Source organism: Streptomyces olivaceus, from assembly GCF_000721235.1.
GTDB classification, from domain to species: domain Bacteria; phylum Actinomycetota; class Actinomycetes; order Streptomycetales; family Streptomycetaceae; genus Streptomyces; species Streptomyces olivaceus.
Genome location: NZ_JOFH01000014.1, coordinates 1 through 56,385 on the forward strand (window position 1 = coordinate 1; position 56,385 = coordinate 56,385).

The 56,385-nt window shown below is 74.6% G+C and carries 49 protein-coding genes and 2 pseudogenes (1 of these 51 only partly in view); 29 read left to right on the forward strand and 22 right to left on the reverse strand.

Going from position 1 to position 56,385, the window contains the following annotated elements; translation table 11 throughout:
- Positions 1-53: 53 nt before the first annotated feature.
- Positions 54-1,166 (reverse strand): sensor histidine kinase, encoded by a 1,113-nt coding sequence (locus tag IG94_RS0115975; protein WP_031036191.1) that lies wholly within the window; start codon positions 1,164-1,166, stop codon positions 54-56.
- A gap of 2 nt (positions 1,167-1,168) precedes the next feature.
- Complete coding sequence (locus IG94_RS0115980; protein ID WP_078892318.1) at positions 1,169-2,098, reverse strand: response regulator transcription factor; 930 nt, start codon at positions 2,096-2,098, stop codon at positions 1,169-1,171.
- A gap of 115 nt (positions 2,099-2,213) precedes the next feature.
- Here IG94_RS0115980 and IG94_RS0115985 point away from each other — a divergent pair, with 115 nt between their 5' ends.
- From IG94_RS0115985 to IG94_RS44335, 3 genes and pseudogenes are all read left to right on the forward strand, one after another.
- On the forward strand, positions 2,214-2,948 hold the full coding sequence (locus IG94_RS0115985; protein WP_037763915.1) for a glycosyltransferase family 2 protein: 735 nt from the start codon (positions 2,214-2,216) through the stop codon (positions 2,946-2,948).
- The gene (locus IG94_RS0115990; protein WP_052410713.1) at positions 2,945-3,613 is read left to right on the forward strand and encodes a TIGR04282 family arsenosugar biosynthesis glycosyltransferase; all 669 of its coding nucleotides are present in this window, start codon (positions 2,945-2,947) and stop codon (positions 3,611-3,613) included. Before IG94_RS0115985 ends, IG94_RS0115990 begins: the two co-directional genes overlap by 4 nt.
- Positions 3,614-3,831: 218 nt before the next feature.
- Positions 3,832-4,128: pseudogene (locus IG94_RS44335) on the forward strand (class I SAM-dependent methyltransferase); the annotation flags it as partial.
- A gap of 131 nt (positions 4,129-4,259) precedes the next feature.
- On the opposite strand, the gene IG94_RS44340 reads toward IG94_RS44335, so the two are convergent.
- Both IG94_RS44340 and IG94_RS0116000 read right to left on the reverse strand, forming a co-directional pair.
- The gene (locus IG94_RS44340; protein WP_224289783.1) at positions 4,260-4,823 is read right to left on the reverse strand and encodes a hypothetical protein; all 564 of its coding nucleotides are present in this window, start codon (positions 4,821-4,823) and stop codon (positions 4,260-4,262) included.
- The gene (locus IG94_RS0116000; RefSeq protein ID WP_031036202.1) at positions 4,787-6,106 is read right to left on the reverse strand and encodes a molybdopterin-dependent oxidoreductase; all 1,320 of its coding nucleotides are present in this window, start codon (positions 6,104-6,106) and stop codon (positions 4,787-4,789) included. Before IG94_RS0116000 ends, IG94_RS44340 begins: the two co-directional genes overlap by 37 nt.
- Before the next feature lie 113 nt (positions 6,107-6,219).
- Between IG94_RS0116000 and IG94_RS0116005 the strand changes: the two genes are divergently transcribed.
- Both IG94_RS0116005 and IG94_RS0116010 read left to right on the forward strand, forming a co-directional pair.
- Entirely contained in the window at positions 6,220-7,560 is a 1,341-nt protein-coding gene (locus IG94_RS0116005; RefSeq protein ID WP_031036204.1) for a hypothetical protein, read from the forward strand.
- Between the two features lie 80 nt (positions 7,561-7,640).
- Positions 7,641-7,832, forward strand: coding sequence for a DUF397 domain-containing protein (locus IG94_RS0116010; protein WP_031036205.1), 192 nt, complete (start codon positions 7,641-7,643; stop codon positions 7,830-7,832).
- Positions 7,833-7,844: 12 nt separating this feature from the next.
- Here IG94_RS0116010 and IG94_RS0116015 read toward each other — a convergent pair whose 3' ends face one another.
- On the reverse strand, positions 7,845-8,750 hold the full coding sequence (locus tag IG94_RS0116015; protein ID WP_031036208.1) for an NADP-dependent oxidoreductase: 906 nt from the start codon (positions 8,748-8,750) through the stop codon (positions 7,845-7,847).
- A gap of 129 nt (positions 8,751-8,879) precedes the next feature.
- Here IG94_RS0116015 and IG94_RS0116020 point away from each other — a divergent pair, with 129 nt between their 5' ends.
- Entirely contained in the window at positions 8,880-9,245 is a 366-nt protein-coding gene (locus IG94_RS0116020) for a MerR family transcriptional regulator (protein ID WP_031036211.1), read from the forward strand.
- 12 nt (positions 9,246-9,257) lie between these two features.
- Here the strand turns inward: IG94_RS0116020 and IG94_RS0116025 are convergent, their stop codons facing one another.
- Positions 9,258-10,571, reverse strand: a complete 1,314-nt coding sequence (locus tag IG94_RS0116025; protein WP_224326354.1) for a sensor histidine kinase — start codon at positions 10,569-10,571, stop codon at positions 9,258-9,260.
- Between the two features lie 195 nt (positions 10,572-10,766).
- On the opposite strand from IG94_RS0116025, the gene IG94_RS0116030 reads away from it, so the two are divergent.
- The 3 genes from IG94_RS0116030 to IG94_RS0116040 are packed head-to-tail and all read left to right on the forward strand — an operon-like array spanning position 10,767 to position 14,331.
- Positions 10,767-11,027, forward strand: a complete 261-nt coding sequence (locus tag IG94_RS0116030; protein ID WP_031036217.1) for a hypothetical protein — start codon at positions 10,767-10,769, stop codon at positions 11,025-11,027.
- Complete coding sequence (locus IG94_RS0116035) at positions 11,024-11,779, forward strand: ABC transporter ATP-binding protein (RefSeq protein WP_031036219.1); 756 nt, start codon at positions 11,024-11,026, stop codon at positions 11,777-11,779. Before IG94_RS0116030 ends, IG94_RS0116035 begins: the two co-directional genes overlap by 4 nt.
- Positions 11,780-11,781: 2 nt before the next feature.
- Positions 11,782-14,331 carry an ABC transporter permease gene (locus tag IG94_RS0116040; protein WP_031036221.1) on the forward strand — a complete coding sequence of 850 codons (2,550 nt, stop codon included), beginning with the start codon at positions 11,782-11,784 and terminating at the stop codon, positions 14,329-14,331.
- Positions 14,332-14,399: 68 nt separating this feature from the next.
- On the opposite strand, the gene IG94_RS0116045 is transcribed toward IG94_RS0116040, so the two are convergent.
- Positions 14,400-15,920, reverse strand: coding sequence for an alpha/beta hydrolase (locus IG94_RS0116045; RefSeq protein ID WP_031036224.1), 1,521 nt, complete (start codon positions 15,918-15,920; stop codon positions 14,400-14,402).
- 164 nt (positions 15,921-16,084) lie between these two features.
- Between IG94_RS0116045 and IG94_RS0116050 the strand changes: the two genes are divergently transcribed.
- Positions 16,085-16,837: a helix-turn-helix domain-containing protein gene (locus IG94_RS0116050; protein WP_031036227.1), complete on the forward strand. Its 753-nt coding sequence runs from the start codon at positions 16,085-16,087 to the stop codon at positions 16,835-16,837.
- Between the two features lie 43 nt (positions 16,838-16,880).
- On the opposite strand, the gene IG94_RS0116055 is transcribed toward IG94_RS0116050, so the two are convergent.
- From IG94_RS0116055 to IG94_RS0116080, 6 genes are all read right to left on the reverse strand, one after another.
- The gene (locus tag IG94_RS0116055) at positions 16,881-19,412 is read right to left on the reverse strand and encodes an ABC transporter permease (protein ID WP_031036230.1); all 2,532 of its coding nucleotides are present in this window, start codon (positions 19,410-19,412) and stop codon (positions 16,881-16,883) included.
- Complete coding sequence (locus IG94_RS0116060; RefSeq protein ID WP_031036233.1) at positions 19,409-20,287, reverse strand: ABC transporter ATP-binding protein; 879 nt, start codon at positions 20,285-20,287, stop codon at positions 19,409-19,411. The genes IG94_RS0116055 and IG94_RS0116060 overlap by 4 nt, the downstream gene beginning before the upstream one ends.
- Positions 20,288-20,441: 154 nt before the next feature.
- Positions 20,442-21,116 (reverse strand): response regulator, encoded by a 675-nt coding sequence (locus IG94_RS0116065; RefSeq protein WP_031036236.1) that lies wholly within the window; start codon positions 21,114-21,116, stop codon positions 20,442-20,444.
- Positions 21,113-22,393 carry a sensor histidine kinase gene (locus tag IG94_RS0116070; RefSeq protein WP_031036238.1) on the reverse strand — a complete coding sequence of 427 codons (1,281 nt, stop codon included), beginning with the start codon at positions 22,391-22,393 and terminating at the stop codon, positions 21,113-21,115. The genes IG94_RS0116065 and IG94_RS0116070 overlap by 4 nt, the downstream gene beginning before the upstream one ends.
- A 175-nt stretch (positions 22,394-22,568) precedes the next feature.
- Complete coding sequence (locus IG94_RS0116075; RefSeq protein WP_031036242.1) at positions 22,569-23,591, reverse strand: hemolysin family protein; 1,023 nt, start codon at positions 23,589-23,591, stop codon at positions 22,569-22,571.
- Complete coding sequence (locus tag IG94_RS0116080; protein ID WP_031036244.1) at positions 23,588-25,024, reverse strand: hemolysin family protein; 1,437 nt, start codon at positions 25,022-25,024, stop codon at positions 23,588-23,590. The genes IG94_RS0116075 and IG94_RS0116080 overlap by 4 nt, the downstream gene beginning before the upstream one ends.
- Before the next feature lie 285 nt (positions 25,025-25,309).
- Here IG94_RS0116080 and IG94_RS0116085 point away from each other — a divergent pair, with 285 nt between their 5' ends.
- The 3 genes from IG94_RS0116085 to IG94_RS0116095 all read left to right on the forward strand — a co-directional run bounded on the left by IG94_RS0116085 (position 25,310) and on the right by IG94_RS0116095 (position 27,240).
- Positions 25,310-26,335 (forward strand): sporulation protein, encoded by a 1,026-nt coding sequence (locus tag IG94_RS0116085; RefSeq protein ID WP_052410715.1) that lies wholly within the window; start codon positions 25,310-25,312, stop codon positions 26,333-26,335.
- A 62-nt stretch (positions 26,336-26,397) separates the two neighbouring features.
- Positions 26,398-26,853, forward strand: a complete 456-nt coding sequence (locus IG94_RS0116090; RefSeq protein ID WP_031036250.1) for a tellurite resistance TerB family protein — start codon at positions 26,398-26,400, stop codon at positions 26,851-26,853.
- Positions 26,854-26,985: 132 nt separating this feature from the next.
- Entirely contained in the window at positions 26,986-27,240 is a 255-nt protein-coding gene (locus IG94_RS0116095; protein WP_031036253.1) for a twin-arginine translocase TatA/TatE family subunit, read from the forward strand.
- Positions 27,241-27,355: 115 nt separating this feature from the next.
- On the opposite strand, the gene IG94_RS0116100 is transcribed toward IG94_RS0116095, so the two are convergent.
- Both IG94_RS0116100 and IG94_RS0116105 read right to left on the reverse strand, forming a co-directional pair.
- The gene (locus IG94_RS0116100) at positions 27,356-29,008 is read right to left on the reverse strand and encodes a penicillin-binding transpeptidase domain-containing protein (RefSeq protein ID WP_031036255.1); all 1,653 of its coding nucleotides are present in this window, start codon (positions 29,006-29,008) and stop codon (positions 27,356-27,358) included.
- A gap of 17 nt (positions 29,009-29,025) precedes the next feature.
- A complete protein-coding gene (locus IG94_RS0116105) occupies positions 29,026-30,078 on the reverse strand; it encodes a CE1 family esterase (RefSeq protein WP_031036258.1) in 1,053 nt (350 codons plus the stop codon).
- Between the two features lie 115 nt (positions 30,079-30,193).
- Between IG94_RS0116105 and IG94_RS0116110 the strand changes: the two genes are divergently transcribed.
- Together IG94_RS0116110 and IG94_RS0116115 are read left to right on the forward strand one after the other, a co-directional pair.
- The gene (locus IG94_RS0116110) at positions 30,194-31,126 is read left to right on the forward strand and encodes a LysR family transcriptional regulator (RefSeq protein ID WP_234018307.1); all 933 of its coding nucleotides are present in this window, start codon (positions 30,194-30,196) and stop codon (positions 31,124-31,126) included.
- Complete coding sequence (locus tag IG94_RS0116115; protein ID WP_031036265.1) at positions 31,123-32,001, forward strand: serine hydrolase; 879 nt, start codon at positions 31,123-31,125, stop codon at positions 31,999-32,001. The genes IG94_RS0116110 and IG94_RS0116115 overlap by 4 nt, the downstream gene beginning before the upstream one ends.
- A 28-nt stretch (positions 32,002-32,029) precedes the next feature.
- On the opposite strand, the gene IG94_RS0116120 is transcribed toward IG94_RS0116115, so the two are convergent.
- Positions 32,030-33,721 carry a right-handed parallel beta-helix repeat-containing protein gene (locus IG94_RS0116120; protein WP_043483777.1) on the reverse strand — a complete coding sequence of 564 codons (1,692 nt, stop codon included), beginning with the start codon at positions 33,719-33,721 and terminating at the stop codon, positions 32,030-32,032.
- Positions 33,722-33,958: 237 nt separating this feature from the next.
- Here IG94_RS0116120 and IG94_RS0116125 point away from each other — a divergent pair, with 237 nt between their 5' ends.
- Complete coding sequence (locus IG94_RS0116125) at positions 33,959-34,330, forward strand: DUF6479 family protein (RefSeq protein ID WP_031036272.1); 372 nt, start codon at positions 33,959-33,961, stop codon at positions 34,328-34,330.
- 158 nt (positions 34,331-34,488) lie between these two features.
- Positions 34,489-36,159, forward strand: coding sequence for a glycoside hydrolase family 13 protein (locus tag IG94_RS0116130; RefSeq protein WP_031036274.1), 1,671 nt, complete (start codon positions 34,489-34,491; stop codon positions 36,157-36,159).
- A gap of 55 nt (positions 36,160-36,214) precedes the next feature.
- On the opposite strand, the gene IG94_RS0116135 is transcribed toward IG94_RS0116130, so the two are convergent.
- The gene (locus IG94_RS0116135) at positions 36,215-37,564 is read right to left on the reverse strand and encodes a helix-turn-helix domain-containing protein (RefSeq protein ID WP_031036276.1); all 1,350 of its coding nucleotides are present in this window, start codon (positions 37,562-37,564) and stop codon (positions 36,215-36,217) included.
- Between the two features lie 111 nt (positions 37,565-37,675).
- Between IG94_RS0116135 and IG94_RS0116140 the strand changes: the two genes are divergently transcribed.
- Positions 37,676-37,864 carry a hypothetical protein gene (locus IG94_RS0116140; RefSeq protein ID WP_031036279.1) on the forward strand — a complete coding sequence of 63 codons (189 nt, stop codon included), beginning with the start codon at positions 37,676-37,678 and terminating at the stop codon, positions 37,862-37,864.
- 37 nt (positions 37,865-37,901) lie between these two features.
- Here IG94_RS0116140 and IG94_RS0116145 read toward each other — a convergent pair whose 3' ends face one another.
- Together IG94_RS0116145 and IG94_RS43515 are read right to left on the reverse strand one after the other, a co-directional pair.
- A complete protein-coding gene (locus IG94_RS0116145; RefSeq protein WP_031036282.1) occupies positions 37,902-38,969 on the reverse strand; it encodes a serine/threonine-protein kinase in 1,068 nt (355 codons plus the stop codon).
- Between the two features lie 147 nt (positions 38,970-39,116).
- A pseudogene (locus IG94_RS43515) lies at positions 39,117-39,215 on the reverse strand (IS481 family transposase); the annotation flags it as partial.
- A gap of 235 nt (positions 39,216-39,450) precedes the next feature.
- On the opposite strand from IG94_RS43515, the gene IG94_RS0116150 reads away from it, so the two are divergent.
- From IG94_RS0116150 to IG94_RS0116165, 4 genes are all read left to right on the forward strand, one after another.
- Positions 39,451-39,972 carry a hypothetical protein gene (locus IG94_RS0116150; protein WP_031036285.1) on the forward strand — a complete coding sequence of 174 codons (522 nt, stop codon included), beginning with the start codon at positions 39,451-39,453 and terminating at the stop codon, positions 39,970-39,972.
- Between the two features lie 72 nt (positions 39,973-40,044).
- A complete protein-coding gene (locus IG94_RS0116155) occupies positions 40,045-40,971 on the forward strand; it encodes a hypothetical protein (RefSeq protein ID WP_043483780.1) in 927 nt (308 codons plus the stop codon).
- Positions 40,972-41,016: 45 nt separating this feature from the next.
- Positions 41,017-41,373: a hypothetical protein gene (locus IG94_RS0116160; RefSeq protein WP_031036292.1), complete on the forward strand. Its 357-nt coding sequence runs from the start codon at positions 41,017-41,019 to the stop codon at positions 41,371-41,373.
- A gap of 103 nt (positions 41,374-41,476) precedes the next feature.
- Positions 41,477-42,487, forward strand: coding sequence for an endonuclease/exonuclease/phosphatase family protein (locus IG94_RS0116165; protein WP_031036294.1), 1,011 nt, complete (start codon positions 41,477-41,479; stop codon positions 42,485-42,487).
- Positions 42,488-42,519: 32 nt separating this feature from the next.
- Here IG94_RS0116165 and IG94_RS0116170 read toward each other — a convergent pair whose 3' ends face one another.
- Positions 42,520-44,610 (reverse strand): PhoX family protein, encoded by a 2,091-nt coding sequence (locus tag IG94_RS0116170; RefSeq protein ID WP_031036297.1) that lies wholly within the window; start codon positions 44,608-44,610, stop codon positions 42,520-42,522.
- Between the two features lie 264 nt (positions 44,611-44,874).
- Between IG94_RS0116170 and IG94_RS0116175 the strand changes: the two genes are divergently transcribed.
- From IG94_RS0116175 to IG94_RS0116185, 3 genes are all read left to right on the forward strand, one after another.
- Positions 44,875-46,209, forward strand: coding sequence for a VWA domain-containing protein (locus IG94_RS0116175; RefSeq protein WP_031036300.1), 1,335 nt, complete (start codon positions 44,875-44,877; stop codon positions 46,207-46,209).
- 130 nt (positions 46,210-46,339) lie between these two features.
- On the forward strand, positions 46,340-47,956 hold the full coding sequence (gene metG, locus IG94_RS0116180) for a methionine--tRNA ligase (RefSeq protein ID WP_031036304.1): 1,617 nt from the start codon (positions 46,340-46,342) through the stop codon (positions 47,954-47,956).
- 99 nt (positions 47,957-48,055) lie between these two features.
- A complete protein-coding gene (locus IG94_RS0116185; RefSeq protein WP_031036308.1) occupies positions 48,056-48,421 on the forward strand; it encodes a PH domain-containing protein in 366 nt (121 codons plus the stop codon).
- Positions 48,422-48,520: 99 nt separating this feature from the next.
- Here IG94_RS0116185 and aspS read toward each other — a convergent pair whose 3' ends face one another.
- Positions 48,521-50,284 (reverse strand): aspartate--tRNA ligase, encoded by a 1,764-nt coding sequence (aspS, locus tag IG94_RS0116190; protein WP_031036312.1) that lies wholly within the window; start codon positions 50,282-50,284, stop codon positions 48,521-48,523.
- A gap of 239 nt (positions 50,285-50,523) precedes the next feature.
- Between aspS and IG94_RS0116195 the strand changes: the two genes are divergently transcribed.
- The gene (locus IG94_RS0116195) at positions 50,524-52,683 is read left to right on the forward strand and encodes a SpoIIE family protein phosphatase (RefSeq protein WP_031036316.1); all 2,160 of its coding nucleotides are present in this window, start codon (positions 50,524-50,526) and stop codon (positions 52,681-52,683) included.
- Here the strand turns inward: IG94_RS0116195 and IG94_RS0116200 are convergent.
- The gene (locus IG94_RS0116200) at positions 52,623-53,699 is read right to left on the reverse strand and encodes an AI-2E family transporter (RefSeq protein WP_031036319.1); all 1,077 of its coding nucleotides are present in this window, start codon (positions 53,697-53,699) and stop codon (positions 52,623-52,625) included. The two genes, IG94_RS0116195 and IG94_RS0116200, sit on opposite strands and share 61 nt — an antisense overlap.
- Before the next feature lie 270 nt (positions 53,700-53,969).
- Here IG94_RS0116200 and IG94_RS0116205 point away from each other — a divergent pair, with 270 nt between their 5' ends.
- The 3 genes from IG94_RS0116205 to IG94_RS0116215 form a co-directional block, all read left to right on the forward strand.
- A complete protein-coding gene (locus tag IG94_RS0116205) occupies positions 53,970-54,275 on the forward strand; it encodes a hypothetical protein (protein WP_031036322.1) in 306 nt (101 codons plus the stop codon).
- 108 nt (positions 54,276-54,383) lie between these two features.
- A complete protein-coding gene (locus tag IG94_RS0116210) occupies positions 54,384-55,067 on the forward strand; it encodes a hypothetical protein (RefSeq protein WP_031036325.1) in 684 nt (227 codons plus the stop codon).
- Between the two features lie 266 nt (positions 55,068-55,333).
- On the forward strand, positions 55,334-56,385 hold the 5' portion of the coding sequence (locus IG94_RS0116215) for a Cmx/CmrA family chloramphenicol efflux MFS transporter (RefSeq protein ID WP_031036327.1). It continues 127 nt past the right edge of the window; only the first 1,052 of its 1,179 coding nucleotides appear in the window; it begins with the start codon at positions 55,334-55,336; the stop codon falls past the right edge of the window.

Here is a 56,385-nt window from a genome sequence, read left to right on the forward strand (position 1 = left end):
GCGGCGGGCGGCGGGGGGCTGGCGCGGCGGGCTGCGGGGGGCTCGGTCCGGTCTCAGGCCTCCGCGGCGGGCAGCAGGACCTCGAAGCGGCAGCCGCCCGGGATGTTGCTCACCGTGGCCCGGCCGCGGTGGGCCTCGACGATGCCGCGGACGATGGCGAGGCCGAGGCCCGCTCCGGCCGGAGGGGTACGGGCGTGGGTGCCGCGCCAGCCGGTGTCGAAGACCCGCGGCAGGTCCTCCTCGGGGATGCCGCCGCAGCCGTCGGTCACCGAGACCACCACGCCCTCGGCGGACCGCTCGGCGGCGACCGCGACCGTGCCGTCGGCGGGCGTCCGGCGGATCGCGTTGACCAGCAGGTTGCCCAGGACCCGGCTCATCTCCTTGCCGTCCACCTCCACCGGCACGGCCGCCACCGCGTCGCCGACCAGCCGTACGCCGTGCTCGCGCGCCAGCGGGTCCGCGCCCGCGAGGGCGTCGCCGACCAGGTCGTAGAGGGAGATCCGGGCCGGGGCGAGGGGGAGCGTGCCGGCGTGGATGCGGGAGAGTTCGAAGAGGTCGCCGACCATCTCGTTGAGGCGCTCCACCTCGGTGCGGATCTGCCGCAGGTAGCGGTCGGGGTCGGCGGCGACGCCGTCCTCCAGCGCCTCGGACATGGCGCGCAGGCCGGCCAGCGGGGTGCGCAGGTCGTGCGAGATCCAGGCGACCAGTTCGCGCCGGGAGGTCTCCAGGGCGCGTTCGCGTGCGCGGGACTCCGTGAGCCGGGCGCTGGTGGCCGCCAGTTCGCGGCTGAGCGCGTCGAGTTCGGCGGTGGCCGGGACGGTGGGGGCCGCGTAGCCGCCGTCGTCGTCGAAGGAGCGGGCGGCGACGGCCAGTTCGCGGCTGCGGGCGACCACCCAGCGGCCCAGGAGCAGCGCGGTGAGCAGGGAGACGACGGCCGCCATCGCCACGACCGTGGTGACGACGGACAGGTCGTGCGGGGACAGGAACATCGCCCAGGCGACGGCGAGCGTGCCCGCGAGCATCGCGAGGACGGCGACCGCCGCCACCACCGCGAGCGACGCGGTCAGCGAACGCCGCCGGATCAGCCGCAGCACGGCCGCACCGGCCAGGCCGGCGGCGACGGCACCGAGGAAGGCGTAGAGCGCGATGAGGAGCATGTCACGCACGGTCAGCCCGTCTCCCGTCCGCCGCGTACGGCCGACCCGTCGCGCCCTTCACGCCCGCCGCGTACGGCCGACCCGTCGCGCCCTTCGCACCCGCCACGTACGGCCGACCCGTCGCGCCCGTCGCGCCCGGCCGGGTCGAAGCGGTAGCCCACGCCCCACACGGTCTGGACGAGGGCGGGCCGTGCGGGGTCGTCCTCGACCTTGCCGCGCAGGCGCCGGACGTGGACGGTGACGGTGGACAGGTCGCCGAAGTCCCAGCCCCACACCTCCCGCATCAGCTCCTCCCGGGCGAAGGCCCGCCCGGGATGGCGCAGGAAGAAGGCCAGCAGGTCGAACTCGCGCAGGGTGAGGGCGAGTTCCGTGCCGTCCTTGGTGGCCCGGCGGGCGGCCGGGTCGACGGCCAGACCGCCGGCCGACGGCGGACCCGCCTCGGCGGGCGGCCGGGCGCCGGGGGCGGGCCGGGTGCGGCGCAGTACGGACTCGACGCGCAGCACCAGCTCCCGCGGGCTGAACGGCTTGGTCACGTAGTCGTCCGCCCCGACCTCCAGGCCGAGGATGCGGTCGTCCTCGTCGCCGCGGGCGGTCAGCATGACCACCGGCACGGGCCCCGCGCCGCGCAGCCGCCGGCACACCTCCAGGCCGTCCATGCCGGGCAGCATCAGGTCGAGCACCACCAGGTCCGGCCGGTGCGCACCGGCCAGCTCCAGCGCGGTCGGACCGTCCCCGGCCCGGTCGACGACGTGCCCGGCACGCTCCAGGTAGCCGGCGACGACCTCGGCGACGGTGGGATCGTCGTCGACGACCAGGACGCGGGCGGGAGCGGGCGCGGGCGCGGCCGGGGACCCGCTCGGGGGCGGTTCCGCGGGGCGGCCCGAGGACCCCTCCGGCGGGCGTCCGCCCGGGGACGCGGGTTGGTACGGCTGCTGTGGCATGCGTCCAGCGTCGCACCGCGTGGCCGCGGAAGGTGCCGCCCGGGGACACCCGGAGGCGCGACGTCCGAGTTTCGTAAGGAGCGGGAGCCCGGTTCGTCCGTTTTCTGCTCGTAGGGTGAAAGCCGTGACTCTCTCACCCCCTCCCGACGTCGACGTCGTACTCCCGTGCCTGGACGAGGCCGGGGCCCTCCCCTGGGTCCTGGCCCGCATCCCGGACGGGTGGCGGGCGCTCGTCGTCGACAACGGTTCCACCGACGGCTCGGCGGACGTCGCCCGCGCGCACGGTGCCACGGTCGTGACCGAGTCGCGCCGCGGCTTCGGCGCCGCCTGCCACGCCGGGCTGCGCGCCGCCACCGCCGACGTCGTCTGCTTCTGCGACTGCGACGCCTCCCTCGACCCGTCCCTGCTGACGCCCTTCGTCGAGGAGGTCCGCGCCGGCACGGCCGACCTGGTGCTCGGCCGCCGGCGCCCCGAGGGCCGCGGCGCCTGGCCCGCGCACGCCCGCGCCGGCAACATCGCCCTCGCGCGGATGCTGCGCCGCCGTACCGGCCTCGGCCTGCACGACCTCGGTCCGCTGCGCGCCGCCCGCCGCGAGGCGCTGCTCGGCCTCGGCCTCACCGACCGGCGCAGCGGCTACCCGCTGCAGATGGTGGTGCGGGCCGCCGACGCGGGCTGGCGGGTCACCGAGCACGACGTCCCGTACCTGCCCCGCACCGGCGCCTCCAAGGTGACGGGTACCTGGCGCGGCACCTGGCACGCGGTACGGGACATGCGCCGCGTCCTGGCCGAGGCGCCGGCCGTCCGCGCCGAGGCCGGCGCGGACGACAGCGAGGGGAGCCGCGTCCGGTGACCGCCACGACCACCCTCCTCGTCATCGCCAAGGAGCCGCGCCCCGGCCGGGTCAAGACCCGGCTCACCCCGCCCTTCACCCCCGCCGAGGCCGCCGCCCTGGCCGAGGCCTCCCTTGCCGACACCCTGCGCGCCGTGGCCGCGACGCCCGCGCGCCGCCGGGTCCTGGTGCTCGCCGGTGAGCCGGGCCCCTGGCTGCCGCCCGGCTTCGACGTCGTACCGCAGTGCGCGGGCGGCCTCGACGAGCGGCTCGCCGACGCGTTCGCCGGGTGCGGGGGGCCCGCCCTGCTGATCGGGATGGACACGCCGCAGGTGACGCCGGACCTGCTCGACGTCAACTTCGCCGGCTGCGACGCGTACTTCGGTCCGGCCGAGGACGGCGGCTTCTGGGCCCTCGGCCTGTCCCGCCCCGAACCGGCCCTGCTGCGGGGCGTGCCCATGTCGTCGCCGGTGACGGGGGCCGTGCAGCGCGAACGGCTCCTCGCGGCCGGGCTGCGGGTGCGCGAACTGCCGCCGCTGCGCGACGTCGACACCGCCGCCGACGCGCGGGCCGTCGCCGGACTCGCCCCGCACGGCCGGTTCGCCGCCCGGCTGGCGGCGTGCACGGCGGCCGGGGAACAGCGCGCGGCGTGTACGCCGGCCGGGGAACAGCGAGCCGCCCGGTGAAGGGCGCGGCACGTCTCGACCCCGGCCCGGCCACCGCCCCGCACGCCGCTCCGCGCGCCTGGGAGGCCTCCGACCCGTACGCCGCCGCGCTGCGGGCCGGCCGCGGGCCGCTGTTCCTGCGGCGCACCGACGGCTGGCTGCTGCCGCTCGACGTGGAGCGGTGGTGCGCGCGGGCCGACACCGCCGACCTGGAGGTCCTCGACCGGTGCGAGGGCGCCGTGCTCGACGTGGGCTGCGGACCGGGCCGGCTGGTGGCGGAACTCGCCGCCCGGGGCCGCACCGTCCTCGGCATCGACGTCAGCGAGGCCGCCGTCGCCCGCACCGTGCGGACCGGGGGCCAGTCGCTGCGCCGCTCCGTCTTCGAGGCGCTGCCCGGCGAGGGGCGCTGGGACACCGTCCTCCTCATGGACGGCAACGTCGGCATCGGCGGCGACCCCCGCGCCCTGCTCGCCCGCGTCGCCGACCTCCTCGCCCCCGGCGGCCTGCTGATCGCCGAGACGGCACCGGGGGACGTCGACGAACGCGCCCAGGTGCAGGTCGTCGACGTCACCGACGGCCACGCGCCCGGCACCACCTTCCCGTGGGCGCGGACCGGCACCCGTGCCCTGCTCCGGCACGCGGGCGCCGCGGGCTGGGAAGGGGCCGGTCAGTGGAGGTCGGGCGAGCGCCGCTTCGTCGCGCTGCGCAGCACCCGCAGGGCGAGCAGCAGCGCAGAGCCGCCGAACAACGCCGCCGTGATGAGCAGCCAGCGGCCGAGGAACCCGTCCGACGACAGCGCGGTGGCCGACCGGTAACGCTCCTCCACCCGGCCGCTGATCAGCGGGAACCACACGAGCAGCAGCAGCGCGGAGAACGCGGCCGGGACCCGCACGTACAGCACCCACGCACGGCGGCGCACCGCCCCCAGCCCGCGTACGACGGCCCGGTCCGCCACCGCGTACAGCGGCAGCAGCACCAGGTCGTGCAGCAGCGCCGCCCCCACGAACCACAGCAGCACGCCCACCCGGTCGCCGTCGAGCAGCCGCACCCCGGCGTATCCCGCGAGCGCGAACGAGCAGCAGAGCAGGAGGATCTGGACGGGACTGCCGGTCAGGGACCGCAAGGACGGCCTCGGTGGACGGGGCCTGGGCCTGCGTACGAGGTTCGTCCCAGCCCTGTTCGTCCCAGCCCTGTTCATGCCAGCCCTCCGAAGGTCATCCGGGCCACCCACTTGGTGTTGAGCACGCCGGGTGCGGCCGGCACGATGATCCGCGCCGGGTAGCCGTGGTCCGGGCTCAGCGTCCCGCCGTTGACGGACAGGGCGAGCAGGGAGCGCGGGTCGGCCACCTGGTTGGCGCGCAGCGCGCCGTGCCGGAAGGAACCGGCGCGCTGGAGCGACTCGACGAACACGTCCGGCGGATCGCCGTCGAAGCCGACGAGCGCGGCGAGGTCCCGCAACCGCACCCCGCGCCACGCCTGGTCGGCGGTCGACCACCCCTCGACGCACGCGATGGGCAGCGCCGCGCCGTGCTGCCGCATCCGCAGCAGGTCGGCGCGGGCGAGGCGGACCGTGCCGGTGCGGCCCGCGACCACGAGCCGCCACGCCTCCTCGCCGGTCTCGGCGGGGTCGATGCCCGCGTAGGCGGCGGTCTTGTTGATCTGGAAGCCGTTCGGGCCGCCGCCCGGTTCGGCCCCGCCGTGCGGCGCGAGCAGCGCCGTCGAGCGCAGCGGCCCGTCGAAGGAGCGCCCGGCGCTGGTGACGAGGAGCAGCAGCGAGCCCCCGCCGACCGCCCACAGCGCCCCGCGCCGCGACACGGTCGGCGCGTCGGGCGCGGGCGCCACGAGATCGTCCGCCGCCTGGCCCGCCGTCTGATCCGACGTCCGGTCCGCGGCCCGGTCCGCGGCCTGGTCCGCCGCGTCCGGGTGCCGCCGCCGCGCGTCGCGCATGCTGCGTACGGTGCGCACCGCGGCCGGCGTCTTCAGCGCGGCGTGCGCGAGGAAGGCGGCGAAGAAGACCCACGCCCCGTAGAAGTGCAGCGGGTAGAAGGAGCCGGGGAAGACGTAGTCCAGCTGGACGTTGAGCACCCCGGTCACGAACACGAACAGCGCGCCGCCGACCAGCAGCAGCAGCGAGATCCGCTCCAGCGCGTGGGCGAGCGACCGCACCGGCGGCAGCGTGAACAGCCTCGGCACCACCGACCAGAGCTTGGCGAGGAGCACCGGGATCAGGGCCAGCCCGAGGGTGACGTGCACGCCCTGGGTGAGGCGGTACAGCCAGGTCGGGTCGGTCGGCCAGGAGAAGAGGTAGAAGCCGAGGATCCCCTTGTCCGGCGTCTTGTCGTTGACCGGGGACAGCCCCGGGTTGTAGGCGGCGTACGAGAGCAGCCCCGTCACGAACAGGACGGGGACGCCGACGAGGAGGACGAGGCCGAGCACGGAGGTGAACCGGGGACCGCGCAGGGGACTGCGCCAGAAACCCGGCGAAGAGGGAAGCCGTGAGGCGAGGTCGCGCATGTGCCGACCGTAGGCAGCGGCCGGCTGCCGAAAGGGTCCGCGACTCGTGACGAAACGCTGACGTCCGCCGCGTGCACCACAGCGCGCACGGCCTCCCGGCCTACGGTGCCGAGGTGACCCGCCTCCGCTCCGTCCGCCGCGACCTGTACGCCGCACTGACCGCCGCGCTCCTCGTGACGGCCGCCATCCTCGTCGGCCGGTACGTGTACACGTACGACGATCTGATCGTCGGCTGGCCACCCCTACTGGGCCGTTGGGACCCCCACCTCGGCCCCGGCACCCCGGCCGCCGTCCTGGTGGCGGTGGCGGTGGTGGCCTACGGTCCGTCCGTCGCCGCCCGCCTGCCGTGGCGGGCGCTGCCGCCCGCGGCCTGGGGCGCGTCGATGGCCTGGATCTGGTCCCTCGCCCTGATCGACGGCTGGCGCCAGGGCATCGCCGTCCGGCTCACCACGCCCAACGAGTACCTCACCGTCATCGACCGCTGGCACGACATCCCGGCGACCCTGCGCGACTTCACCGCGCACATCCTGATCCACTCCCCCGACAACTGGCCCGCCCACGTCGCCGGCCACCCTCCGGCGGCCACGCTCACCTTCGTGCTGCTCGACCGGATCGGGCTGGGCGGCGGAGCCTGGGCCGGGGTCTGGTGCATCACCCTGGGGTCGGCGGGGTGCGTGGCGGTCCTGGTGACGATCCGCGCCCTGGCCGGGGAGCACCTCGCGCGCCGGGCGGCGCCCTTCCTCGTCCTCGCCCCGGCGGCGGTCTGGCTCGGCACGTCGGCCGACGCGTACTTCGCGGCGGTCGCCGCCTGGGCCGTCGCGCTGCTCGCCCTCGCCGTCACCGGCCGCTCCCTGTGGTGGGCGGCGGGCTCGGGCCTCCTCTTCGGCCTGACCTGCTTCCTCTCCTACGGCCTCACGCTCTTCGCGGTGATCGCGGCGGCGGTCCTGCTCCTCGGCCGGCGCGGCGTCCGGCAGCGGCCGGTGCTGTTCGTGCCGCTGCTGGCGGGGGCGGCGGTGGTGCCGGTGGCCTTCACGGCGGCGGGCTTCGACTGGTGGGAGGCGTACCACCTCCTGGTCACCCGCTACTACGAGGGCGCCGCCGCCGTCCGCCCCTACGAGTACTGGGTCTGGGCCAACCTCGCCTGCACGGTGCTCATCACGGGCCTGGCGACGGCGCCGGGCCTGCGCCGGACGGGGGGCGTCCTGCTACGGTGGCGCACCGCCGCCGCGCCCCCGGAGACCCTCCGCCTCGCCTTCCTGGTCGCCGCCGCGCTGCTCGCCCTGCTGGCCGCCGACCTCTCCGGCATGAGCAAGGCGGAGACGGAACGCATCTGGCTCCCCTTCGCCCTGTGGCTCCTCCCCTCCTGCGCCTTCCTCCCCCGCCCCCGCGCCTGGCTCGCGGCCCAGGCGGTACTGCCGCTGCTCCTCAACCACCTGGTGGCGACGGGTTGGTGAGGCAGCCGGCCCGGTACCGATACAGATCACGCCGTACTGGTTCACGCAGTGGACTTGCATAGTCGCTGTACGTGAGCCGCATGAACGCCACCGGAACGCACTGGATCAAGAGCACCTACAGCGGCGGCGGTGGCGGCAACTGCGTAGAGGTCGCCCCGCTCACCGACGCCGTGCTCGTCCGGGACTCCAAGGGCACCGACAAGCCCGCCCTCGCCGTCTCCCGTGACGCCTGGTCGGCCTTCGTCGCGCTGTCGGCCGACCCGCGTCTCTGAGGTGCGGCGGGGTCAGACCCGGACCACGATCTTGCCCCGCGTGTGGCCCTGCTCGCTGTCCGCGTGGGCCTCGGCCGTCTGTTCGAGTGGGTAGGTTCGTGCGATGTGCGGGGTGTAGTGGCCCTGGGCGCCGAGTTCGGCCGCCTCGGTGAGGAGGGCCGGGTCGTTCTCCGCGTTGGCCAGGTGGACGCCCAGGCGGTGTGCGTTGGCGTGGTCGGCGACCGTCGAGACGCGGGCGGGGTCGCCGACGATCGCGACGAGGTCGGGCAGGGAGCCGGACGCCGCGGTGTCGAGTGCGAGGTCGACGCCGTGCGGGGCGAGGTCGGCGAGGCGGTCCGCGAGGCCGGGGCCGTAGGTGGTGGGGACGGCGCCGAGGGACGTGAGGAAGGCGTGGTTGCGTTCACCGGCCGTGCCGATCACCGTGGCGCCCCGGGCCACCGCGAACGCGACCGCGGCGCTGCCCACGCCTCCGGCGGCGCCCTCGACGAGCAGGGTGCGGCCCCGCAGGGCACCGAGCGGCTTCAGCCCGCCCAGGGCGGTCACGGACGCCAGGCCGGCGCCGGCGGCCTGCTCGTCGGTCCACTCGGCGGGCACGGGCGCCCAGGCCGAGAGCACGGCCAGCTCCGCCGTCGCCCCGGTGACGCCGCCCAGCCCGAAGACCCGGTCGCCGACGCCCACCCCTTGCACGCCCGCACCCACCTCGTCGACCACGCCGGCGGCGTCCCGGCCGGGGATCGCGGGCAGGTCCACGGCGAGCACGTCGCGCACCGCGCCGGAGCGGACCTTCCAGTCGACGGGGTTGACGCCGGCCGCCGCGACGCGGATGCGGACCTCGCCGGGGCCGGGGTGCGGGTCCGGTGCCTCCTCGACCACCAGGGTCTTGGCATCGCCGTACTCGTGATAACGGACTGCGCGCATGGTCTGCTGCCTTTCCGAAGGCCTGAAGGGGGGTGGAAATGGTCGGCGGGCCGCCGACGTTGCTCACGTTAAAAGCTGACGTCAGCGTGAGTTGCAAGTCCGGTGGGCCATCCGGACGAAGGAGGACCGATGCGCATCGGTGAGGTCGCCGAGAAGACGGGGGTCAGCGTCCGGGCGCTGCGCTACTACGAGGAGCAGGAGCTGCTCCCGGCGTGCCGCAGCGCCGGAGGCCACCGGCAGTACTGCGACACCGCAGTCACCCGGGTCCGGCTGATCCAGCACCTGTACGCCGCGGGCCTGCCGAGCCGGGTGGTGCGCGAGGTGCTGCCGTGCGTGGACTCGGGCGAGGCCCACCCGGCGCTCCTCGACCAGTTGGAGGCTGAGCGCGTCCGCCTCGACGAGCGGGTCACCGAGCTGCTCGCCGTGCGCGACCGGCTCGACCACGTGATCGCCCTCACCCGCGACCCGGACGCCGACTGCTCCCACCTGGAGTGAGCAGCCCGCCGGTCACGCCCCGCAGGGCAGGTCCACCTCCAGGGCGGTCGGGCCGCCGGGCGGGCTGGTCAGGCGGAGGGTGCCGTCGAGGGCCGCGACGCGGCGGCGGATGCCGGTCAGCCCCGAGCCGCCGTCCTCGTCGGCGCCGCCCCGCCCGTCGTCCTCGATCCGCAGGCGCAGCCGTCCGCCGCGGGCGCGGGCGGTGACCGAGGCCCGTCCGGCACCGCTGTGCTTCGCGATGTTCGTCAGCGCCTCCGCGACCACGAAGTACGCCGTCGCCTCGACCGACGCCGCGCACCGCTCCGGCACGTCCGCCTCGACCCGGCACGGCACCCCGCTGTCGGCCGCGAGTCCCGACAGCGCCCCGGCGAGGCCCCGGTCGGCGAGGACCGGCGGGAGGATGCCGCGCGCCACCGAACGCAGCTCCGCGAGTGCCTGCTCCGCCGCCGACTGCGCCCGCTCCAGCAGTTCGTCCGCACCGGCGGGGTCGCGGGCCGCCATCCGCCGCGCGGCACCGAGGAGGACCGTCACGGACACGAGGCGGTTCTGCGCGCCGTCGTGCAGGGAGCGTTCGATGCGGCGCAGCTCCGTGGCGTGCGCGTCCAGCGCCGCGGCCCGGGTCGCGGTCAGCTCGGCCACCCGCAGGGACAGGTCCGTGTCGGGGCCGGCCGCGAGCAGGCGCCTGGCGGGGGCGGCCTGGAGGCGGGCCATGCCGGGGCCGAGGCCCACGACGATCGCGATCCAGCCCACGCCCAGCAGCAGCGCCGCGAGCGCGTCGAGCCAGGTGTGCGCGGTGCCGACGCCGACGGACGTGGTCGTCGCCTCCTCGGACCCGAGCCGCCACCACAGCGGGAAGGTGGTGTCCCGGAAGGCGAAGAGCGGCAGCAGGAAGCCGAGCAGGCCGAGGAGGAACCCCCCGGTGGCGTGCCGCACCAGCCAGCCCAGCTCGCGCCGGGTGGTGGGGTCGGCCAGCGCGGGCCGCAGCCGGGTGGGCGGCGGGTCGGGCGGCACGATCTCCACGCCCCTGCGGTTCAGGCGGGCGCGCTCCCGGCGGGCCAGTCCGTGCAGGGCGCGCAGCGCGAGCGGGGCGAGCAGCAGCCCCACCCCGACCGGCGCGGTCATCGCGGCCGCGGCCAGCAGCACCAGCACGCCCAGTCCGGGGAACGCCGTGCCGAGCCCGCCGACGAGCTGGCCCATGGCCGCACGGGCGGCGCGCAGGGACCGTACGGCGGTCTCCCGCACGGACACGCGTCCGGAGGCGGCGTCGGAGGCGTCCTCCGACGTGCTCCCGGACGCTCCCCCGGCCGTGCTCTCGTCTGCCCTCATGTGCCTTCCTCCCTCCGGCCGTACGCCCGTGCCGGTGAGCCCGACCCTAAGCCGCGGCACCGGCCGGCGGCGGGTCCGCAGCCGGAAAGTACAGGCTGCTGTACCCCGGTCCGGGCACCCACGGGATCGGCCGCACCGGGTCCCGCTCCATAGCGTCGTAGGCGACCGAGAGCGACGCCGACGGAGGCCGCAGCCATGACGCACCAGGACCACCGAACCCACCAGGACCCCTACCGCCTGGCCTCGTCCCAGGACGCCCCCGCCCCCGGCGGGGAGGCCGTCTCCCGCGGCGACGTACTGCGCACCCTGCTGTGGGCCGTCGTCGTGCTCAGCGCGGTCGCCAACATGACCGCCTCGTACAGCGGTGCCCACCCGTGGGTGCACCTGGCCAGCGGCGTGGTCACCGTGCTCGCCGCCGGCGCCCTCGTCGTGCGCGGCCTGCGGGGACGGCGATGAGCACCGCCGCCGTCACGGCGGTCACCGCGCGCAGGGCGCCCGCCATCGCGCTGGACCGCGTCGCCAGGACCTACCCGGGCGGCGTCCGCGCCCTCGACGACGTGTCGCTGACCGTCGGGCACGGCACGTTCCTCGCGGTGATGGGACCCTCGGGCTCCGGCAAGAGCACCCTGATGCACTGCGCCGCCGGACTGGACTCCCCGACCTCGGGCAGCGTCCGCATCGACGGGCAGGAGATCTCGGGGCTCGACGAGACCCGCCGCACCGAACTGCGCCGCGAACGCGTCGGGTTCGTGTTCCAGGCGTACAACCTGATCCCCTCGCTCAGCGTCGAGGACAACATCACCCTGCCGCTGCGCCTGGCCGGCCGGCGTCCGGACCGGGCCTGGCTGCGCACCCTGACCGAGCGGGTCGGGCTGGCCGACCGGCTCGCGCACCGCCCGGCCGAGCTGTCCGGCGGACAGCAGCAACGGGCGGCCGTCGTACGGGCACTGGCGGCCAGGCCCGCCGTCGTCTTCGCGGACGAGCCGACCGGGGCGCTGGACCTGCGCAGCGCGCACCAGGTCCTCGACCTGCTGCGCGGGCTCGTCGACGACCTCGGCCAGACGGTGGTCATGGTCACCCACGACCCGGCCGCCGCCGCCCGCGCGCACCGCGCCCTGGTGATGGCCGACGGCCGGGTCGTCGACGCCCTGGAGCGGCCGACGGCGCCGGAACTCGCCGAGCGGCTCGTCGCGTTGGGGGAGCGGTAGACATGCTGCACCTCGCCCTGCGCATGGCCGCCCACCGCGTCACCGCGCTGCTCGCCGTCGCGTGCGCGGTCCTCGGCGGCGCGGCGCTGATCACCACCACCGGCGTACTGGCGGAGTCCGGGCTGCGCTCGCAGCTGCCGCCCGGCCGGCTCGGCGGCGCGGACGTCGTGGTCGCCGCCGATCAGGAGTTCCACCCGAGCGGGGACCTGCCGGTCGCGCTGCCCGAACGGGCCACGGTCCCGGGCCGCCTCGTCGAGCGGCTGGCCGCCCTGCCCGGCGTCACCGACGCGGTCGGCGACATCGGCTTCCCCGCCGCCCTGGTCGACGGCCGCGGACCGGCCGTACCGGCCGGCGGGGACCCGCGGACGGCCGGTCACGGCTGGTCGTCGACGAAACTGCTGGCCGACGCGCGCGTGACGGGACGGGCACCGTCCGGCGCGCACGAGGTCGCCGTGGGCGCCGGTGCGGGCCCGGCGGTCGGCGAGACGGTCGAGGTCGTGGCGAACGGCCGCCCCGCCGCGTCCTACCGGGTCACCGCGCTGGTCGACGCCCCGGACGCGGACGGCGTCTACTTCGCGGACGCCACGGCCGCCGGGCTCGCCGGGCGCGACGCCGAGGGCGCGGGCCCGCGCGCCGGGACCGTCGACCTGGTCGGGCTGCGGGTCGACGAGGGCGCCGGGGACGGTGCCGGGGTGCGGGTCGCCGACGCCGTCCGCGCGGAGGTGGCGGGCACCGGGCTCAAGGTCGTCACCGGCGCGGACCGGGGCGACGCGGTGGCGCCGGGCGTCGGGTCGGCGCGCTCGCTGCTGATCCTGCTCGCCGGTTCGCTCGGCGGGATCGTGCTGCTGATCACCGGGTTCGTCGTCGCGGGCGCGCTGGGCGTGACCATCGCCGGGCAGCGGCGCGACCTGGCGCTGATGCGGGCCGTCGGCGCGACCCCGCGGCAGATCCGGCGCCTGGCCGCCGCGCAGTCGACCGTCGTCGCGGCGGTGGCGCTGGTGCCGGGCGTGGCGGCCGGGTACCTGCTGGCGGGCCGCTTCCGGGAGCTGCTGGCCGACCGGGGCGTCCTGCCGTCCGAACTCCCCCTCACCGTCGGACCGCTGCCCGCGCTCGCCACGCTGCTGCTGGTGGTGGCGGCCGTCCAGCTCTCCGCCCGGTGCGCGGCCTGGCGCACCTCGCGGATGCCGGCCACCGAGGCCGTCGCCGAGTCCCGCAGCGAACCGCGCACCCCGTCGCGGACGCGGACCGGAGCCGGCCTGCTGCTGATGCTCGGCGCGTGCGCGCTCTCGGCGGTGCCGCTGCTGTCCCGCACGGCCCTCGGGGCCTCGGTCACGTCCATCGCGGGCATCCTCGCCGCGATCGGCCTGGCGATGGCCGGTCCGGCCCTGGTCAGGGGCGCGGGCGAGGCGGCCGTACGGCGGCTGCGCCCCGGGGTCGCGGCCCCGACGTGGCTGGCGCTGGCCAACGTGCGGGCCTACGCGCTGCGCCTGTCGGGCGTGGTCAGCCCGCTGGCCATGGGCGTCGTGTTCGTCCTGACGTACACCCTCACCCAGACGACGGTGCTCGCCGCCACCTCCGACGACACCCGCACCGGCACCCTCGCCCAGTACGAGCTGACGGCACCGGCCCTCGGCGGCCTGCCGGACGGCACCCTGACCGCCGTACGGGAGGTGCCCGGCGTACGGGCGGCGGCCGCGGCCCAGTCGACCACGGTGGTGTGGGAGTACGAGGAACTCGGCGAGCCCGCGGCCGAGTCGGCCCCGGCGACGATCCTCGGGCCGGACGCCCGGGACGTCGTGGACCTCGGGGTGACGGACGGCGGCCTGGACCGGCTCACCGGAGCGACGGTCGCCGTCAGCGCCGAGGCCGCCCGCACGCGCGGCGCGGGGCTCGGCGAGCGGATCCGGCTGGTGCTCGGCGACGGGGCGCGGGTCGACGCCCGGGTCGTCGCCGTGTACGACCGGGGGCTGGGCTTCGGCCCGGTCGTCCTCTCCCGCGAGCTGGCCGCCGGGCACACCACGACCGGCCTCGACCAGCGGGCCCTGGTCCGCACCGACGGCACCTCGGCGGCGGAGGCCGGGCTGAACGCGCTGGCCGCCGACCGCACCGGCCTCGCCGTCGCGGGCACGGCCCCCGACGCCGCCGGTGCGGACGCGCCGCCCGAGGTGTGGATCAACCTGGCGCTGGTCGTGGTGCTCCTCGGCTACCTGCTGCTGAGCATCGCCAACAAGCTGGTCGCCGCCACCGCGCAGCGCCGGACCGAGATCGCCGCGCTGCGCCTGGTCGGCACGACCCCGCGGCAGATCCTCGCGATGATGCGCCGCGAGGCCGCCGTGGTCGCCGCCGCGGCCCTGGCCGCGGGCCTCGCGCTGTCCGCCGTACCCCTCGCCCTGCTCGGCCAGGGCTTCCTCGGCCACCCCTGGCCGGCGGGGCCCGCGTGGCTGCTTCCGGCGGTCGCGGCGACCGTGGTGGCGACGGCGTACCTCACCGTCGAACTGCCCACCCGGCACGCGCTGCGGACGCCGCCCGCGGACGGGCTGCGGGCGGCGTGAGCAACGCCGGGGCCCGGGGGGGGGCGGGCGGCGTGAGCCCCGCCGGGGCCCGGGGGCGGTTGCCGGGGTCAGTCCGCGGGGCAGGACCGGTCCTTCGCGGGCATCTCGCCCTCGACGAGGTAGCGCGTCGTGGTATTCAACGCGCAGGAGTTCTTGCCGAGGACGTAGACCCCGTGCCCGCTGTCGTCGACGCTGACCAGCCGGGCCCGGTCGCCGAACTTCTCGCGCAGCAGCTCTCCGCCCCGGTGCGGGGTCGGCACGTCGCGCCGGTTCTGCAGGAGCAGCACGTTGCGCGGGCCCTCGGGGTCGATCTTCACCGGCGGTTCGGCCGGGGCGTGGGACCAGAAGGCGCACGGCGTGATGTTGGCGGCGGCCGCGCCGTACAGCGGGTAGCGCTCGCGGTCCTCGGCGACGCCCCGCCGGTAGGTGTCGACGTCCTCGGGCCATTCGACGTCGTTGCAGGTGACGGCGAGGAAGACGGTCAGGGAGTTGTCGGCGGGCGACAGCTCCGCCCCGTCCGCGGCGCCGTCCCGGCCGGCCGTCAGGCGGCGGACCGCCGACGCGTCGCCCTCGCGCACCGTCTGCCAGGTCTGGGCCAGCGTGGCGTACCGCGTCTCCTTGAACAGGTAGCCGAAGGTCAACAGCCGGAACATGCCGCCGTCCAGCCCCGCCACGGGCGTCTCGTCGAGCTTGGCGGCGATGGCGAAGTAGGACCGGCGGACCTCTGCCGGAGTACGGCCCAGGCCGTAGCTGTCGTGCCGGCGGGCGGCCCACTTCGCGAAGTCGGGAAAGGTCTGCTCCATGCCGAGCGCGTAGCGGCGCATGCCGTCGCGGTCGAGGTGGGTGTCCCCGATGTTGCTGTCGAGCACGATCCGGTCGGCGCGCTCGGGGAACATCGACGCGTAGGCGGCGCCGAGTGCCGTGCCGTAGGAGTAACCCAGGTAGCTGGTCTTCTCCTCGCCGAGCGCGGCCCGGATCCGGTCCAGGTCGCGGGCGGTGTTGGCGGTGGTCAGGTGGCGGAGCCGGCCGTCGGGGTCGTTGCTCGCGCACTGCTCCGCCACCTGCTCGGAGAGTTTCGCCTGCGCGGTGACCGCGGCGTCGTCGACGGCGTAGGGCGGGATGTTGGCGTAGTAGGGGCTGTCCGCCGTGAAGCCGCAGCCGACCGGGGAGGAGTGGCCGATCCCCCGGGTGTCCATGCCGATCAGGTCGTAGCGGTCGGTGACGCTGCTGGGCAGGCCCTGGGCCACGAGCAGCGCGGACAGCGCGAGACCGGATCCGCCGGGGCCGCCGGGGTTGAGCATGAGGACGCCGCGCCGCTTCTCCGGGTCGGCGGCGGCCAGCCGGGAGATCGTGAGGTCGATCTGCTCGCCCTCCGGGTCGGCGTAGTCCAGCGGCACGGGCACGGTGGCGCACTGCAGCTCGGTCGGGGCGGCCTCGGCCGCGACGTCGTCGGGGCACTGGCCCCATTCCACCTGCGGCGGCCTCGGTTCCTCGGCGGCGGCGGGCGCGGGGGCCGTGGCCAGGGAGCCACCCAGGCCGAGGACGGCCAGCAGGGCCAGGCTCCGGCCGACACTGCGCTGTCGTTTCATGTCCAGTCTCCGAACACCGGTTCACGATCGCGGTCGCCGCCATCCCAGTCCCTGCCCCTACGGCACGGTCAACACCGCCCCGGACGAACCGGCCAGGGTTGACCCTGCCCCAAGGGCAGGGTTTTCAATGGCCGTCGGGTACGACGCTGGAGAAAGGGCTCCGGGTGGCATGGAGCACGCGTCAACTGGCGGAACTCGCCGGTACGACGACCAAGACCGTCCGGCACTACCACGAGATCGGCCTGCTGGACGAGCCGGAACGGGCGTCCAACGGCTACAAGCTGTACGGCGCCCGCCACCTGGTCCGCCTGCTGCGCATCCGCCGGCTGACCGACCTCGGCGTGTCCCTGGCGGACGTCCCCGCGGTCGAGAGCGGCGACGAGCGGGCGCGGCAGATCCTGCGGGACCTGGACGCCGAACTCGCGGCGGACATCGAACGCCGGCAGCGGATGCGGCGCGAACTGGCGGCCGTGATGGAGAACCAGGCCGCGCTCGACATGCCGCCGGACTTCCGGACGCTCGCGGACGACCTGCCCGAGGGGGAGCGGTCCATGCTGCTGGCGTACTTCAGCGTGTTCCCGCCGGATGCGTTGGCCGCCGTCCAGGAACAGCTCTCGGCGCCGCGCGGTGCCCTCGACGTGGAGTTCGCGGCGCTCGCCGAGGACGCTCCGGAGGCGGTACGGCAGCGGCTGGCGGAGCTGATGGCTTCCGAGGTCCGCCAACAGCATCGGGACCACCCCGCCCTGGCCGACCCCGGGTTCGCCTCGCGCCGGGAGGCGGCGGTCGCCGAGTCGGTCGTCGCGCACGCGCTGGTCGAGTTCTACAACAGCGCTCACCTCGACGTGCTGCGACGCGTCCACGCGCTCGTCTTCGGGGACGGCGCCGCCAAGAGCGAGGACGGCGCCGCCCGGGAGTGAGGACGCCGCCGCCCGGGAATGGTCGGCGCCGGGGAAGCGTGCCTCACCCCTGCCGTTCGCGCAGGGCGGCGCGCGCCGGGAGGGCCACCGCGGCGAGGCCGAGGGCCACCGCGGTCGCGGCGAACGCCCCGTACAGCAGCGGCGGAACGTGCGGGGACTCGCCGGTCAGGCCGCGCATCATCGGCGTCAGCGTGATCATCGCGATGGCGGTGCCCAGGACCACGCCCGCCGCCGACACCAGCAGGCTCTCCCAGCCCAGCATCCGCAGCACCTGGCGGCGGGTGGAGCCGACGAGGCGCAGCGTGTGCAGTTCGCGCCGGCGGTCCAGGACCGTCATCACCAGGGTGTTGACCGCGGCGATCGCGGCGAACCCGCCCAGGACGGCGGCCATCACGTAGTTGGCCCAGGCGCCGAACTCGCGGTCCACGTTCTGCGCGAGGGCGTACCCGGAGGCGTCGGTGACCTCGCCGAGCGCGCCGAGCGGTCCGGCCTCGCCGCCGCTGACCAGCAGCGTGTCGGCGAAGGGCGAGGTGAGGTGCCCGTCCAGGGACGCGCGGTCCATGGTCACCGCGGGCAGGCCCATGCCGCGGCCGTAGACCGCGACGATCTCGGGGGCGGCCTTCGTGCCGTCGGGGAGGTAGAGCGGCAGCGTGTCGCCGAGGCCGGCCCCGGCGGCGGTGGCGAGGGTCCGGTCGACGGCGATCCGGCCCTCGCCCACCCGGTCCAGGCTGCCCTCGCGCACGTCCAGGTCCTGCACCTTCGCGAGCCGTGCGCCGGAGCCGGAGACGCCCTGGGTGGCGGTCCCCTGCAGCGACGTCTCGCCGCCGCCCCGCACGGGCACCAGTACCTGCGTGTCCAGCAGGCTCACGGCCGCGTCGACGCCGGGGACGCGGGCGGCCCGGTCGGCGGCGTCGGCGGGCAGGCCCGCCGGGTTCGTGACGACGTGGTCCGCGGTGACGCCGTCGCGGAGCTGCTCCGAGGCGACGTGGCTCTCGCTGGTGTGCATGAAGACCAGCGTCGACGCGAAGGCCATCGCCAGCACGATCGGGGTGATCGCGGAGGCCAGCCGGCGTGCGTTGGTGCGGGAGTTGGCGGCGGCCAGCGACGCGGAGGCGCCGCCGCCGCGCAGCAGCAGACCGAAGAGCGCCGCGCACAGCCGGGCCAGGACCGGGCCGAGCAGGGCGACGGCCAGCATGAAGAGCATGACGACGCCCAGGGAGGCGTTGGCCGCGTCGGAACCGGCGGCGGAGGCCGCGACACCGGCGAGCACGGAACCGCCGCCGACCGCGGCCAGCCCGAGGACGGTACGGACGACGCCGGGCCGCAGCCGCTCCACCGACGCCTCGGCCAGCGCCTGGCCCGGCTTGATCCTCGCGGGCCTGCGCCCGGCCGCCCAGCCGGCACCGAGCGCCGTGAGCAGTCCGACGGCGACGGCGGCCAGCAGCGGGAACCCCGAGACGTGCAGCTCGACCGCGTCCGGAACGGCCCCTCGGTCCTGCATCTGCCCGAACCACCAGTGCGCGAGCCCGATGCCCGGCAGGCAGCCGAGCAGCCCGGCGAGCGGTGCGACCAGCAGGGCCTCGGAGGCGACCGCGCGGCGGATCTGCCGCGGGGTGGCACCGACGGCGCGCAGCAGCGCGAACTCGCGGGAGCGCTGGCCGACGGAGAGGGCGACCGTGCCGGCCGCGGTGAAGACCGCGACCAGGGTGGCGATCGCGCCGAAGGAGGCGCCGATGGCGAAGAGCGTCTCCTTGGCGTAGGCCAGGGTGTGGTCCTCGACCTCGCCGCGGTCGTCGCCGGTGAGCACGTGGGCGCCGGAGCCGGCGAGGGACGCGCCGACGGCGGCGGCGAGGTCGGCCGGGTCGGTGCCGTCCTCGGCCAGGACGGCGATGGCGTCGGCCCGGCCGGGGTGCCCGGCCAGCACGGACGCCTCGTCGTCGGCGAACCAGGCCACCGCCCCGCCGCCCGCGGAGCCGCCACCCGCGTCCCCGCCCGCCGTGTCGCCCGCTCCGGCCTCGGCCAGTCCGGAGACCCGGAACCCGGCCCGCCCGTCGGCCGTCTCCAGCGTGACGGTGTCGCCGACGCCGGCCCGCGCGGCACGGGCCGCGCCGGTGCCGAGGACGACTTCGCCCGCGTGCGGTGCGGCGCCCTCCGACAGCGCGGTGCCGGTGAAGACGTGCGAGCCCCAGCCGTGACCGGTGAGGGTGCCCGACGCAGCGGTGCCCCGGAGCACGGGGAAGGTGAAGTCCGGTACGGCGACCGCCGCGCCCGGCGCCCGGGCCGCCCTCGCCGCGAGCCCCGCGTCCACGCGGGCGGTGTCCGGCAGCGGGTACGCGGTCTCCTCCGGGCCGTCGACGGTGTCGGCGACGACCCGCGCGGACTGGTCGGCCGCCGCGACGACCGGCGCGCCCGCGTACCGCTCGGCCGGCACCGAGGCGCGCAGCCCAGTCTCCAGGAGGACACCGCAGGCCGTGACGATCAGCGCCGACATCATCAGCGCGACGAACGTGCCCGCGAACGAGGCGGGTTTGAAGCGCACGGCCGCGCGCGCCAGACCGTTGGGCTTGAGGCTCATGCCGCCGCCCCCGCCCCGGCCATCGTCCGCGCACGGCCGGTGAGCGCGGCCATCCGCGCCGCGATCCGCTCCGCCGGACCCCGTTCGAGGTGGCCGGCGAAGGCGCCGTCGGCGAGGAACAGCACGCGGTCCGCCCAGGCGGCCGCCGCGGGGTCGTGGGTGACCATGACGACGGTGGCGCCGAGGGTGTCCACCGCGTGCCGGAGCAGGCCGAGGACCTCGGCTGCGGTGCCGGTGTCGAGGGCGCCGGTGGGCTCGTCGGCGAACACCACGTCGGGGGCGGTGACCAGGGCGCGGGCGACGGCCACGCGCTGCTGCTGGCCGCCGGACAGCTCGCCGGGCCGGCGGCGCGCCTTGTCGGCGAGCCCGACCTGGGCGAGTACCTCGGCCGCGCGGCGGTGGTCCTGGCGCTGCCCGGCCAGGCGCATCGGCAGCAGGACGTTCTGCTCGACGGTGAGCGAGGGCAGCAGGTTGAACGACTGGAAGACGAAGCCGAGGCGGCTGCGGCGGAGTTCGGTCAGCTCGTTCTCCTTCATGCCGGTGATCTCCGTACCGCCGAGCCGCACGGACCCCGCCGACGGCCGGTCGAGCCCGGCGGCGCACTGGAGGAAGGTGGACTTGCCGGAGCCGGAGGGGCCCATGACGGCGGTGAAGCTGCCGCGCGGAAGGGCGAGGTCGATACCGGCGAGGGCGTGCACGGTGCCCGCACCGCGGCCGTACTGCCGCCGCACGCCGCGCAGCTCGACGGCGAGCCCGGACATGGCGGCCGACCCCCCGGCACCGCCGTACGCCTCCGCGCGCCCCTCGGCCTCCGCGCGCCCCTCGGCCTCCGCCCGGTCCTCCGCCTGCCGCCGCTTCCCCTTGCGCAACCCCATGGTCCCGTCTCCCTCGTCCTCGTCCTCGTCCGTCTCACGTCCGGTGCGTCCGTGTGACGGAGGGAAGAGTGCGGGGACGGCTCGGCGCCGGGCGTCATACCCGGGAGCCAACATGCGGGTGCTACCCCGGTAGGGGGTGGGGAGAGGACCCGGCCTACTCGCCGGCCGTCACCAGTCCCGACTCGTAGGCGAAGACCACCGCCTGGGCGCGGTCGCGCAGGTCGAGCTTGGTCAGCACGCGGCTCACGTGCGTCTTCACCGTCTGCTCGGCCAGCACCAGGTCCTCGGCGATCTCCGTGTTGGACCGGCCGCGGGCGACCAGGGTGAGCACCTCGGTCTCGCGTTCCGTCAGGCCCTTGAGCCGCTGCGCGGGCTTGCCGCGGCCCGCGGGGCGCTGCTTGGCGAAGTCCGCGATCAGGCGGCGCGTCACGGAGGGGGCGAGCAGCGCGTCGCCCGAGGCCACGACCCGTACCGCCGCGATGAGGTCGGCCGGCGGGGCGTCCTTCAGCAGGAAGCCGCTCGCGCCCGCCCGCAGCGCCTCGTACACGTAGTCGTCGACGTCGAAGGTGGTGAGCATCAGCACCCGCGGCCGGTGGGTCACCCCCGGCGGGGGCGCGAGGAGCCGCCGCGCGGCCTCCAGCCCGTCCATCTCGGGCATCCGTACGTCCATCAGCACGACGTCGGGGTGGGTGCGCCGGCTCAACTCGACGCCCTGGGCGCCGTCGGGGGCCTCGCCCACCACGTCGATGTCGCTCTGGGCGGCCAGCAGCGCGGCGAAGCCGGCCCGCACCATGGCCTGGTCGTCGACGATGATGACGCGCGTCGTCACGTGAAGTCCTTTTCGGTGAGAGGTAGGTGCGCCGCAACCCGGAATCCGCCCGCCGGCAGCGGACCCACGTCGAGGGTGCCGCCGACGAGCCGCACCCGCTCGCGCATGCCGACGAGTCCGTGCCCGGTGCCGCCCACCTCCAGCGGCCCGTCGCGCGGCCGCGGCGGCGGCCCGTTGACCACCAGCACGGTGAGCCGCTCCCCACGGCCCCCGCCGTCCCCGCCGGCTCGGTCGTCCGGGTCGTCCCCGTCGCCGACGGGCCCGTCCACCGACAGCGACACCCGCGTCGCGGCCCCCGGCGCGTGCCGTACGACGTTCGCGAGGGCCTCCTGGACGATCCGGTACGCCGAGAGCCCCACGGCCTCGGGCACCTCGGCCTCGCACGGACTGAACTCCACCGGCCCGACGGTCCTCGCCGTCGCCTCGACCAGCTGCCCGATCTGCGCGAGGCCGGGCTGGGGCACCAGCTCGCCGTGCGCCTCCTCGTTGCGCAGCACTCCGAGGAGGCGGCGCATCTCGCCGAGCGACTCCCGGGCGGTGGACGCGATGGACGTGAACTCCTCCCGCACGTCGGGCGGCAGGGCCCGCAGCCGGTACTCGGCGGTGTCGGCCTGCACGGTGATGACGGACATGTGGTGCGCCACCACGTCGTGCAGCTCACGCGCGATGCGGGCCCGCTCCTCCAGGAGCGTCCGGCGTCCCCGCTCGGCCTCGCTGATGGTCTCCTGCTCGGCCAGCCTGCGCTGCACCTCGTACCGGTCGCGCAGCACGCCGCCCAGCAGGAGCGCGACGCCGCCGAGGATGGTGAACAGCAACTCCCTGGCCCCGAAGCCGTGCGGCGCGGCGAACCCCAGGCCCACGTTGGCGGCCGCCGTGGCGAGCCACACCAGCACCAGCGTCCGGCGCCGCTCGCGCAGGCCCAGGGCGAGGCAGAGGCCGACGTACCCGACCAGCTCCATGGGCGGGAACGGCCACAGCAGCCGCTCCTCGAAGTCGACGGAGAGCAGGGCCAGCGCCCCGGCCACGTCCGCGAGGAAGACCACGTACCAGGCCTGCAGCGGCCGTACGACGGCGAGCAGCAGCGGCGCGGCCTGCGCGACGGCCAGCCCGCCGGCGACCGCGCCGTTCAGCCCGTAGTCGGCGGTGAGGACGACGATGGTGGTGGGCAGCAGGGCGACGCTCAGCACGAACGCCAGCGCCCACGGCAGCCCCCGCACCCACCGCCGCGAGGCCCCCGCGAGCACCGCACGCGACCGCCCCGCCTCCACCGGTTCCATGCCCGCCAGCCTAGGCGCCCCTCACACCCGAACCATCACCCTGCAGAGCCAACCCGCAGTGATACCCCGGTAGGGGGTGCAGGGAGCACGAAGGGGGCGGGCGGGCGCCCCGCGGCACCGGCCCGCCCCCGGAAGCTGCGCCGGACTCAAGCGGATCTACGCCGGACCGTGGGCGTCACACCCCTGCCGGGGTCGGGCCCACCAGTTCCGTGAGGACGTCTTCCATCGTGACGAAGCCCAGGACCGCGCCCGTTTCGCCGGTGACGGCGGCCAGGTGGCTGTCCTCGGTGCGCAGGGCGGTGAGGGTGTCGTCCAGGGGGGTGTCGATGCGGACGCGGGTGACGCGGTGCAGGGTCGTGCGCGGGAAGGGGCTCTCGCGGTCGGTCAGGCCCAGGGTGTCCTTGATGTGCAGGTAGCCGAGGACGGTGCCGCCCGGTCCGGTGACCGGGAAGCGGGAGTAGCCCGCGTCGGCGGCCACGCGTTCCAGCTCCGCCGGGGTGACCGTGTGCGCGACCGTGCGCATCTTCTGGGCCGGGACGAGGATCTCGCCGACCGGGCGGGTGCCCAGTTCCAGCGCGTCGCGCAGGCGCTCGCCGTCGGCCGGGGTGAGCAGTCCGGCCTCGCTGGCGTCGACCACCATGCGGGCCAGCTGGTCGTCGGTGAAGACCGCCTCGACCTCGTCCTTCGGCTCCACGCGCAGCAGCTTGAGGAGCGTGTTGGCGAAGGCGTTGATGCCGAAGACGACCGGCTTCAGGGCGCGGGTGAGGGCGACCAGGGGCGGGCCGAGGACCAGCGCGGTGGTCGCCGGGGCGGCCAGCGCGATGTTCTTCGGGATCATCTCGCCGATCAGCATGTGCAGGTACGTCGCCAGGGCCAGGGCGATGGCGAAGGCCACCGGGTGGACCAGGGCGTGCGGCATGTGGACCGCCTCGAACACCGGCTCCATCAGGTGCGCGATGGCCGGCTCCGCGACCGCGCCGAGCACCAGGGAGGAGACGGTGATGCCGAGCTGGGCCGTGGCCATCATCTGGGAGATGTGCCGCAGGCCCCACAGGGTCATCCGGGCGCGCTTGTCGCCCGTCTTCGCGCGGGGCTCGATCTGGCTGCGGCGCACCGAGATCATCGCGAACTCGGCGCCCACGAAGAACGCGTTGGTCAGCAGCGTCAGCGCGCCGATGAAGAGCTGTACGACGGTCATCGGGCCAGCTCCCGCTCATCGTGCGACGCCGGGTGTCCGGGCGCCCGCTTTCCCTGCTCCGGACGTGCGTCTTCCGGGTGGTCGTGGTCCGGACGGTCGTCGTCCGGGTGCTCGCCGTCCGGCTCGCGGGGTGCCGCGGGGGCGGTGACGCGGAGGCGGTCGGCGCGGTGGTGGTCGATGTCCAGGACGTCGATGCGCCAGCCCTCCAGGTCGACCACGTCGCCCTTGGCGGGGATGCGCGTCAGCCGGGTGGCAACGAGGCCGGCCAGGGTCTCGTACGGGCCCTCGGGCGCGGTCAGGCCGATGCGCTCCAGGTGGTCCAGGCGCAGCGAGCCGTCGGCCTCCCAGGCCGCGCGGCCGTCGGGGTCCGCAGGGGCCGGCAGCAGGTCGGGGACCTCCACCGGGTCGTGCTCGTCGCGCACCTCGCCGACGACCTCCTCGACGATGTCCTCGACCGTCGCCACGCCCGCAGTACCGCCGTACTCGTCGATGACGACGGCCATGGTGCGGGCCCGGCGCATGCGCTCCAGGAGGCGGTCGGCCGGCAGGCTGTCCGGCACGAGCAGCGGCGCGGCCGCCAGCTCGGTGACGGGGGTGGTCCGGCGGCGGTCCGGCTCCAGGGCGAGGACGTCGCGGATGTGGACCGTGCCGATGACCTCGTCCAGGCTGTCCCGGTAGACCGGGAAGCGGGACAGGCCGGTGGCGTGCGAGAGATTCGCGGCGTCGGTGGCGGTGGCGTGGGCCTCCAGGGCCTTGACGTCCACGCGCGGCGTCATGACGTTCTCCGCGGTCAGCTCGCCCAGGTGCAGGGTGCGCACGAACAGCTCCGCCGAGTCCGCCTCCAGGGCGCCCTCCGCGGCCGAGTGCTGCGCGAGCGCGACCAGCTCCTCGGCGCTGCGCGCGGACGCCAGCTCCTCGGCCGGTTCCAGGCCGAAGCGGCGCACGAAGCGGTTCGCCGTGTTGTTCAGGTGGCGGATGAAGGGGCCGAAGCCGGTGGTGAAGCCGCGCTGCGGGCCCGCGACGACCTTGGCCACGGCCAGCGGGCGGGAGATCGCCCAGTTCTTCGGGACCAGCTCGCCGACGACCATCAGGACGACGGTGGACAGCACCACGCCGAGCAGGGTCGCCACCGTCGAGGCGGCGCCGCCCAGGCCGATCGCCTCCAGCGGACCGCGCAGCAGTACCGCGATCGACGGCTCGGCCAGCATGCCGATGACCAGCGAGGTCACGGTGATGCCGAGCTGGGCGCCGGACAGCTGGAGGGTCAGGGAGCGTACGGCCTTCAGGGCGCCCTCGGCGCCGCGCTCACCGGACTCGGCGGCCCGCTCCAGGTCACCGCGCTCGACGGTGGTGAGGGAGAACTCCGCCGCGACGAAGATCGCGCAGGCGAGGGTGAGCAGGAGGGCCAGCAGGAGCAGCAGGACCTCGGTCACCGTGCCACCCCGCTTCCCTCACGCGTATACGGGGGGACTGGCGGGCCGGCCGTGGCACGGCCGGTACTAGGGGGCTCCATTACGGAACGGGGCTCCTTAACGGGGTCGGCGGGCGCCGGTACGAGCCGGGCACCCGAAGGTTCTCCCTCATGGTAAAGGACGAGCAAAGAGAGCGGGAGTCCTGAGACTCTATGCTTCTACTCGCCTGTAGAGAACAGCCGGCCGTTTCCGGTTGTTCCCCGCACGAATTGTTCCCCGCACGAACGTGAAGGAGTGAACGCCTCGATGGTGTTCAAGCGGCTGCTCGGTTCCCTCGGCGTGGGCGGACCCACGGTGGACACGGTCCTCGACCCGGGCGCCGCCCGGCCCGGGGGCCTCCTGTCGGGCCGGGTCCACCTGGTCGGCGGCACCGCCGACCACGACGTCGAGCACGTGGCGCTGGAGCTGGTGGCCCGTGTGGAGACCGAGCACGAGGAGCACGGCGACGGCGAGGGCGTCGTCGTCTTCGACCGGCACGTCGTGGGCGGGTCCTTCCGGCTCGCGGCGGGCGCGGAGACGAGCGTCCCGTTCACGGTGGCCCTGCCCTGGGAGACGCCCGTCACCGAGCTGTACGGGCAGCCGCTGGGCATCGTGCTCGGCGTCCGCACCGAGCTGGCCGTGGCCGGCGCCCGCGACAAGGGCGACCTGGACCAGCTGACCGTCGCGCCGCTCCCTGCGCAGGAGGCGGTCCTGGAGGCGCTCGGACAGCTCGGCTTCGGCTTCCGCTCCGCCGACCTGGAGTACGGCCGCATCGGCGGCACGGGGCAGCAGCTGCCCTTCTACCAGGAGATCGAGCTGACCCCGCCCCCGGCCTACGCCCACCAGGTCAACGAGATCGAGCTGATCTTCCTGGCCGTGCCCGGCGCCCTGGAGGTGGTACTGGAGGCGGACAAGCGCGGCGGCCCGTTCTCCGCCGGCCACGACGCGCTCAGCCGGTTCACCGTCCCGCACGAGGGCCCGTCCGGGCCGCAGGACTGGAACGCCCTCGTCGACGGCTGGATCCAGGAGCTGGTCGAGCACCGGGCGTCGTACGGCTCGCACGCGGTGTACGGCCACGAGGCCGGGTACGGCGGTCACGAGCCGGGGCACTCCGGCGGCTCCGGGTCCGGGATCGGGGTCGGCACCGCCGTGCTGGCGGGCGCGGGCGTGATCGCCGGCGGGATCGTGGCGGCCGAAGTCGTCGACGAGGTGGGGGACTTCTTCGAGGACGACTCGGACGACGACCCCGACGACGGCTCCGCCGAAGAGTTCGGGGGCGACGGGGAAGACTGATAACTTCTACAGCAGTGTAGAGAGTTCGCCCCTTTCGGACCGGTACGGAGTACGGAGTTCTCATGGCCCTGTGGGACCGCTTCAAGGAGTCCGCGTCGCAGATGCAGACGCAGCTCGTGGCGAAGAAGAACGACCTCAAGAGCGGTGCCTTCCGCGACGCCAGCATGGCGATGTGCGCGCTGGTCGCGGCCGCCGACGGCACCGTCGACCCCTCGGAGCGGCAGCGCGTCGCGCAGCTGATCTCCACCAACGAGGTGCTGCAGAACTTCCCGGCGGACGACCTGCGCCGCCGCTTCGAGGAGAACCTGGACAAGCTGACCGCCGACTTCGACTTCGGCAAGGTCGGCATCCTCCAGGAGATCGCCAAGGCGAAGAAGAAGCCCGCCGAGGCCCGCGCCGTGGTGCAGATCGGCATCGTCATCGGCGGCGCCGACGGCGACTTCGACAAGGACGAGCGCGCCGTGGTCCGCGAGGCCTGCTACGCGCTGGACCTGCCGCCGCACGAGTTCGACCTCTGATCCCGCGGCCGCACCGCCGCGGCCGCACCGGCCAGGCCGCCCGCCTTGCCGTAGATTCGCCGTAGTCGCCGTCACACCCGGGTGCGGGCCCCGTGCCGCGGGCCCGCACCGTACGTCCACCAGGGGAGCGCCGTGTTCGGACTGAGCGAGCTCGCGATCATTCTCATCGTCCTCATAGCCGTCCTCGCCGCCAAGAAACTCCCCGAGCTGACCCGCTCGGCGGGCAAGTCGGCCCGCATCCTCAAGGCCGAGGCCCGCGCGGCGAAGGACCAGGACGAGCCGGGGACGCCGCGCGTCGTCCAGGGAGAGGCGATCCGGCGCGAGGACGGCGGGACGCGCCCCGCGGACGGCACCGGGACCGGCGGCCAGGGCGCACCCCGGGGCTGACGACCGGGCGCTGCCGACCGGGACCGACACACCCGAACTGACGGCCCGGAACTGACGGCCCGGCGCGCGCCCGGGTCCGGCACGGGTCGTCAAGGGCGGGTCGTTCAACGGCCGTTCAGGACGGGTCCTCGGGTACCGCCGACAGCAGGCCGTGCACAACGGGCCCGGCCGATCCGCCGCCGGTGACGCCCTCCTCGACCACGACGGCGACGGCGACGTTGCCCCGGTGGGCGACCAGCCACCCGTTGTTGTCCTGGTCGTCGGAGACCTCGGCCGTGCCGGTCTTGGCGCCGACCTCGCCGGGCAGGTCGGCCAGGACGCGCGCGGTGCCGTCGGTGACGGTCGCCCGCATCAGCGCGCGCAGCTGGGCGACGACCTTGCCGGGCAGCGGCTCGGTACGGACCGCGTCGGCGTCCCGGGCGGCGTCCGCGGTGACGGACGGCTGGTGGAACTCGCCGGAGACCGCGGTGGCCGTCACCGACGCCATGATCAGGGGGTTGGCCTGGACGCGGCCCTGCCCGATCATCGACGCGGCCTTCTCCGTCTCGTCCCTGGGCACCGGCACCGAGCCGTCGTACGTCGGGATGCCGGCGTGCCACTCCTGGCCGACCCCGAAGTAGGTGCGGGCGACCTCGCCCAGCTCCCCGTCGTCCAGCTTGCCGCGCAGGCCGATGAAGGCGGTGTTGCAGGACTCCGTGAAGTCCTTGCGGAAGGTGGCACCGGGGTGTTCGGAGGTCTCGACGTTGTGGAACTCCTTGCCGACCGTCAGGTACTTGGGGCAGTCCACGACGTCGTCCGGCGCGACCGCCCCCTTGAGCAGCAGGGCGCTGCTCGTGACGATCTTCCAGGTGGAACCGGGCGCGTAGGTGCCGGAGGCGGCGCGGTTGAAGCCGGAGGAGGGGGAGTTGGCGAGGGCGAGGACCTCGCCGTCGTCGACGCGCAGGGCGACGAGGGACGCGTTCTTGCCGTCGGCCTTCGCCAGCGCCTTCTCGGCGGCGGACTGCCAGCTGGCGTCCAGGGTGGTGCGCACGGGCCGGTCCGCCGTGGCCGGGTCGGGCTTCTTCCCGAAGGACGCCTCGGTGCGCACGGTCTCTCCGGAGGCCCGGTCCACCAGTTCGACCGCGCCGCGCGGACCGCCGCCACCGCCCGCGTCCCCGGCGAGGCGGCCCAGGAGCGGGGCCAGGGACGGGTACGCGTCGTCCACGAGGGAGACGCCCTCGCGGTCCGTGACCTTCGGCGGGGTGCTCTCCTCGCGCTCCAGGCGGAACTTCTCGGTGTCGCTCAGCCGCGGGTGCACCAGGGACAGCCGCCAGTCCACCTTCCAGCCGCCGCCCTCCTGCTCGCGCAGCGGCAGCCGGGACTCGTACGTCCAGGTGCCCAGGCCGGTGACCGGCATCCGCGCGGTGAACGGGACGCCGAGGGCGCCGTCCGCCTCCTCCTGCGTCCCGTCGTCCGCCGCCGTCAGCTTCGGCTGCTCGATGTCGAGGCCCGCGGTGAAGCTCTGCAGCACCTCCTGCGCCTTGCCGGGCTCGGTGGTGCGGCCCGCCGCGCTCGGCAGGCGCCCGGCGGCCCAGTCGGCGAGGAAGGCGCGCGCCTGCTTCATCGCGGCGGGGTCGGGGCCGTCGTCGCCGCGGGCGAAGGGGCCGAACCCGGCGGCGTACGAGCCGCCCGCGGCGATCGCGAGCACGACACCGACGGCGGCGACGGCCCGCACGCCGTTGCGCGGCGCGCGGCGGCGGGGAGGGGCGAGGTGAGGGGCGTCGGACATGGGAGGTCCTTGTCGGGTCAGCGGCCGGAGCCGGTGAGGAAGTCGAGGAGGGTGCCGGTGGCGTCCAGGGCCTTGCTGACGGGGCCGAAGCCGTCCGGCGGCGCAACGGTCGAACCGGGCCAGGTGTGGCCCGCGTCGTGGACGACCAGGAGTTGCACGGTGGCCGCTGCGGCGGCGGCCTCGGTGGCCGCTGCGGTGGAGTCCGCCGGGGCGGCGTCCTTGAGGCGCCACACCGTCCGGTCGTAGCCCTTCTCCTCCCGGACGACGGGCTCCCCCGCGCCCCCGGCCGCCGCGAAGGCCGCCGCGGTGTCCCGCGCCGACAGGCTCGGCAGGATCGGCTCCTCGGGGTCGGGCGGCGGGGACGGCCAGCCCGCGAGGGGCCGTACGGGGTCGTCGGCGCCGTAGACGACCATGACGGGCAGGGGCCCGGTGGGCTTCACCGCGGCGTCGCCGGCGGGGAGTTGGCCCGAGACCGAGACCGCGCCCGCCAGCAGGTCCGGGCGCTCGGCGGCCATGCGCAGGGCCATCGAGCCGCCGTTGGAGAAGCCGGTGGCGTAGACCCGCCCCGGGTCGGCGTGCTCGGTGCGGACCAGGTGCTTGATCAGCGCTTCGGTGAACCGCACGTCCAGGCCGGGATCCGGGCGCTGCTTCGTGGCCAGCGTGCCCGCGCCCCAGCCGTGGTCGAGGCCCTCGGGGAAGGCGACGAGCATGCCGCGGGCGGTGGCGGCCCGCTCCAGCCGGGACTTCTCGCGCAGTTCGGCGGCGTCGGCGCCGCGGCCGTGGAAGGCGATGAGGAGGGGCTTCGGGTCGTCGGTGGCGGCGGGACGGTGGAGGAGGTAGCGGCGGGTGCGGTCGTCCGCGCGGAGCTGCCCGCGGACCTCCGGCGCGGGGGCGGCGGTGGCGGTGGCGGTGCCGGGGCCGCCGGCGGAGCCGGTGCCGGTGGCGGACGGGTCTCCGCCGGGACCGGAGTCGGCGCCGGTGGCGCAGCCGGTCAGCGGGAGCAGGAGGGCGAGGGCGAGCGCGGCGGGCCACCGGCGGGCCCGCGACGCGAGGTCGCGAGAGGAGCGCATGCGTCGAGGAGAGCAACCCCACCGGGCTCCTGTCCAAGATTGATATGGATGTCCGATCGATCAATCCCCGATATGATTACTGCTCGTGGACCTGGTGCGGCACCTGGAGTGCTTCGTGGCTGTTGCAGAAGAGTCACACTTCGGGCGGGCCGCCGCCCGGCTCGGCATGGCCCAGCCGCCCCTGTCGCAGCGCATCCAGCGGCTGGAGAAGGAGTTGGGCGTCCGCCTCTTCGAGCGCACCAGCCGCCAGGTGGTGATCACCGACGCGGGCACGCTGCTGCTGACCGAGGCCCGTGAGCTGCTGGCCCGCGCCGAGGCGCTGCGGACCGCCGCGCGCCGTATCCGGGACGGCGAGAGCGGCCTGCTGCGCGCCGCGCTGCCCCCCGACATCTCCGGCGAGACGGTCGCCGCCCTGCTGGCCGGCTTCCGGAGCCGCCACGCGGGCCTGGAGCTGCAGCTGCACGAGCTGTCCACCGCCCAGCAGCTCGCCGGGTTCGCCGCGCACGAGCTGGACGTCGGCCTGATCCACCACCCGTGCGACGTCACCGGCCTGGAGCTGGGGCCGGTGCTCCGCCGCGACCTGGGCGTCCTGCTGCCGCGCGACGCCCCGCAGGCCGGTCCCGACGCGGTGCCGCTCGCCGCCCTCACCGGCTTCGACCTGGTCCTCTTCCCGCGCACCGACGCCCCCGCGGTCTACGACGACCTGCTCACCGCCTGCGCCCGGGGCGGCTACACCCCCAGCGCCGTACGGCACGGCCGGGGCGCCAGTTTCGTACGCGGCCTGGTCCTGTCGTCCGGGGCCGTCGCCCTGTGCCCGCGCGACACGCGGCTCGTCACCCCCGGCGACCGGGACCTGGTCTGGCGCCCGCTGTCCGGGGCCCCGCCCGCCCGGCGGCACTCCACGGCCTGGCCCAAGGGGCGCGGCGACGCCGCCGTCGACGCCTTCACGGACGCGGCCACCCACGCCCTGCGCACCACGGCCGACGCCTACTCCGAGGCGCCCGCGCGGCCCCTGCACCTTCGCCCGGCATCGGAGTACTGGCTGTGACCGAGACCGCCACCGCCGCCCGTCTGGACGCGGCCTTCGCCGACGCCGGGGTCACCGGGTGGCTGCACGCCGTGGACATCGACTCGGGTGCGCAGACCGGCACCGGCGCGGACCAGCCGGTCTGCACGGCCAGCGTCCACAAGGTGTGCGTCCTGGTGACGCTGCACGAGCTGGCGGCGGCCGGGTCCCTGGACCTGACCGAGCAGGTCGAGTGCCCGCCCGCCGGACGCACCCCGGGGCCCACGGGGCTGGCGGCGATGCTCGACCCGGTCCGGCTGTCGCTGCGCGACGCGGCGTTCCTGATGATGTCCGTCAGCGACAACACGGCCGCCGACCTGCTGCTGCGCCGGGTCGGCCGGGACGCCGTCAACCGCACCACCGCCCGGCTCGGCCTCACCCGGACGCGGATGGCGTACGGCTTCGGCGAGATGCTGGCCACCATGCGCGAGGACGCCGGGCCCGCCGGAGCCCGCGCCCTGGCCGACCCGCACGTCATCGCACGACTGCGCGCCCTGGACCCGGCCCGCACCAACCGCGGCACGCCCCGGGACATGACCCGCCTGCTCGGCGCCCTGTGGCGGGACGAGACCTGCCCGGCCGAGTACGGCGCCGCGATGCGCCGGATCATGGGCCTGCAGGTCTGGCCGCACCGCCTGGCCTCGGGCTTCCCCTTCGACGACGTCCACGTGGCCGGCAAGACCGGCACCCTGCCGACCCTGCGCAACGAGGTCGGCGTGGTCGAGTATCCCGACGGCGGGCGCTACGCCGTGGCCGTCTTCACCCGCACCGCCAACCCGGCGGCCACGCTCCCGGCGGCGGACGCGGTGATCGGCACGGCGGCCCGGATCGCGGTGGACGCGCTGCGGGCACCGTGAGGGCCCCGGCACCCCGCTCCGCCCCTCGTCACCCGGCGTTGTCCCGCCAGCGTCCGCCGCTCGGCGGTGAGTCGAAGCGGGTCGCCGCCGAGGCGTTGCCGCCGAAGTCGTTGCCGGAGACCCGGCCGCCGGTCCAGACGGCGTCCGGGGCGAGCCACACGGCGTGGACCTGAGTGCGGGGGTGCCCGTCGTCGCGGACCCGGTTGCCGTGCACGTAGGGGTGGGTCACGGCGGCGGCCGCGGTGAGCCCGGCGCGCGGGGCCGGGGCGTCCGGGAGGCGGTAGGCGGCGCCCGGCGCGGGGGTGCCACCGGGCCAGGCGGTCACGGCACCGGGACGCACGGGGACGAGGTCGAGCCGGGTGGCGGTGTTGTCGACGACCAGGGCGGTGACCTCGGCGGGCGCACCCGCGGAGGGCTCGACGGGCGGACCGGCGGAGGGCTCGGCGGCGGTGTCCCCGGCGGAGGGCTCGGCGGCCACCCGCACCTCCTTGCCCCGGTGGCCGCCCGGGAGCCAGTCGGCGCCCTCGTCGGTCAGCGACAGCGGCCCGCAGCGCACGCCCGCACCGCCGCCCTCCGCCGCCCCGGCGGCCCGGCGGCCGTTGTTCCGGACGCGGTTGCCGAAGATCGCGGGCTCGTGCAGCGGGGCGTCGACGCGGATGCCGTCCAGGGCATTGTCGTGCACGTCGTTGGACTCCAGCACGACGTCCGTGGCGGGCTCCTGGTCGCCGCCGGCCAGGTTGTGCTCCCAGTACCCGTACCGGCCGTTGTTGCTGATCCGGTTTCCGCGGAAGGCGTACGGGCCCGGGGTGTTGCCGAGCGCGATCCCGTCCCCCGCGTTGCCGTCGAGCACGCACCCGGTGACGATGCCGCCGCGCCCGCCGACGCTCGTCGTGCCCTGCGCGGACACGTCGAACCCGGCGACGTGGTTGCCGAGCATCGAGCAGCCGGTGACGAGCAGGCCGTCGGCGCCCCAGTCGGAGATGCCGTAGCGGTTGTCCTCGGTGTGGCAGGCGGTGACGCGGATGCCCCGGGGCGGGACCCAGTCCTCCTGCTGGAGTTCGAGGAAGATGCCGTTGGTGCCGTTGCCGCGGGCGGTGCAGTCGGTCACCGCCAGCCGCTCGACCGGCCCCCAGCCGCCGACGCCGATCCCGATGCCCGCGCCGCCCATCTTCTCGCCGGGGTCCTGCCGCCCGCAGCGCTCGGTCAGTACGCCCTCGACCACGGTGTCCTGGAGGAAGTCGCAGCCGAACCCGGTGGCGGCGGTGTCGTGGATCCAGAGGTCGCTGAACCGTCCGCGCAGCACGTACTGGAGGCCGAGCCCCTTGGCCAGGACCTCGTACTCCTCGGTCCGCACCCGGGAGCCGTCGATCTCGAAGCGGGCGAAGGTGACGTCGGCGATGTGGTTCTCCGGGCCGGCGCCGTGCTGCGCGGTGGTGAACCAGGCCAGCGGCACCGGCCGGTCGGGGGCGCCCGGGTTGGCGAGGACGAAGCAGGTCGCGCCGCGTCCGGCGCCGACCAGCGAGACGCCGCTGCGCCAGCGCACCGGCCGGTCCCGGACCAGGTACCGGCCGGCGGGCACCCGTACGGTGCGGGGCCGGCCGTCCGCGGCGGTGGCGTCGCCCAGCGCGTCCACCAGTTCCTGCAGGGCCGGCCCGTCGTCGGCGGTGCCGTCCCCTGCCAGGCCGTACGCGTGGGCGTCGGCCGTCAACGGCGCGGTCATGGCGCTGCTCCTTCCACCGACGGCGGTCGGGGGCGAGGGCGGCGGGCTCGGCGCCGGCGCCACCCCGTGGGGGCCGGGTACCAGCCCGTGGCCGGCCTCAATCACGCCACCGCGGCGGAGAGCACGCAGCACCTGGGGACCGCTCGGAGAAGCGCGGGAGATCGTCCGCAGAATCCCCACGGAGATATCACGGGGATATGGGGCGCTTTCTCCCATTTGGGGGTACATAATCAGAACATGAGTACGGCAACGTATGAACTGCTGGCCGCGTCCTCCGACGCGGTGAATGTGACCGTGGCCTTCATCCTCGGGCTGGTGATCGCCGGCGCGCTGATCGCCGCCGTACGGATAGGCATGCGGGTGATGGAGCGGGAGTCCGACCGCCCCCGGGCCGAGGACCAGCCCCATCTGCCCAGCTCCGGCGCCGTTCACGAGGAACGGGAGGTGCGGGAGCCCGACGAGATCCCGCTGAACGACGGCGGCACGCCGCGGCTCATGCCCTACGAGCTGCACCACTCGGGCAGCCGCCGCGGCGACGACCAGAGTCGCCGGCGGTGGATGCCGGGGTCCAGCGGCTCCTTCGGCGGCGGCGGACCGGGGCACGTCTGAGCCGCCCCCGGTGCGAGCGCACGGGCGCGTAGCCCCGGCGCGTCGCGGGCGCACGGGTTCGCTTTTCGGGTGATCTGGACAGACCTGATCGGGACAGCTCCGATCGGGACGGCCCTGATCCGGACCGGCCCGCCCGCCCGCACCGCCAAGGAGGCCGCGTGACCGTACGCAGCACCGCCGGCACGCCCGACCTGTCGTCCCAGGACCCCGACTGGTGGCGGCAGGCCGTCATCTACCAGGTCTATCCGCGCAGCTTCGTCGACGCCGACGGCGACGGGCTCGGTGACCTGCGCGGCATCACCCAGCGCCTGACCCACCTGGCCGCCCTGGGCGTCGACGCCCTGTGGCTCAGCCCGTTCTACCCCTCAGAACTCGCCGACGGCGGCTACGACGTCGACGACTACCGGGACGTCGACCCGCGCCTGGGCACGCTGGACGACTTCGACGCGATGGCGGCCGAGGCCCACCGGCTCGGCCTGAAGGTGATAGTCGACCTCGTCCCCAACCACACCTCGCACCGCCACGCGTGGTTCCGCCAGGCCCTGGACGAGGGGCCCGGTTCGGCCGCCCGCGACCGGTACGTCTTCCGCGAGGGGCGCGGCGAGCACGGTGAACTCCCGCCCACCGACTGGCAGTCCGTCTTCGGCGGCGGCGCCTGGCAGCGGGTGCCCGACGGCCAGTGGTACCTGCACCTCTTCGCGCCCCAGCAGCCCGACCTCAACTGGGAGAACGAGCAGGTCCGCGCCGACTTCCGCACCACGCTGAGGTTCTGGTGCGACCGGGGCGTCGACGGCTTCCGCGTCGACGTGGCGCACGCGCTGGTCAAGGACCTGACCGAGCCGCTGCGCGACCTCGGCGCCCCCGAGCTGAGCGGCGAGGCGGCACTCGCCGAGTTCGCGCCGGGGACCCACCCGTTCTACGACCGCGACGACGTGCACGAGGTCTACCGCGACTGGCGCAAGATCTTCGACACCTACTCCCCGCCCCGCACCGCCGTCGCCGAGGCCTGGGTCCCCGGCCCCCGGCGCGTCCTGTACGCCCGGCCGGACGAACTCGGCCAGGCCTTCAACTTCGAGTACCTCCAGGCCGGGTGGGACGCGGCGGAGCTGCGCGGGGTCATCACCGGTTCCCTCGCCGACGCGCGGGCCGCCGGTGCCTCGGCGACCTGGGTGCTCTCCAACCACGACGTGGTCCGGCACGCCTCCCGCCTGGTCCTCCCGCCGGACACCGACACGGACGCCTGGCTGCTGTCCGGCGGCCGCGCCCCGGCCGTCGACGAGGCGGCCGGCCTGCGCCGGGCCCGCGCGGCGACGCTCCTGATGCTGGCGCTGCCCGGCTCGGCCTACGTCTACCAGGGCGAGGAACTGGGGCTGCCGGAGGTGGCCGACCTGCCCACCGAGGTCCTCCAGGACCCGATCTGGGAGCAGACCGGGCACGTCCGCAAGGGCCGCGACGGCTGCCGGGTGCCGCTGCCGTGGACGACGGACGGACCGTCGTACGGCTTCGGCGCGGGCGCCGCGTGGCTGCCGCAGCCGAGCGGCTTCGGCGGGTACTCCGTCCAGGCGCAGGACGGCGTGGCGGGCTCCACCCTGGAGCTGTACCGCACGGCCCTGCGGCTGCGCCGCAAGCTGCTCGACGGCGAGTCCCTGACCTGGTCGGACGACGTACCGGCCGGAGTCCTGCGGTTCGACCGCTCGGCCACCTGGCGCTGCGTCGCCAACCTCTCCGGGACCACCGTCGACCTGCCGGCCGGTGAGGTCCTGCTGAGCAGCGCCCCGCTGGACGACGGCCGCCTGGGCCCCGACACGACGGTGTGGCTGGGGCTGTAGCGCCGCCCGCACCGGGCCGGAACCACAACGGCGGCCGGGACCCCCGGGCCGGGGGCTACAGCGGCGGCTGGGCGGGAGCCGGGCCCAGGGTGGTGGTGCCGGGGGCGGTGCGGTGGCCGAGACCCGTGCGGTACGCGTCGAGCGCCGCCTCCACCCGGCCGGTGCGGCGCAGCAGGTCGCCCAGGAGCCGGCACAGGTCGGCCAGGTCGCCGGCCGCCCCGGCCCGCTCCAGCAGGCTCAGCGCACGGACGTAGTGCTCCTCGGCGGCCTCGGTGTCCCGGGCGTCCTCGGCGATGATGCCGAGCAGCCGGTGCGCGCCCGCGGAGTGCATGGCGCCGCGCTCCGAGGAGAGGTCGTCCAGGACCCCGTGCAGCAGTTCGGCCGCCTCCCCGGACTTGCCGCGCCGGTGCAGTACGTCGGCCAGCTCGACGGCGACCTGGCTGCTGTAGAGGGCGGCGCGGGTGGCCGAGAGCATGCCGAGCGCCTCCCGCATCTCCTCCTCGGCGCGCGGGAGTTCGCCGTTCTGGGCGCAGACGTAGCCGCGCATCCAGTGGCAGTTGGCCAGCTCGGTGCGCAGCTGCAGCGTGCGGTACAGCTCGGCCGCCTTGGCCAGGGACGCGTCGGCCTCGGCGAGGCGGCCCTCGGCGAGCAGGGTGCGGGCGACGGAACGGTGCATGCGGGCGACCAGCGCGGGGTCGCCGGCGCTGGGCGCGAGGGAGAGGGCGAGTTCGGCGGCCTGGGCGGCGCGCGCGTGGGCGCCCATGTCCATGTACGGGCCGATCACGCTGGCGTAGAGCAGGAGCAGCGCGTCGGGGTCGTGCAGGCCGCCGCGGTTCAGCTCGTCGAGGGCGGACTCCAGGAGGTAGACGGCGTAGCGCAGTTCACCGGCGAGGTAGTGGGACAGCGCCCGTCCGCGCAGGGCGGGCACCCGGGCGGGCAGCGGCGCGCCGGCGTCGGCGAGGCACTGCTCGGCCCGCTCGAAGTACTGCCGTCCGGCAGCCAGTTCACCGGTCTCCACGGCGCACTCCCCGAGCCCGAGCAGCGCGGCGGCCCGCTCCTCGGCCAGGTCGTACCCCTCGGCCTCGGCCAGCAGCCCGGTGTACAGCTCGGCCGCCTGCTCCGCGCCCTCGGAGGCGAGGACGCGCTGCGCCTCGGTGAGCCTCAGCCGCAGGTCGGTGGCGAGGTGGGCGGGGCGTCCGGTGGCCAGTTCCTCGTAGTCGACGCCGAGCCGGTCGGCGAGGTGCCGCAGCGCCTCCTCGGAGGGGCGGACGCGGCCGGCCTCCAGGGTGGAGATGTAGGCGGGGGTGTACGCCGGTTCCGCGAGCTGGCGCTGGGTCATGCCGCGCTCGGCCCGCAGCCGCTGCACCCGGCGTCCGACGGTCCCCCGGTCGTCACGGTCCCCCACTGCCAACTCCCCTTGAGGCTCTTGCCGTTCGGCTGGAACGGTTCTAGGTTAAACCGCGTATTAAGCGCGCTTACCGCGCTTGACACATTTCCTGGATCCACAGAGGACACCGTGCCCGAACGCACCCGCACCGCCGAACGCTACGCCAGAGCGCTCGCCGCCGCCGTCGCCGCCGTGGGCTGCCTGCTGCTGGCCGCGAACGCGGGCCCGGCGGCCCCGGACGGCGCCTCGGCCCCGGCCTCCCCGCCGGCGGCGGACACCGCCCCGGACCCGGACGGGCCGGCCACGGTGGACGGCTGACGCCGGGCCCCGGACTCACCCCGGGGTCGGAGCCGGCTCAGCCCTGGGTCTGGAGCCGGCTCAGCTCCCGCTGCACATGGTCCAGGGCGCCCTCGCGGCGGCCCGGCACCCGGCCCCGCAGCGCGGCGAGGGCGGCGCCCAGCTCCCTGGCCCGTCCGGCGTCGCGGATCAGCCCCCACTGGTGGTGGGCCCGGTCGACGGCCGCCTCGACGGCGGGCGCCTGCGGCGGCTGACCGGCGCGCAGCCGGTTCTCCGCCACGGTGAGCCAGGCCCGGCAGCTGCGCACCGGGTCGCCCGCGAACATCGACAGGTCGGCCCGCACCTCCGCCCAGTGCAGCGCGTCCTCGGAGGCGGGCCCGTGCGCCTGGGCGGCGGCCCGCTCGTGCCGGGCGGCGAGCGCGTCGGCGTCGCGGTGGCGGCCGGAGCGCACGGCGGCGGCGATGACGGCGTGCGGGTCGCCCGCCACCGGCCCCGGCGCCGTCAGCACCAGGTCGGCGTCGACCGCCGCGCCCTCGGCCGCCATGCGGGCCAGCGCCTGCTGGTGCAGTTCGTGCGGAGGCGGCCGGTACCCGCTGCGCAGGATCGTCGCGACGCCCCGCATGTACGAGGGGACGGCCACCGTCCGCCGGGCGGGCGGCGGCGCGACGCGGCCGTAGACGGCGTTGTTGCGCCCGCAGTCCAGCGGGTGCTCCCGCAGCCACTGCCAGGCCTCGTGGTCGGCGTGCAGGTCGAGCAGCAGCGTCGTCGCGCCGCTCGGCCGCAGCCGCAGCTCCTCGCGGATCCAGTGCCAGGGCAGGGCGGTGTAGCGGACGGTCGACGGTGTCGTCCTGGCCAGCGCCAGGTGCGGCAGGCGCTGGCGCCGGTCCAGTTGGAGCTGCCCGGTCACGTAGACGGTCAGCGGTCCCGGGGCCGCCGCCGCGGCGCGCAGCCGGGTGAGGACGGCCTGCGGCTCCAGCGGGTCGGCGAGTTCGACGACGTTGGCCGTGTCGGCGCCGGAGAGCACGGCGGGCGGCACCGCCGCGAACACGGGGAGCACGGAGGCGGCGTCCACCAGGCACCCGCGGCCCACGGGCGCCGCCGCGAGCAGCAGCACGGTTCCGGGCATGTCCCCTCCCATCCCTCCCCTGTCGATCACGTACCGCAGCACCGTAACCGCTGCGGCCGCGAAGCGGGGTACTCAGGTCGGACGCCGGACACGGCGGCCCCGCCGCCCCGGGGCACACCTTGGGGGGGGCGGCTGGACCGGCTGGATGTACTGACCTGTGAGGTCGGGGACGCGGCCGGCGGGTGGTCGGCCTTTCAGTGCGGTGTGTCCGCGGTGGTGCTTGCAGGTGTGCAGCCGGCCGGGGAAGGCGACGCCGTGGCCGCGCACGCTCAGCAGTTCGTGCCGGGAGACGGCGTCGCCCCGGGCGGCGGCCCGGACCAGCCCGCCGAGGGGCTCCCACCGGCCACGTCGTACCGGCCTGCGCACGCGACCCCTCACCGGCAGAAGCGAAACACGGGCCCTTGGCCCCGCGTCCTGACTTGCCGGGCGGCGCGCCCAGGTGTGCGCTGGTAGTTCGGGGCGAGGCGAGAGGAGTGCTCCCATGGCTCACGCGGCACCGACACCCGGAACGTCCCCACGCGGACCGTTCGCACGAGGACCGTTCGCACGAGGATCGTCCACCGGCGCCGGCCCGGGCGTCGGACGGACCGGCCGCCCGGCACCGCCCGACGTCTTCGGCAGGCGGACCCACCTGCTGGCGAAGGCGGCGACGCTCCTCGCGACCGGGCTCGTCTACGGCTACTGGGAGGCGTCCATCAGCCGCCGCGGCGGCCCGATCACCGGCTGGAACCTGTTCGCCGGCTTCATGACGACGCTCGCGTTCCTCGTGCTCTACCTCGTGGTCCGGCAGATCGCCCGGCGGCTGCCGCGGGAGCCCCACGCGGCACTGTGGGGCGCGTTCTGGGGGAGCGCGGTGGGGTTCCTCTACTCGCGCAGCGGCGTGGCCATGTTCACGTGCGTCCTCATGTCGCTGATCGTGGCCGCGGCGGTGACCGGCGCGCTGGTCTACTGGTACTACACCCGCGGGGACGCGGTGGGGGCGCGGACGGCCCGCACCACCTGACCGGCTCGTCGTGGGGGGCCATCTGCAGTCACGCCGGTCGCCCGGCGCGGCCGCGGGGGCTTGCCTGGAAGGGTGTTCCCGCGTCTCAGGAGCGGCCTGTCGGCCGTGCTGATCGTCCTCGCCTGCCTGCTCGCGCCGTGCGGCACGCTGGCGGGCTGGGCCGCGTACGGGCTCGCCGACACCGGGCGGTACGTCGCGGCCACGGCGCCGCTCGCCGGCGATCCGGACGTGCGGGAAGCGGTCGCGGAACCGCTCGGCGCGGGGGTCGTGGACCAGGTCGCGGCCGGTCCCGGTCCCGTGACCGGCGCGGTACGGAGCTTCGTGCGGGACGCGGCGCGCTCGTTCACCCGGACCGAGGCCTTCCGTGAGGGCTGGGTCGCGGCCAACCGCACCGTCCACCGTGCCGTACTGCGCTCCCTGCGGGACGACGCGGCGGCCGGGCGCCCGGTCACCGTCGACCTCGCCCCCGTCACCGAACGCGTCCGGGACCGGCTCGTACGGGACAACGTGCCCTTCGCCCGGCGCATCCCGGTCCGGCACACCGAGGTCACCGTGGTCCCGGCCCGGGACGCGGACCGGCTCAGGAAGGGCTACCACGTGCTCGACGTCGCCGTCTTCTGGCTGCCGCTGGCGGCCGTCGCCTTCGCCGTCGCCGGCATCCTCCTCGCCGCCTGCCGCCGCCGCGCCGTCACGGCCGCCGGGTTCGGCACGGCCCTCGGCGGGGCGCTGCTCGGCCTCGCCGTCCTGCTCGGCCGCCGGCTCACCGTCACCGACCTCCCCGGCCCGGTGGACGGCCCCGCCGCGGGCGCCGTCTACGACGCCCTCACCGGGACCCTGCGCACGGCCGCGTGGCTCCTGGTCGCCCTCGGCCTCACGGTCGCCCTGACCTCCTGGCTCACGGGCCGCTACGGACACGTACGCGTACCGAGCCGCCGGGCCCCGGCGCAGCCGCCCACCCCCGAACCCGCCCCACCCGAGCCGCCCCGCACCCGCCTCTGAAATGGCTTGGCGGGTCCTCCACAGGGACGGGTACCGTCACCGCTCATGAACGGGACAACGACCCTGTGGCGCCCCACCGGTCCCGAGGAGCTGGCACTTGTCGAGGCCTCCGGCTGGACGGCCTGGCCGCCGCGCCTGCCCGAGCAGCCGATCTTCTACCCGGTCCTCAACGAGGACTACGCCGTCCGCATCGCCCGCGACTGGAACGTCCCCGCCTCCGGCGCCGGCTACGTGACGCGCTTCGAGGTCGACACCGCCTTCCTCGAGCGCTACCCGGTGCGGCAGACGGGCGGCGAGACGATCCTCGAACTGTGGGTCCCGGCGGAGGAGCTGCCGGAGTTCAACCGGCACATCGTGGGCCGCATCGAGGTCGTACGGGAGTTCCACTCGCCGACCGGGTAGGCGCGGCGGAACCCGGCGTCCGCGGCCGCGCGCAACTTCCGGCACCCGGTATTCGTCCTTGAGGGAGGATTCGGGCACCGCACCGCGAGCGAAGGGCCGGGACTTGGGCACCGACACGGCGACCGACGAGTGGGCGGACTACCGCGGCGGACGGGCGGAGCGACGGACGGGCCGGCGGTTCGGGGCCTGGTGCGCGGGGCTGCTGTTCACGGGCGTGAGCGTGGTCGTCGGCTGCCGTGTCGCCGACAGCGACGGCGTCACCCCGGTGCCGCAGCTGCTCGCCTTCCTGCCCTGGCTGCTGGCCCCGACCGCCGCCGGACTGCTGCTGACGCTGCTCGCCCGGTGGTGGACCGGCGCGGTGTGGGGCGTGGTGCTGCTCGGGCTGCTGGCCTGGTTCATCGAGCCGTACGGCAGGACCGGCGAGCCCGCCGGGCCGCCCGTCGCCGAGGTGCGGGTGCTGACCTCGAACGTCGAGTTCGGGCGGGGCACCGACGCCCTGATCGGCGCCGTACGGGACGAGAAGCCCGACCTCGTGTTCGTACAGGAGTGCGAATATACGTGCGACGCGGCCCTGCGGCGCGAACTCGCCGCCGACTACCCGAACCGGCGGGCCGTCGAGGGCGGCGGCTCCAAGGGCTCCGTCATCCTGAGCGCCTTCCCGCTCACGGCCGCTCCCGGCGTCCCCGGCACCATGGGCATGCCCGCCGCCGTCGCCGACGTACGCGGCCACGCCGTACGGCTCCAGCTCGCCCACCCGATGCCGCCGCTGCCGGACCAGGTGGGCCTGTGGCGCGAGGAGCTGGACGCCGTGCGCGACGCCGCCGCCGGGGACCGCGGGGCGCCCGCGGTCCTGGCCGGCGACTTCAACGCCTCCCAGGACCACGCCGCCTTCCGCCGCATCCTCGATGCGGGACTGCACGACGCGGCCCGGCTGGCGGGCGAGGACCGCACACCCAGCTGGCCCGCGCGGACCCTCCCCGCGTTCGGCACGCAGATCGACCACGTCCTGGTCTCCGAGGACTTCGCCGCGCACGGCGCCCGGTTCCTGGACCTGGCCGACACCGACCACCGCGCGCTGGTCGTCGACCTGACCCTGCACGCGGCGGACGGCTGACCGCCTCCTCTGCTCCGGGTGTCGCGGTCGGATCAGACGCCGATGTCGCGGCCGTCCGCGCGCCACACCGCCACGACCGCCGGGCGCACGATCCTGCCGGGTCCGTCGGGCCAGGTGCTGGCCGGCTCCTCCACGGAGGCGCCGTCGACCTCGCCCGGGTGCTGCACGGCGACCAGCACACGCCGGTCCTGGACGAGCGGGCCGCAGGTCTCCGCACCGGTCGGCACGGTCAGGAACTGCTTCAGCTCACCGCGCCGGTCGCCCTTGGTCGCCACGCCGAAGAGCCCGTCGTGGGTGCCGAGCGCGTTGCCGTCGGTGGAGATCCACAGGTTGCCGTGGTCGTCGAAGGCGACGTTGTCGGGGCAGGAGATCGGGCTGACCCGGTCCTTGGGGAAGCCCGCGAAGTAGGTCGCCGGGTCCTCCGGGTCGCCCGCGACGAGGAACAGCGACCAGCCGAAGGAGGTGGCGTCGGCCCGGTTCCACCGCTCGGTCAGCTCCAGGACGTGGCCGTGCTTGTTGGCGTTGCGCGGGTTGGCCTCGTCCGCCTTGGCCTTCGCGTCCACGCCCCGGTCGGTGTTGTTGGTGAGGGCGACGTACACCTTGCCGGTCGTCGGGGACGGCTCGATGTCCTCCGGGCGGTCCATCTTGGTCGCGCCGGCCTTGTCACCGGCGAGCCGCGTGAACACGCAGACCTCCTCGGCGCTCATGCCCTCGACGTGCGAGACCGCGCCATGCTCCGTGGCGGTGACCAGCGGGATCCACCGGCCGCTCCCGTCGAACTCGCCGTCGCTCGGCAGCGTGCCCGAGCCGTCGATCTCGATCGCCGGGGAGTCGCCGCTGAGCTTGGCGACGTACAGCGTGCCCTCGTCGAGCAGCGACAGGTTGTGCTCGCGCGCCCAGCGGGAGTTCCCGTGCCGCATCCGCTTGCTGCCGACGAACTTGTAGAAGTAGTCGAACCGCTCGTCGTCACCGGTGTAGACGACCGGACGCCCGTCACCGGTCAGCCGCACGGTCGCGGCCTCGTGCTTGAACCGGCCGAGCAGCGTGTGCTTGCGCGGCGTGGAGTCGGGGTCGTACGGGTCGAGTTCGACGACGTACCCGAAGCGGTGCACCTCGTTCGGCTCCTGCGCCACGTCGAAGCGCCGGTCGAACCGCTCCCACTTGCGCTCGGTGGCCCCGGTGCCGATGCCGTACCGCTTGTCGGTGTCGCTGGAGGCGTTGGCGAAGTACTGGTTGAAGTTCTCCTCGCCGTGCAGCGTCGTGCCCCAGGGAGTGGTGCCGCCGGAGCAGTTGTTGAGGGTGCCGAGCACCTTGCGGCCGCTGCGGTCGGCGGACGTCCTCACCAGGTCGGAACCGGCGGCGGGCCCGGTCAGCCGGAACTCGGTGGTGGCGGTGACCCGCCGGTTCAGGCGGTGCCGGGAGACGGCAGTCAGGCGGCCGCTCCGCTTCTCCTCCTCCACGGCGACGACGGACAGCCCGTGCGCCGCCCAGGCGATCTCGACCTGCTCGCGGGTCGGGTTCTCGGGGTCGTAGCCGCGGAACATGAGCACCTCGTCGGTGTACTCGTGGTTCGCGACGAGGAGCTGGCGGTCGTGCTCGCCGCGCAGGGGCAGCAGCGCGAGGAAGTCGTTGTTGTACCCGAACTGCCCGGCCTGCGCCCCGGCGCTCTGCTTCTCCGGGTCGAAGGCGGGCGCCCCGCGCAGAATGGGTTCACCCCAACGGATCACGACGTCCTGGCGGTACCCCTCCGGAACGGTGACGGTGTCGTCGGTGTTGGGCGCGACGGGCGTGAACCGCAGCCCGCGCGCACCCTGCGGTTTCGACGGTTTCCCGGGCCCGTTCCCGTGCCCCTTTCCAGCCGCGGGCGCGGCCTGCGCCGACGGCGCCCCGGCGACCCCCGCGGCTCCGGCGCCCGCCGCCGCGACGGTGACGACGGCGGCGGCCCGCATCATCGAACGGCGGCTGAGCGCACCGGCGATGACGTCACCGGCGTACTCGTTGCCGCTGGTGTTCGGCACCTCGTGGAAACAGGCGTCGCCGCACCGGAAACGGCAGGTCATGGCGGACCTCCCGCCGGGGTGCGAACCGGACGGCGTTCCGATCAACGGCAGCAGCTTGCGCACTGTGTTCTCCCCTTGAGAAACCCTGAATACCCTTGGCGTCAGCGCGACCGTAGGTGCGCACACGTGCGGGAGCCGGGCATCGCGGTGAACGACGGGTGAACCCGCGGAAGCGATGGGGGATCGCGGCACCGGCCGGATCCGGTCTTGACGTCTCCGTGCGTGCGTGGCAGACCCTGCACAAGATCACAAGCCGGGACCGCTAACCTTACGTGTCCGTCCTGGCCAGGGATTGACGGGCATCAACTCACGCGAAGGGTTGCGCACATGGGCATTCTCACTCTCCTGCGGAACGCGTTCGGCCGGTCACGCAAAGAACGGGCCGCTCAGACGGAGGGTGCGACGCAGGAGACGGCACCGGCCGTCACCGCGCCGGAGCCGAAGCTCCCGTCGCAGCCGGCCGCACCGGCGGAGCCGGACCCCTCCGAGCCCCCGGCCCAGCCGGAGGCCACCCCCCAGGTCCCCGAGCCCCGCTCGGAATCCACTCCCGCCCCGGCTGCCGCCTCCACCTCCACCTCCACCGACGAGCACGACCTCGTCAAGGCCGCCTTCACCAACATCACGGTCCCGAAGCCGACGGACCCGGAACCGGAGCCGCAGTCCGAGGCGGCCCCGGAGCCGGCGGCAGAGCCCCAGCCCGAGGCAAAGCCGGACCCGCAGCCCGAGCCGAAGCCGAAGACCGAGCCGCAGCCCGACCCGAAGACCGAGCCGGCCCCGGAGCCGGCCGCAGAGCCGCAGTCCGAGGCCGAGCCCGAGCCGGCCCCGGCCCCGGCACCCGAACCGGCCCCGGACCCGGCACCCGCCGACGGCGACAAGGCCCCACAGGGGCCACCCGCACCCGGCAACGAAAGCAGCACGGACGGTGCGGGTGGGAACACGGACACCGAAGGCGAAGCCGAGGCGACCAAGGCCACCCCGCCGGAGGCAACCGCCCCGAAACCCGCGACCAGCGCCGCCAGGCTCCGCTCCCAGGCCCCGGGACTCACCACCGCCTACAAGGCCGCCGGCGCCGCCCTGAAGAAGCACGGCCTCACCGGCACCCGCGCCAGGGTCCACCTCGTCCTCGACCGCTCCGCGTCGATGCGCGCGTACTTCAAGGACGGTTCCGCCCAGGCCCTCGCCGAGCAGACCCTCGCGCTCGCCGCCCACCTCGACCCCGAGGCCGCGGTCCACGTCACGTTCTTCTCCACGGAAGTGGACGGCACCGGAGAGCTGACCCTCGCCGACCACGAGAACAAGATCGACGAGCTGCACGGAGCGCTCGGCCGCATGGGCCGCACCGCCTACCACGCCGCCGTCGAGGCCGTCCTCGCCCACCACGCCGAACACGCGCCCCCCGGCACCCCCGCGCTGGTGGTCTTCCAGACCGACGGCGCCCCCGACGCGAAGACCCCCGCCACCCAGTCCCTCACGGACGCCGCGGCGAAACACCCGAACGTGCACTTCTCCTTCGTCGCCTTCGGTGACCCGGAGAACAAGGCCTTCGACTACCTCCGCAAGCTCAAGACGGGCAACGCGTCCCACTTCCTGGCGGGCGAGACCCCCAAGGAGCTCACCGACAAGGAGCTCTACGAAGGCGTACTGGCCACCTGGCGCCCGTAAGCACGGCACCCGCGCGGCACCCGCGCGACCGCGCACCGCAGCCGCCCTCGGGGGGTGGACCGGGGACCCCCCGGTCCACCCCCCGAAACGCGTGTGAGCCGTTCTCCGCCGGGCCAGTAGGATTTCGACCATGGCGGCCACTGGAACCGAGAAGCAGGGGGCGAAGGCGTACTACGTCTCGACCCCCATCTACTACGTGAACGACGCTCCTCACCTGGGCCACGCCTATACGACCGTCGCAGGCGACGTGCTCACCCGCTGGCACCGCCAGCGCGGTGAGAAGGTGTGGTACCTCACCGGCACGGACGAGCACGGTCAGAAGATCATGCGCACGGCCGAGGCGAACGGGGTCACCCCGCAGGCCTGGGCCGACAAGCTCGTCACCGAGGCCTGGAAGCCCCTGTGGGAGCACCTCGACATCGCGAACGACGACTTCATCCGCACCACGCAGAAGCGGCACACCGACCGCGTCCAGGAGTTCGTGCAGGACCTGTACGACAAGGGCGAGATCTACAAGGGCGGCTACGAGGGCCCGTACTGCGTGGGCTGCGAGGAGTACAAGCTCCCCGGCGAGCTGCTCGACGGCGAGGGCGAGTACGCGGGCCAGAAGCTGTGCCCGATCCACAAGAAGCCGGTGGAGATCCTCAGCGAGGAGAACTACTTCTTCAAGCTGAGCGAGTACAGCGAGAAGCTGCTCGCCCACTACGAGGCCAACCCGGGCTTCATCCAGCCCGAGTCCGCGCGCAACGAGGTCGTGAACTTCGTCCGCCAGGGCCTGCAGGACCTCTCCATCTCCCGCTCGACCTTCGACTGGGGCGTGCCGGTCCCCTGGGACGACAAGCACGTCATCTACGTGTGGGTCGACGCCCTGCTGAACTACGCCACGGCGGTCGGCTACAACGAGGACCCGGAGAGGTTCGCGTCGACGTTCCCGGCCGACGTGCACCTGGTCGGCAAGGACATCCTCCGGTTCCACGCGATCATCTGGCCGGCGATGCTGATGGCGCAGGGCCTGCCGCTGCCCGGCAAGGTCGCCGCGAACGGCTGGCTCATGGTCGGCGGCGAGAAGATGTCGAAGTCCAACCTGACCGGCATCAAGCCGCAGGACCTGACCTCGCACTTCGGCGTGGACGCGTACCGCTGGTACTTCCTGCGCGCGATCGCGTTCGGTCAGGACGGCTCGTTCTCCTGGGAGGACTTCTCCGCCCGCTACACGAGCGAGCTGGCCAACGACTACGGCAACCTCGCCTCCCGCGTCGCGGCCATGGTCGCCAAGTACTTCGGCGGTGAGCTGCCGGCCTCGACGGCCGACGGGGACGCCGAGGAGGCCATCCACTCCGGTCTGACCAGGGCGGTCACGGAGGCGGACCGCAAGATCGGTGAGGAGCTGGACTTCCAGGGCGGCATCCTGGCGGTCTTCGACTTCGTCAAGCAGGTCAACGGCTACATCACCGAGCAGGAGCCCTGGAAGGTCGCCAAGGACGAGTCCCCGCAGGGCAGGGCCCGCCTGGCGACGATCCTCTACACGGCCGCCGAGTCGCTGCGCGCCGTGGCGGTCCTCCTCAACCCGGTCATGCCGGACACCTCGCGGAAGCTCTGGGACTCCCTCGGTGCGGAGGCCGCCCTCGGCGCCCTCGCGGAGCAGAAGGTCCAGGAGGCGGCGGACTGGGGCCGGCTGCCCGCCGGAACCACGGTCACCAAGGGCGCGGTGCTGTTCCCGCGTCTCGAGGAGAAGCCGACCGCGTAACACGCTCGCTACAGCACGGGGCCCGGGAGGGGGCAGGCCTTCTCCCGGGCCCCGCGCTTTGCGAAGCTCGGACCACAACGATCTCAGAGGGGGGCATCCATGGCACTGTTCGGCAACGCGCACAGCATCAATCCGGCCCAGGCGCAGCAGGAGTACGCACGCCTGCTCGGCCACGGCGAACAGGTCCACGCGGCCTACCTGCTGATCCGCGACACCATCCTGTTCACCGACCGGCGACTGATCCTGATCGACAAGCAGGGCATCACCGGTAAGAAGACGGAGTACCACTCGGTCCCGTACCGCAGCATCTCGCACTTCTCGGTCGAGACGGCCGGCCACTTCGACCTCGACGCCGAACTGAAGATCTGGCTCTCGGGCTCCCAGACCCCGATCGAGAAGACCTTCACCAAGGGCGTCGACATCTACGAGGTCCAGGCGATACTGACCCAGTTCGTGGCGCGGTAGACCGCACGACGACGGAACGCGGGAGGGCCCGGCGCCGGTGACTCACCGGCGCCGGGCCCTTCTGCTCGTCCTGCGCGTCCTGCGCGTCCCGCCTGTCGGCTACTTCGGCTGCGGCTTGCGCACCGTCAGGTGCAGCTCCCGCAGCCGGGTCTCTTCCAGCTCGGTCGGCGCGCCCATCATCAGGTCCTGGGCGTTGCCGTTGAGCGGGAAGGCGATCGTCTCGCGGATGTTGGGCTCGTCGGCCAGCAGCATCACGATGCGGTCGACGCCGGGGGCGATGCCGCCGTGCGGCGGGGCGCCGAAGCGGAAGGCCCGGAGCATGCCGGCGAACTCGCGCTCGACGGTCTCCTCGTCGTAGCCCGCGATCCCGAAGGCCTTGAGCATGATCTCCGGCTCGTGGTTCCGGATCGCGCCGGAGGACAGCTCGACGCCGTTGCAGACGATGTCGTACTGCCAGGCGAGAATGTCCAGCGGGTCCTGGTTCTCCAGGGCGTCCATGCCGCCCTGCGGCATCGAGAAGGGGTTGTGGGAGAAGTCGATCTTCCCCGTCTCCTCGTCCTTCTCGTACATCGGGAAGTCGACGATCCAGCAGAACCGGAAGACGTTCTCCTCGAAGTGCCCGGCGCGCTTGGCCGCCTCGACCCGCACCGCGCCCATGATCTTCGAGACCTCGTCGAACTCGCCCGCGCCGAAGAACACCGCGTGACCGGCGGCCAGCGAGAGCCGCTTGGTCAGTTCCGCGACGTTCTCCTCGGTGAGGAACTTCGCGATCGGGCCGGTCAGCGAACCGTCCTCGGCGACGCGGACCCAGGCCAGGCCCTTCGCACCTTGCTCCACCGCGTAGTCGCCGAGCTGGTCGAAGAACTTGCGGGGCTGGCCCGCGACGTCCGGGACGGGCAGCGCACGGACGTGCTTGCCGGCGAAGGCCTTGAACTCCGAGCCCGCGAAGATGTCGCTGATGTCGGCCAGCTCCAGCCGGGCCCGCAGGTCCGGCTTGTCGGAGCCGTACTTCAGCATCGCCTCGCGGAACGGGATGCGCGGGAACGGCGACGTGACGTGCCGGCCGTTGCCGAACTCCTCGAACAGCTCGGTCATCAGCTTCTCGACCGGCTGGAAGACGTCCTCCTGCTCGACGAAGCTCATCTCGACGTCGAGCTGGTAGAACTCGCCCGGCGAGCGGTCGGCGCGGGCGTCCTCGTCGCGGAAACAGGGCGCGATCTGGAAGTACCGGTCGAAGCCGGAGATCATCAGCAGCTGCTTGAACTGCTGCGGCGCCTGCGGCAGGGCGTAGAAGCGGCCCGCGTGCAGACGGGAGGGCACGACGAAGTCGCGGGCGCCCTCGGGGGAGGTGGCGGTGAGGATGGGCGTCGCCATCTCGTTGAAGCCGAGGGCCACCATCTTGCTGCGGATCGAGGAGATGACCTGGGTGCGCAGCATGATGTTGCGGTGCATGCGCTCGCGCCGCAGGTCCAGGAAGCGGTACTCCAGCCGCCGCTCCTCGTTGACCCCGTCCTCGGTGTTGATGGTGAAGGGCAGCGGCTGGGCGGCGCCGAGCAGCTCGACCTCGCTCACCTCGACCTCGACCTCGCCGGTGGGCAAGTCGGAGTTGACGTTGTCGGCGCCGCGCGAGACGACCCGGCCGTCGACCCGTACGGTCGACTCCTTCGTCAGCTTGTCCAGCGCCTCGTAGGCCTCGGTGCCCGGACGGGCGACGAGCTGCGTGATGCCGTGGTGATCGCGCAGATCGATGAAGAGGATGCCGCCCAGGTCGCGCCGATTGTGCAGCCAGCCACTCAGCCGGACGTCGGTGCCGACGTCAGAGGAGCGGAGCTCGCCGCAGGTGTGGGACCTGTACCGATGCATCGTCGTTCATCCAGCCTTCGCGGATCGGGGATGGCGTTTCGCGTTTCACGTGAAACAACCCCAGCGTACCGGGCGCCCGTGGCCGGCTTCTTCCCCATGGACGGGTCATGGGACCGGTCCGGCGCGCCCCGGACGCCGAGGCGACGCCCCTCCGTCTCCCGGTCGTCTCCCGGTCGTCTCCTCATCGCCGCCCGGACGACCGGTGGCAGCGCGCGAATATTCCTCCCTAAAGTGGGGCAATGCGCACTGGTGCTGGTGACCCCCTGGCCGACGTGGGAGGCGTTCTCGTCGCCCTCGGGACCGGTCTGTGGCACTGGGACACCGACGCGGGAGAGGTCAAGGTGGACGCGGAGGCGGCCCGCCTGCTGGGACTGCCTGCCGAGCGGGCCCGCCTCACCGAGGCGCAGGTACGGGCCCGGCTGCACCCGGTCGACTGGAACGAGATCACCGGAGTGGTCCGGCTCGCCGTCGCCGAGGGCACCCTCGCCGAGGTCCGCATCCGCATCATGGACGAACGGGGCCATGTCCTCCGGGTGGTCCGCAGCCGTTCCCGGCCCTCCTTCGACCCCGACCGCAAGGCGTACGAACTGACCGGCACCCTCCAGGAGGTCACCGATCCGGCGCCCGGCACGCCCGCCGGGCGCAGCGCGGTCACCGGCGACTGGCGCCGCTCGCGGGAGGCCTTCCTGCTGGACGCCGGCCGGGCGCTGGCCGAGGCGCGGTCCACCGAGGAGGTGCTGCGGGTCGCGGCCGGGCTGTCGATGCCGGGGTTCTCCCCCGACGGCCTCGCGGTGTTCGGGGTGTCGGGCGACCGCCTCAGCGTCATCGGCCACCACGGGCAGCCCGAGCACGAGTCGGACCCGTTCATGGACATGTCGCTGAGCACCGACTATCCCGCCACCGAGGTGGTCCGCACCGGCCGCGCCGTCTACCTCTCCTCGCCCCAGCAGTACCGGTCCCACTACCCCATGACGTGGCCGCTCGCCGAGCGCTTCGGTCGCCAGTCGTGGGCCTATCTGCCGCTGACCGTGGCGGGCCGCACCATGGGGGCCTGGATGGCGGCCTTCACCTACCCGGTCGCCTTCACGCCGGACGAGCGCTCCGTCCTGACGACCGTGGCCCGGATGCTCGCCCAGGCCCTGTCCCGGGCCGGCGCCGCCGAGACCCAGCGGCAGCTGACCGACGGACTGCAGCGCACCATGCTGCCCGCGCTCGGCCCGCGGACGATCCCCGGCATGGACCTCGCCGCCCGCTACGTCCCCACCGGCGGCGGCCTCCAGGTCGGCGGCGACTGGTACGACATGATCCCGCTGCCCGGCGACCGCTTCGCCCTGGTCATCGGCGACGTCCAGGGGCACGACGTGCGGGCCGCCGCGCTGATGGGCCAACTGCGCATCGCCCTGCGCGCCTACGCCTCCGAGGGCCACCGCCCGGACGCGGTGCTCTCCCGCGCCTCGCACTTCTTCCACGGCCTCTCCGAGTCCTACGACGACCAGGGGGACCTGCGCTTCGCGACCTGCTACTACGCCGAGGTCGACCCCGCGACCGGCACCCTGGAGAGCGCCCGTGCCGGGCACCTGGACCCGGTGGTGCGGATGACGGACGGCACGGCGCTGATCCTCGCCACGGCCGGCGGGCTGCCGCTGGGCATCGACCCGGACTCCGACTACCCGACCACCCAGTTCGCGCTGGAGCCGGGGGACACCCTGTTGCTGTGCACGGACGGTCTGGTCGAGACCGGCGGCCACGACCTCCAGTCCGGCTGGCACCGGCTGCGGGTCACCCTGGAGGAGCACGAGGACGGCCTGGAGGAACTGGCCGACGCGCTGGTCCGGACCGTGCACGGGCCCTCATCGCACCACACCGTCGGCGCGCTCTCCGACCGGCGGGAGGACGACATCGCCCTGGTGCTGCTGCACCGGCAGGGCGGAAGCGGCGACGACGGCGCGACCCTTCCGACGCCGGTGCGCCGCACGATGCTGACGGTCTCGCAGGCGGAACCCGCGCGGATCGCCACCGCCCGGCAGCACCTGCGCGACCTGCTCCACGACTGGCCCGACGAGGAGCAGCGGGACGCGGCGGTGCTCCTGCTCTCCGAGCTGCTGACGAACGTCCTCGTGCACACCGACGCCGACGCCCTGCTGGTCGCCGAGATCGCCGGGGAGCCCGGCGAGCGGGGGATCCGGGTGGAGGTCACCGACAACGGCGACGACCTGCCGCACAAACGCCGGCCGGGGGAGATGGCGTCCTCGGGACGCGGCCTGGTCCTCATCGAACTGCTCGCGGACGCCTGGGGCGTCGCCCCGCGCGGCACGGGCAAGAGCATCTGGTACGAGCTCTACGAGTCGACGCCCCCGGCCGACGCACCGGACGGCCCCGCACCCCCCTCCCTTGCGTAACGCCCCTGCAGCTCGTGCACGACCCCGAAGGCCGCCGCGGTCAGCGGAACGGCCAGCAGCATCCCCAGGATCCCCGCCACCGACGCCCCCGCGGTGAGCGCCAGCAGCACGACCGCCGGATGCATGTGCACCGTCCGGCTCTGCACCATCGGCTGCAGCACATGCCCCTCCAGCACCTGCACCGCGAGCACCACCCCGAGCGCCCACAGCGCGATGACGAACCCGCGGTCGGCCAGCGCGACCAGCACCGCCACGGCCCCGGAGACGAACGCGCCCAGATACGGCACATAGGCACCCACGAAGACCAGCGCACCGAGCCCCACCGCGCCGGGCACGCGCAGGACCAGCAGCCCGACGGTGATGCAGACCGCGTCGATCAGCGCGATGAGCGTGGTGCCCCGCATGAAGCCCTCGACCGCCCCGAACGCCCTCCTGGCCATCGCCTCGACCATGTCCGCGCCGCCGGGCGGGGACACGGCGCGCACGGTGGTCACGGCCCGGTCGGAGTCGCGCAGGAAGAAGAAGACGAGCAGCAGCGCGAGCACGGCCATCGCGATCATCTCGCCGGCGACACTGACCCCGGTGACCACCCCGGAGGCGGCCGTACCCCCGAACTTGCCCAGCAGTTCGCGCGCGTTGGACGCCAGGTCGTCCAGCGAGGTCCCGGCCGCCCCGAAGTGGTCGGCGACCCCCTGCGCCGCGTCCCGCACCGAGGCGACGATCTGATCGCCCGTCCGGACCAGCGCGGACACCACGATGTAGACGGCCCCGCCCACCACCGCCACCACGGCGACGCAGGTCAGCGCGGCGGCCAGCGACCGCTGCACATGCGCCCGCACCAGCCGCGCGTGCAGCGGCCTGAGCAGCGCGGTGCCCAGCAGCGCGAGCAGCGCCGGCGTCACCGCCGTACGCAGCTCGACGCAGAGCCGGACCGCGACGTAGCCGACCCCGGCGGCGAGCAGGATGACGGCACACCACGCGGCGAACCGCCGCACAGGACCGGGAAGCAACCGCACGCCCCCAGCCGACCACGCCCCGCCCGGCCTGTCCTGAGCACACCGCCCGCCCGGGTGACCCACCACCGACGGTGCTCCGTCCCCCGCACGTGTGCCAAGCACATAAGAACAACGAAGGCGATCTCCCCCGCACGCTTACCGCGCTGAACACCCCGGCGGGATGGAATGAGGACACCGAGCACGGAGGGAGACCGTGCCGGCCCTCTCCCCGGACGACGGATCCGTCGTCTGTCCTCTCATCCCACCACTCGTTTCCCTCAGGAGGATTCCATGCGCAAGTCCCGGGTCATCGGCTTCGTGGCGGCGGCGATCGTGACGCTCGGCCTGACGTCCGGCGTGGCCAGCGCCGCAGGCACGTCCTGGAGCGGCGACGCGAAGCCGACCACGCCGTCCGGCAGCACCGCCGCCGAGGACAAGGGCGGCACCCTGCCCGAGGGCGTGGCCGTCGAGCGCACCAAGGACGGCATCAAGGTCCGCAAGCTCACCGAGGAGGAGCTGGCCGACACCCACGGCGCCAAGCCGACCAAGCCCCTCCCCGAGCACGCCCCCACCACCGGCGACAAGCCGGGCAAGTAACCGCCCGTACCGCCGCCACGAGGCCGGTGGCCCGCAGTCGGAACCTGCGGGCCACCGGCCCACCGGCCGGCTTGGCGAGGCGGCTGATTGGCGCGGGACCATGACGACATGACGAAGCAGATCAAGGAGGCGCCTCCGGCGGAGCAAGCCGTCGGTGAGCCGGTGCTCTCCGCCTACCAGCGGGCGCTGCGGGACCGACTGCTCGCTGCCCCCGTCATTCCCGCGCCCGCGCCTTGGCGGCCCGTCTTCGAGTACGCGTACGGCGTCCCTGTCGGCGGACTGCTCGGCATCGGCTTCGCGTCGCACCCCAGCAGCGGACGCGACCTGGTCATGGTCGTCTCGCACGCCGGTCACGGTCTCTTCGACGCCGTCACCGGGGAGAAGATCGCAAGGGACCGCGACCCGGACCCCGAGGGCAGCACCCCCGACGGTGCCCCCGACCTGACTTGCCCCGGACCGGGGCCGATCGCCGGCAGCCGCGTACCCGTCGCCGGGCTCTTCGGCGGGGGGTTGCACACCACGACCGGAGACGGCTGGACCCTGGAGGCTGTCACACCGGCTTGGCCCAACGACCGTGTGCTCCTCTCGGCCGACGGCGGGCTTCCCCACTCCGGTCCGCATGGAGAGCAGTGGTGGCACATCTTCCACGCCACGTACTCGGAACTCCGGGCCTTCGGCTTCTCGCCCTCCGGAGAGACCATCGCCGTCGCAACGAGCAGTGACCTCTCCCTCTGGACGCGCCACCCTGCGCAGAGCAACGAGGACGTCGCTCGGCAACGCGGCGGCGCCTGACGCGGCCTCCCGGAACGGCCGTCGCCGACCCCGGTGCAGAGCTGTATTCGAGGTGCCCCGACGCGTACCGGTCGGGTAGCGTGCCGGCCATGTCGAGTCCTGAGTCGGACAGGGTGGGGGCTTTCGGTCACGCCGTCGGCCCCCTCAACCGCTGAGCCCGTAGTCCTGTCGTCGCGCCGCCTTCCGCGGCGGGACGGATGTGCGCCCGGGGCCGGCCGCGGTGACGAGATGACTTCACGTGCCTCTCCTCACCTCGGAGCCACTCGATGCCTCTCCCGCTGTACCTGCTCGCCATGGCCGCCTTCGCCATGGGCACCTCGGAGTTCATGCTCGCCGGCCTCCTGCCGGACATCGCCTCGGATCTTGACGTCACCGTCGGTACAGCAGGCGTTCTCACCTCTGCCTTCGCGCTCGGCATGGTCGTCGGCGCTCCCTTGGTGGCCGCGTTCGCCCGTAACTGGTCCAGGCGCCCCAGCCTTCTCGGGTCCGTCCTCGTGTTCGCGGCGGCTCACGCCGTGGGCGCCGTCACCACGAGCTTCCCCGTCCTGCTCGCCACCCGAGTCGTCGCCGCACTCGCGAACGCCGGGTTCCTCGCTGTTGCTCTGACGGCCGCGGCCGCGCTGGTCCCACCCGACAGGAAGGGACGCGCGCTGAGCGTCCTGCTGGCGGGCACGACGTCGGCCATGATCGCCGGTGTACCGGGCGGGTCGGCTCTCGGTACGGTGTTCGGCTGGCGGGCCACTTTCTGGGCCGTCGCCGCTCTCTGCCTGCCGGCGGCTCTCGGCATCCTGAAGGGGGTCCCGGCAGGGCACCGCGCGGAGGAGGCGACCGGGAGGCCGGTGCTGCGGGCGGAGCTCGCCCAGCTCACCAGGTTGCCCCTGGTCGTCGTGATGCTGCTCGGAGCACTGGTGAACGCGGCGACCTTCGGAAGCCTCACCTTCCTCGCCCCCGTGGTGACCGACAGCGCCGGGCTGGGCGAGTTGTGGGTCTCCGTTGTCCTGGTGCTCTTCGGGACCGGTTCCTTCGCGGGCGTCACTCTCGCCGGACGGCTGTCCGACCGGCATCCCGGTCGGGTCGTCGCGGTCGGCGGTCCGTTGCTGCTCGTCGGCTGGCCGGCCACGGCCGTGCTGGCCACTGAACCGGTGGCCCTGTTCGTGCTCGTGTTCGTGCAGGGCACGCTGTCGTTCGCGCTGGGCACCACGCTGATCACGCGGGTCCTCTACGAGGCCGCGGCAGCCCCCGGCATGGCCGGCTCGTACGCGACCGCGGCGCTCAACGTGGGCGCCGCCGTCGGCCCCGTCGTCGCCGCGGCCACCCT

Excerpts from the sequence above, each read along its gene's own strand:
- IG94_RS0116205 (WP_031036322.1), top strand. The coding sequence starts at position 53,970 with ATGCGCAAGTCCCGGGTCATCGGCTTCGTGGCGGCGGCGATCGTGACG.
- IG94_RS0116070 (WP_031036238.1), bottom strand. The coding sequence starts at position 22,393 with ATGGAACCGGTGGAGGCGGGGCGGTCGCGTGCGGTGCTCGCGGGGGCC.
- IG94_RS0116195 (WP_031036316.1), top strand. The coding sequence starts at position 50,524 with ATGCGCACTGGTGCTGGTGACCCCCTGGCCGACGTGGGAGGCGTTCTC.
- IG94_RS0116160 (WP_031036292.1), top strand. The coding sequence starts at position 41,017 with ATGAACGGGACAACGACCCTGTGGCGCCCCACCGGTCCCGAGGAGCTG.
- IG94_RS0116175 (WP_031036300.1), top strand. The coding sequence starts at position 44,875 with ATGGGCATTCTCACTCTCCTGCGGAACGCGTTCGGCCGGTCACGCAAA.
- IG94_RS0115980 (WP_078892318.1), bottom strand. The coding sequence starts at position 2,098 with ATGCCACAGCAGCCGTACCAACCCGCGTCCCCGGGCGGACGCCCGCCG.
- aspS (WP_031036312.1), bottom strand. The coding sequence starts at position 50,284 with ATGCATCGGTACAGGTCCCACACCTGCGGCGAGCTCCGCTCCTCTGAC.
- IG94_RS0116145 (WP_031036282.1), bottom strand. The coding sequence starts at position 38,969 with ATGCCCGGAACCGTGCTGCTGCTCGCGGCGGCGCCCGTGGGCCGCGGG.
- IG94_RS0116010 (WP_031036205.1), top strand. The coding sequence starts at position 7,641 with ATGAACGCCACCGGAACGCACTGGATCAAGAGCACCTACAGCGGCGGC.
- IG94_RS0116120 (WP_043483777.1), bottom strand. The coding sequence starts at position 33,721 with ATGACCGCGCCGTTGACGGCCGACGCCCACGCGTACGGCCTGGCAGGG.
- IG94_RS0116030 (WP_031036217.1), top strand. The coding sequence starts at position 10,767 with ATGACGCACCAGGACCACCGAACCCACCAGGACCCCTACCGCCTGGCC.
- IG94_RS0116025 (WP_224326354.1), bottom strand. The coding sequence starts at position 10,571 with ATGAGGGCAGACGAGAGCACGGCCGGGGGAGCGTCCGGGAGCACGTCG.
- IG94_RS0116040 (WP_031036221.1), top strand. The coding sequence starts at position 11,782 with ATGCTGCACCTCGCCCTGCGCATGGCCGCCCACCGCGTCACCGCGCTG.
- IG94_RS0116085 (WP_052410715.1), top strand. The coding sequence starts at position 25,310 with ATGGTGTTCAAGCGGCTGCTCGGTTCCCTCGGCGTGGGCGGACCCACG.
- IG94_RS0116100 (WP_031036255.1), bottom strand. The coding sequence starts at position 29,008 with ATGTCCGACGCCCCTCACCTCGCCCCTCCCCGCCGCCGCGCGCCGCGC.
- IG94_RS0116045 (WP_031036224.1), bottom strand. The coding sequence starts at position 15,920 with ATGAAACGACAGCGCAGTGTCGGCCGGAGCCTGGCCCTGCTGGCCGTC.
- IG94_RS0116055 (WP_031036230.1), bottom strand. The coding sequence starts at position 19,412 with ATGAGCCTCAAGCCCAACGGTCTGGCGCGCGCGGCCGTGCGCTTCAAA.
- IG94_RS0116035 (WP_031036219.1), top strand. The coding sequence starts at position 11,024 with ATGAGCACCGCCGCCGTCACGGCGGTCACCGCGCGCAGGGCGCCCGCC.
- IG94_RS0116060 (WP_031036233.1), bottom strand. The coding sequence starts at position 20,287 with ATGGGGTTGCGCAAGGGGAAGCGGCGGCAGGCGGAGGACCGGGCGGAG.
- IG94_RS0116090 (WP_031036250.1), top strand. The coding sequence starts at position 26,398 with ATGGCCCTGTGGGACCGCTTCAAGGAGTCCGCGTCGCAGATGCAGACG.
- IG94_RS0116150 (WP_031036285.1), top strand. The coding sequence starts at position 39,451 with ATGGCTCACGCGGCACCGACACCCGGAACGTCCCCACGCGGACCGTTC.
- IG94_RS0116020 (WP_031036211.1), top strand. The coding sequence starts at position 8,880 with ATGCGCATCGGTGAGGTCGCCGAGAAGACGGGGGTCAGCGTCCGGGCG.
- IG94_RS0116015 (WP_031036208.1), bottom strand. The coding sequence starts at position 8,750 with ATGCGCGCAGTCCGTTATCACGAGTACGGCGATGCCAAGACCCTGGTG.
- metG (WP_031036304.1), top strand. The coding sequence starts at position 46,340 with ATGGCGGCCACTGGAACCGAGAAGCAGGGGGCGAAGGCGTACTACGTC.
- IG94_RS0116105 (WP_031036258.1), bottom strand. The coding sequence starts at position 30,078 with ATGCGCTCCTCTCGCGACCTCGCGTCGCGGGCCCGCCGGTGGCCCGCC.
- IG94_RS0116075 (WP_031036242.1), bottom strand. The coding sequence starts at position 23,591 with ATGACCGTCGTACAGCTCTTCATCGGCGCGCTGACGCTGCTGACCAAC.
- IG94_RS0116000 (WP_031036202.1), bottom strand. The coding sequence starts at position 6,106 with ATGCGCGACCTCGCCTCACGGCTTCCCTCTTCGCCGGGTTTCTGGCGC.
- IG94_RS0116210 (WP_031036325.1), top strand. The coding sequence starts at position 54,384 with ATGACGAAGCAGATCAAGGAGGCGCCTCCGGCGGAGCAAGCCGTCGGT.
- IG94_RS0116125 (WP_031036272.1), top strand. The coding sequence starts at position 33,959 with ATGAGTACGGCAACGTATGAACTGCTGGCCGCGTCCTCCGACGCGGTG.
- IG94_RS0116185 (WP_031036308.1), top strand. The coding sequence starts at position 48,056 with ATGGCACTGTTCGGCAACGCGCACAGCATCAATCCGGCCCAGGCGCAG.